General features: G+C 24.8%; 66 protein-coding genes and 12 pseudogenes. 32 read left to right on the top strand and 46 right to left on the bottom strand.

Annotated elements, in window-relative coordinates; translation table 11 throughout:
• Positions 1–200 precede the first annotated feature (200 nt).
• The 28 genes and pseudogenes from LUA84_RS04605 to LUA84_RS04980 form a co-directional block, all read right to left on the bottom strand.
• A pseudogene (locus LUA84_RS04605) lies at positions 201–371 on the bottom strand (cytochrome ubiquinol oxidase subunit I); the annotation flags it as partial.
• A 681-nt stretch (positions 372–1,052) separates the two neighbouring features.
• On the bottom strand, positions 1,053–1,553 hold the full coding sequence (locus LUA84_RS00885; RefSeq protein ID WP_231433998.1) for a cytochrome ubiquinol oxidase subunit I: 501 nt from the start codon (positions 1,551–1,553) through the stop codon (positions 1,053–1,055).
• Positions 1,554–1,589: 36 nt separating this feature from the next.
• On the bottom strand, positions 1,590–1,712 hold the full coding sequence (locus LUA84_RS04035) for a hypothetical protein (RefSeq protein ID WP_256443477.1): 123 nt from the start codon (positions 1,710–1,712) through the stop codon (positions 1,590–1,592).
• 87 nt (positions 1,713–1,799) lie between these two features.
• Positions 1,800–2,045: pseudogene (locus LUA84_RS00880) on the bottom strand (pyruvoyl-dependent arginine decarboxylase); the annotation flags it as partial.
• 64 nt (positions 2,046–2,109) lie between these two features.
• Positions 2,110–2,220: a hypothetical protein gene (locus tag LUA84_RS04030; protein ID WP_256443476.1), complete on the bottom strand. Its 111-nt coding sequence runs from the start codon at positions 2,218–2,220 to the stop codon at positions 2,110–2,112.
• Positions 2,193–2,630 carry a hypothetical protein gene (locus LUA84_RS04025; protein WP_457913318.1) on the bottom strand — a complete coding sequence of 146 codons (438 nt, stop codon included), beginning with the start codon at positions 2,628–2,630 and terminating at the stop codon, positions 2,193–2,195. Before LUA84_RS04025 ends, LUA84_RS04030 begins: the two co-directional genes overlap by 28 nt.
• 121 nt (positions 2,631–2,751) lie before the next feature.
• Positions 2,752–3,312 (bottom strand): hypothetical protein, encoded by a 561-nt coding sequence (locus LUA84_RS00870; RefSeq protein ID WP_231433997.1) that lies wholly within the window; start codon positions 3,310–3,312, stop codon positions 2,752–2,754.
• A gap of 364 nt (positions 3,313–3,676) precedes the next feature.
• Positions 3,677–4,105, bottom strand: a complete 429-nt coding sequence (locus LUA84_RS00865; protein WP_231433996.1) for a 30S ribosomal protein S12 — start codon at positions 4,103–4,105, stop codon at positions 3,677–3,679.
• A 110-nt stretch (positions 4,106–4,215) separates the two neighbouring features.
• Positions 4,216–4,371: a ribosomal L7Ae/L30e/S12e/Gadd45 family protein gene (locus LUA84_RS00860; RefSeq protein ID WP_231433995.1), complete on the bottom strand. Its 156-nt coding sequence runs from the start codon at positions 4,369–4,371 to the stop codon at positions 4,216–4,218.
• Between the two features lie 66 nt (positions 4,372–4,437).
• On the bottom strand, positions 4,438–4,815 hold the full coding sequence (locus LUA84_RS00855) for a hypothetical protein (protein WP_231433994.1): 378 nt from the start codon (positions 4,813–4,815) through the stop codon (positions 4,438–4,440).
• Positions 4,816–4,968: 153 nt separating this feature from the next.
• Positions 4,969–5,124: a hypothetical protein gene (locus tag LUA84_RS00850; RefSeq protein ID WP_231433993.1), complete on the bottom strand. Its 156-nt coding sequence runs from the start codon at positions 5,122–5,124 to the stop codon at positions 4,969–4,971.
• A 68-nt stretch (positions 5,125–5,192) separates the two neighbouring features.
• A complete protein-coding gene (locus LUA84_RS00845) occupies positions 5,193–5,516 on the bottom strand; it encodes a hypothetical protein (protein WP_231433992.1) in 324 nt (107 codons plus the stop codon).
• Positions 5,517–5,684: 168 nt separating this feature from the next.
• Positions 5,685–6,212 carry a hypothetical protein gene (locus tag LUA84_RS00840; RefSeq protein WP_231434528.1) on the bottom strand — a complete coding sequence of 176 codons (528 nt, stop codon included), beginning with the start codon at positions 6,210–6,212 and terminating at the stop codon, positions 5,685–5,687.
• A 45-nt stretch (positions 6,213–6,257) separates the two neighbouring features.
• Positions 6,258–6,604: pseudogene (locus LUA84_RS04600) on the bottom strand (hypothetical protein); the annotation flags it as partial.
• Positions 6,605–6,658: 54 nt separating this feature from the next.
• Positions 6,659–6,817: a hypothetical protein gene (locus LUA84_RS04015; RefSeq protein ID WP_256443473.1), complete on the bottom strand. Its 159-nt coding sequence runs from the start codon at positions 6,815–6,817 to the stop codon at positions 6,659–6,661.
• The gene (locus tag LUA84_RS00830) at positions 6,817–7,485 is read right to left on the bottom strand and encodes a hypothetical protein (protein WP_256443472.1); all 669 of its coding nucleotides are present in this window, start codon (positions 7,483–7,485) and stop codon (positions 6,817–6,819) included. The genes LUA84_RS04015 and LUA84_RS00830 overlap by 1 nt, the downstream gene beginning before the upstream one ends.
• 117 nt (positions 7,486–7,602) lie before the next feature.
• A complete protein-coding gene (locus tag LUA84_RS00825) occupies positions 7,603–8,031 on the bottom strand; it encodes a hypothetical protein (RefSeq protein ID WP_231433991.1) in 429 nt (142 codons plus the stop codon).
• Positions 8,032–8,179: 148 nt separating this feature from the next.
• Positions 8,180–8,386 carry a hypothetical protein gene (locus LUA84_RS00820; protein ID WP_231433990.1) on the bottom strand — a complete coding sequence of 69 codons (207 nt, stop codon included), beginning with the start codon at positions 8,384–8,386 and terminating at the stop codon, positions 8,180–8,182.
• A gap of 54 nt (positions 8,387–8,440) precedes the next feature.
• Entirely contained in the window at positions 8,441–8,653 is a 213-nt protein-coding gene (locus tag LUA84_RS04010) for a hypothetical protein (RefSeq protein WP_256443471.1), read from the bottom strand.
• Positions 8,628–9,527: pseudogene (locus tag LUA84_RS00815) on the bottom strand (hypothetical protein). Before LUA84_RS00815 ends, LUA84_RS04010 begins: the two are co-directional and overlap by 26 nt.
• A gap of 8 nt (positions 9,528–9,535) precedes the next feature.
• A complete protein-coding gene (locus LUA84_RS00810) occupies positions 9,536–9,739 on the bottom strand; it encodes a hypothetical protein (RefSeq protein ID WP_231433989.1) in 204 nt (67 codons plus the stop codon).
• A 35-nt stretch (positions 9,740–9,774) separates the two neighbouring features.
• A pseudogene (locus LUA84_RS00805) lies at positions 9,775–9,897 on the bottom strand (hypothetical protein); the annotation flags it as partial.
• A gap of 52 nt (positions 9,898–9,949) precedes the next feature.
• Positions 9,950–10,252 carry a hypothetical protein gene (locus LUA84_RS00800; protein WP_231433988.1) on the bottom strand — a complete coding sequence of 101 codons (303 nt, stop codon included), beginning with the start codon at positions 10,250–10,252 and terminating at the stop codon, positions 9,950–9,952.
• Positions 10,253–10,513: 261 nt separating this feature from the next.
• Positions 10,514–10,891 carry a hypothetical protein gene (locus tag LUA84_RS00795; protein WP_256443571.1) on the bottom strand — a complete coding sequence of 126 codons (378 nt, stop codon included), beginning with the start codon at positions 10,889–10,891 and terminating at the stop codon, positions 10,514–10,516.
• Positions 10,892–10,911: 20 nt separating this feature from the next.
• Complete coding sequence (locus LUA84_RS04005) at positions 10,912–11,067, bottom strand: hypothetical protein (protein ID WP_256443470.1); 156 nt, start codon at positions 11,065–11,067, stop codon at positions 10,912–10,914.
• Positions 11,067–11,393 carry a hypothetical protein gene (locus LUA84_RS04000; protein ID WP_256443469.1) on the bottom strand — a complete coding sequence of 109 codons (327 nt, stop codon included), beginning with the start codon at positions 11,391–11,393 and terminating at the stop codon, positions 11,067–11,069. Before LUA84_RS04000 ends, LUA84_RS04005 begins: the two co-directional genes overlap by 1 nt.
• 76 nt (positions 11,394–11,469) lie before the next feature.
• A pseudogene (locus LUA84_RS04985) lies at positions 11,470–11,616 on the bottom strand (DNA-directed RNA polymerase subunit RpoH/Rpb5 C-terminal domain-containing protein); the annotation flags it as partial.
• Between the two features lies 1 nt (position 11,617).
• Entirely contained in the window at positions 11,618–11,695 is a 78-nt protein-coding gene (locus LUA84_RS04980; RefSeq protein ID WP_457913317.1) for a DNA-directed RNA polymerase subunit RpoH/Rpb5 C-terminal domain-containing protein, read from the bottom strand.
• A gap of 139 nt (positions 11,696–11,834) precedes the next feature.
• Between LUA84_RS04980 and LUA84_RS00785 the strand changes: the two genes are divergently transcribed.
• The 18 genes and pseudogenes from LUA84_RS00785 to LUA84_RS00700 all read left to right on the top strand — a co-directional run bounded on the left by LUA84_RS00785 (position 11,835) and on the right by LUA84_RS00700 (position 25,543).
• On the top strand, positions 11,835–12,161 hold the full coding sequence (locus LUA84_RS00785) for a hypothetical protein (protein WP_231433986.1): 327 nt from the start codon (positions 11,835–11,837) through the stop codon (positions 12,159–12,161).
• A gap of 188 nt (positions 12,162–12,349) precedes the next feature.
• The gene (locus LUA84_RS00780) at positions 12,350–12,568 is read left to right on the top strand and encodes an ATP-grasp domain-containing protein (protein WP_308112647.1); all 219 of its coding nucleotides are present in this window, start codon (positions 12,350–12,352) and stop codon (positions 12,566–12,568) included.
• A gap of 196 nt (positions 12,569–12,764) precedes the next feature.
• A pseudogene (locus LUA84_RS00775) lies at positions 12,765–13,066 on the top strand (DUF371 domain-containing protein).
• A gap of 36 nt (positions 13,067–13,102) precedes the next feature.
• Positions 13,103–13,549: a hypothetical protein gene (locus LUA84_RS00770; RefSeq protein WP_231433983.1), complete on the top strand. Its 447-nt coding sequence runs from the start codon at positions 13,103–13,105 to the stop codon at positions 13,547–13,549.
• Positions 13,512–13,805 carry a hypothetical protein gene (locus LUA84_RS00765; protein ID WP_231433982.1) on the top strand — a complete coding sequence of 98 codons (294 nt, stop codon included), beginning with the start codon at positions 13,512–13,514 and terminating at the stop codon, positions 13,803–13,805. Before LUA84_RS00770 ends, LUA84_RS00765 begins: the two co-directional genes overlap by 38 nt.
• A gap of 1,871 nt (positions 13,806–15,676) precedes the next feature.
• Complete coding sequence (locus LUA84_RS00760) at positions 15,677–15,982, top strand: hypothetical protein (protein ID WP_231433981.1); 306 nt, start codon at positions 15,677–15,679, stop codon at positions 15,980–15,982.
• A 203-nt stretch (positions 15,983–16,185) separates the two neighbouring features.
• Positions 16,186–16,596, top strand: a complete 411-nt coding sequence (locus LUA84_RS00755; protein WP_231433980.1) for a hypothetical protein — start codon at positions 16,186–16,188, stop codon at positions 16,594–16,596.
• 188 nt (positions 16,597–16,784) lie between these two features.
• A complete protein-coding gene (locus LUA84_RS00750; RefSeq protein ID WP_231433979.1) occupies positions 16,785–17,000 on the top strand; it encodes a hypothetical protein in 216 nt (71 codons plus the stop codon).
• 992 nt (positions 17,001–17,992) lie between these two features.
• On the top strand, positions 17,993–18,364 hold the full coding sequence (locus tag LUA84_RS00745; RefSeq protein WP_231433978.1) for a C1 family peptidase: 372 nt from the start codon (positions 17,993–17,995) through the stop codon (positions 18,362–18,364).
• A gap of 625 nt (positions 18,365–18,989) precedes the next feature.
• Positions 18,990–19,151 (top strand): hypothetical protein, encoded by a 162-nt coding sequence (locus LUA84_RS00740; RefSeq protein WP_231433977.1) that lies wholly within the window; start codon positions 18,990–18,992, stop codon positions 19,149–19,151.
• 410 nt (positions 19,152–19,561) lie between these two features.
• Complete coding sequence (locus LUA84_RS00735) at positions 19,562–19,735, top strand: hypothetical protein (RefSeq protein ID WP_231433976.1); 174 nt, start codon at positions 19,562–19,564, stop codon at positions 19,733–19,735.
• Positions 19,736–20,019: 284 nt separating this feature from the next.
• Positions 20,020–20,556 carry a hypothetical protein gene (locus tag LUA84_RS00730; RefSeq protein WP_231433975.1) on the top strand — a complete coding sequence of 179 codons (537 nt, stop codon included), beginning with the start codon at positions 20,020–20,022 and terminating at the stop codon, positions 20,554–20,556.
• Between the two features lie 421 nt (positions 20,557–20,977).
• On the top strand, positions 20,978–21,148 hold the full coding sequence (locus LUA84_RS00725) for a hypothetical protein (RefSeq protein WP_231433974.1): 171 nt from the start codon (positions 20,978–20,980) through the stop codon (positions 21,146–21,148).
• A gap of 83 nt (positions 21,149–21,231) precedes the next feature.
• Complete coding sequence (locus LUA84_RS00720) at positions 21,232–21,381, top strand: hypothetical protein (protein ID WP_231433973.1); 150 nt, start codon at positions 21,232–21,234, stop codon at positions 21,379–21,381.
• Between the two features lie 889 nt (positions 21,382–22,270).
• A complete protein-coding gene (locus tag LUA84_RS00715) occupies positions 22,271–22,588 on the top strand; it encodes a hypothetical protein (protein ID WP_231433972.1) in 318 nt (105 codons plus the stop codon).
• Positions 22,585–22,821, top strand: a complete 237-nt coding sequence (locus tag LUA84_RS00710; RefSeq protein ID WP_231433971.1) for a hypothetical protein — start codon at positions 22,585–22,587, stop codon at positions 22,819–22,821. Before LUA84_RS00715 ends, LUA84_RS00710 begins: the two co-directional genes overlap by 4 nt.
• 1,051 nt (positions 22,822–23,872) lie before the next feature.
• Positions 23,873–24,178, top strand: coding sequence for a hypothetical protein (locus LUA84_RS00705; protein WP_231433970.1), 306 nt, complete (start codon positions 23,873–23,875; stop codon positions 24,176–24,178).
• Between the two features lie 552 nt (positions 24,179–24,730).
• Positions 24,731–25,543: a hypothetical protein gene (locus tag LUA84_RS00700; protein ID WP_231433969.1), complete on the top strand. Its 813-nt coding sequence runs from the start codon at positions 24,731–24,733 to the stop codon at positions 25,541–25,543.
• 328 nt (positions 25,544–25,871) lie between these two features.
• Here the strand turns inward: LUA84_RS00700 and LUA84_RS00695 are convergent, their stop codons facing one another.
• Positions 25,872–26,432 carry an arginase family protein gene (locus tag LUA84_RS00695; protein ID WP_231433968.1) on the bottom strand — a complete coding sequence of 187 codons (561 nt, stop codon included), beginning with the start codon at positions 26,430–26,432 and terminating at the stop codon, positions 25,872–25,874.
• A 149-nt stretch (positions 26,433–26,581) separates the two neighbouring features.
• Between LUA84_RS00695 and LUA84_RS00690 the strand changes: the two genes are divergently transcribed.
• Together LUA84_RS00690 and LUA84_RS00685 are read left to right on the top strand one after the other, a co-directional pair.
• Positions 26,582–26,950 carry a uracil-DNA glycosylase gene (locus LUA84_RS00690; protein WP_308112646.1) on the top strand — a complete coding sequence of 123 codons (369 nt, stop codon included), beginning with the start codon at positions 26,582–26,584 and terminating at the stop codon, positions 26,948–26,950.
• Positions 26,929–27,078, top strand: coding sequence for a hypothetical protein (locus tag LUA84_RS00685; protein ID WP_231433967.1), 150 nt, complete (start codon positions 26,929–26,931; stop codon positions 27,076–27,078). Before LUA84_RS00690 ends, LUA84_RS00685 begins: the two co-directional genes overlap by 22 nt.
• Before the next feature lie 454 nt (positions 27,079–27,532).
• Here LUA84_RS00685 and LUA84_RS00680 read toward each other — a convergent pair whose 3' ends face one another.
• From LUA84_RS00680 to LUA84_RS00670, 3 genes are read right to left on the bottom strand one after another with little or no spacing between them, the layout of a single operon-like run.
• Positions 27,533–27,826 (bottom strand): DUF192 domain-containing protein, encoded by a 294-nt coding sequence (locus LUA84_RS00680; protein WP_231433966.1) that lies wholly within the window; start codon positions 27,824–27,826, stop codon positions 27,533–27,535.
• An 11-nt stretch (positions 27,827–27,837) separates the two neighbouring features.
• Positions 27,838–28,041 carry a 30S ribosomal protein S27ae gene (locus tag LUA84_RS00675; protein WP_231433965.1) on the bottom strand — a complete coding sequence of 68 codons (204 nt, stop codon included), beginning with the start codon at positions 28,039–28,041 and terminating at the stop codon, positions 27,838–27,840.
• Positions 28,038–28,322 (bottom strand): 30S ribosomal protein S24e, encoded by a 285-nt coding sequence (locus LUA84_RS00670; protein WP_231433964.1) that lies wholly within the window; start codon positions 28,320–28,322, stop codon positions 28,038–28,040. Before LUA84_RS00670 ends, LUA84_RS00675 begins: the two co-directional genes overlap by 4 nt.
• A 34-nt stretch (positions 28,323–28,356) precedes the next feature.
• Between LUA84_RS00670 and LUA84_RS00665 the strand changes: the two genes are divergently transcribed.
• The gene (locus LUA84_RS00665; RefSeq protein WP_231433963.1) at positions 28,357–28,686 is read left to right on the top strand and encodes a hypothetical protein; all 330 of its coding nucleotides are present in this window, start codon (positions 28,357–28,359) and stop codon (positions 28,684–28,686) included.
• Between the two features lie 1,578 nt (positions 28,687–30,264).
• On the opposite strand, the gene LUA84_RS00660 is transcribed toward LUA84_RS00665, so the two are convergent.
• The 6 genes and pseudogenes from LUA84_RS00660 to LUA84_RS00635 all read right to left on the bottom strand — a co-directional run bounded on the left by LUA84_RS00660 (position 30,265) and on the right by LUA84_RS00635 (position 34,764).
• Complete coding sequence (locus tag LUA84_RS00660; RefSeq protein WP_231433962.1) at positions 30,265–30,720, bottom strand: hypothetical protein; 456 nt, start codon at positions 30,718–30,720, stop codon at positions 30,265–30,267.
• Between the two features lie 1,037 nt (positions 30,721–31,757).
• The gene (locus tag LUA84_RS00655; protein ID WP_231433961.1) at positions 31,758–32,012 is read right to left on the bottom strand and encodes a hypothetical protein; all 255 of its coding nucleotides are present in this window, start codon (positions 32,010–32,012) and stop codon (positions 31,758–31,760) included.
• The gene (locus LUA84_RS03995; protein WP_256443468.1) at positions 31,990–32,118 is read right to left on the bottom strand and encodes a hypothetical protein; all 129 of its coding nucleotides are present in this window, start codon (positions 32,116–32,118) and stop codon (positions 31,990–31,992) included. The genes LUA84_RS00655 and LUA84_RS03995 overlap by 23 nt, the downstream gene beginning before the upstream one ends.
• A 501-nt stretch (positions 32,119–32,619) precedes the next feature.
• Entirely contained in the window at positions 32,620–32,916 is a 297-nt protein-coding gene (locus LUA84_RS00650) for a hypothetical protein (RefSeq protein ID WP_231433960.1), read from the bottom strand.
• Positions 32,917–32,958: 42 nt separating this feature from the next.
• Positions 32,959–34,634 (bottom strand): annotated as a pseudogene (gene lonB / locus LUA84_RS00640) (ATP-dependent protease LonB); the annotation flags it as partial.
• The gene (locus LUA84_RS00635) at positions 34,609–34,764 is read right to left on the bottom strand and encodes a hypothetical protein (protein ID WP_231433957.1); all 156 of its coding nucleotides are present in this window, start codon (positions 34,762–34,764) and stop codon (positions 34,609–34,611) included. The gene LUA84_RS00635 and the pseudogene lonB, both read right to left, overlap by 26 nt.
• 585 nt (positions 34,765–35,349) lie before the next feature.
• On the opposite strand from LUA84_RS00635, the gene LUA84_RS00630 reads away from it, so the two are divergent.
• The 10 genes and pseudogenes from LUA84_RS00630 to LUA84_RS00600 all read left to right on the top strand — a co-directional run bounded on the left by LUA84_RS00630 (position 35,350) and on the right by LUA84_RS00600 (position 38,103).
• Positions 35,350–35,751, top strand: a complete 402-nt coding sequence (locus LUA84_RS00630) for a hypothetical protein (protein ID WP_231433956.1) — start codon at positions 35,350–35,352, stop codon at positions 35,749–35,751.
• Positions 35,752–35,932: 181 nt separating this feature from the next.
• Positions 35,933–36,097 carry a TFIIB-type zinc ribbon-containing protein gene (locus LUA84_RS04590; protein ID WP_342765387.1) on the top strand — a complete coding sequence of 55 codons (165 nt, stop codon included), beginning with the start codon at positions 35,933–35,935 and terminating at the stop codon, positions 36,095–36,097.
• Positions 36,072–36,287 carry a hypothetical protein gene (locus LUA84_RS00625; protein ID WP_231433955.1) on the top strand — a complete coding sequence of 72 codons (216 nt, stop codon included), beginning with the start codon at positions 36,072–36,074 and terminating at the stop codon, positions 36,285–36,287. The genes LUA84_RS04590 and LUA84_RS00625 overlap by 26 nt, the downstream gene beginning before the upstream one ends.
• 43 nt (positions 36,288–36,330) lie before the next feature.
• Positions 36,331–36,537 carry a transcription initiation factor IIB family protein gene (locus LUA84_RS00620; RefSeq protein ID WP_231433954.1) on the top strand — a complete coding sequence of 69 codons (207 nt, stop codon included), beginning with the start codon at positions 36,331–36,333 and terminating at the stop codon, positions 36,535–36,537.
• Positions 36,538–36,549: 12 nt separating this feature from the next.
• Positions 36,550–36,855 (top strand): annotated as a pseudogene (locus LUA84_RS04975) (transcription initiation factor IIB); the annotation flags it as partial.
• Entirely contained in the window at positions 36,824–36,991 is a 168-nt protein-coding gene (locus LUA84_RS00615; protein WP_231433953.1) for a hypothetical protein, read from the top strand. The pseudogene LUA84_RS04975 and the gene LUA84_RS00615, both read left to right, overlap by 32 nt.
• Before the next feature lie 134 nt (positions 36,992–37,125).
• Positions 37,126–37,386 carry an Ntn hydrolase family protein gene (locus LUA84_RS03990; protein WP_256443467.1) on the top strand — a complete coding sequence of 87 codons (261 nt, stop codon included), beginning with the start codon at positions 37,126–37,128 and terminating at the stop codon, positions 37,384–37,386.
• Positions 37,353–37,655, top strand: coding sequence for an Ntn hydrolase family protein (locus LUA84_RS03985; RefSeq protein ID WP_308112645.1), 303 nt, complete (start codon positions 37,353–37,355; stop codon positions 37,653–37,655). Before LUA84_RS03990 ends, LUA84_RS03985 begins: the two co-directional genes overlap by 34 nt.
• 15 nt (positions 37,656–37,670) lie before the next feature.
• Positions 37,671–37,829, top strand: coding sequence for a hypothetical protein (locus LUA84_RS00605; RefSeq protein WP_231433952.1), 159 nt, complete (start codon positions 37,671–37,673; stop codon positions 37,827–37,829).
• A pseudogene (locus LUA84_RS00600) lies at positions 37,819–38,103 on the top strand (hypothetical protein). The gene LUA84_RS00605 and the pseudogene LUA84_RS00600 overlap by 11 nt, the downstream one beginning before the upstream one ends.
• A gap of 437 nt (positions 38,104–38,540) precedes the next feature.
• On the opposite strand, the gene LUA84_RS00595 reads toward LUA84_RS00600, so the two are convergent.
• From LUA84_RS00595 to LUA84_RS00575, 5 genes and pseudogenes are all read right to left on the bottom strand, one after another.
• Positions 38,541–38,888, bottom strand: a complete 348-nt coding sequence (locus tag LUA84_RS00595; protein ID WP_231433951.1) for a hypothetical protein — start codon at positions 38,886–38,888, stop codon at positions 38,541–38,543.
• Between the two features lie 57 nt (positions 38,889–38,945).
• Positions 38,946–39,152: a hypothetical protein gene (locus LUA84_RS00590; RefSeq protein ID WP_231433950.1), complete on the bottom strand. Its 207-nt coding sequence runs from the start codon at positions 39,150–39,152 to the stop codon at positions 38,946–38,948.
• A 33-nt stretch (positions 39,153–39,185) separates the two neighbouring features.
• Entirely contained in the window at positions 39,186–39,449 is a 264-nt protein-coding gene (locus LUA84_RS00585; protein ID WP_231433949.1) for a hypothetical protein, read from the bottom strand.
• A gap of 36 nt (positions 39,450–39,485) precedes the next feature.
• Positions 39,486–40,796 (bottom strand): annotated as a pseudogene (locus LUA84_RS00580) (glycogen/starch synthase).
• 6 nt (positions 40,797–40,802) lie between these two features.
• Positions 40,803–41,465 (bottom strand): AAA family ATPase, encoded by a 663-nt coding sequence (locus tag LUA84_RS00575; RefSeq protein WP_231433948.1) that lies wholly within the window; start codon positions 41,463–41,465, stop codon positions 40,803–40,805.
• Between the two features lie 358 nt (positions 41,466–41,823).
• Here LUA84_RS00575 and LUA84_RS04970 point away from each other — a divergent pair.
• Positions 41,824–42,502 (top strand): annotated as a pseudogene (locus LUA84_RS04970) (polysaccharide deacetylase family protein).
• Between the two features lie 454 nt (positions 42,503–42,956).
• On the opposite strand, the gene LUA84_RS04965 reads toward LUA84_RS04970, so the two are convergent.
• From LUA84_RS04965 to LUA84_RS00560, 3 genes are all read right to left on the bottom strand, one after another.
• Complete coding sequence (locus tag LUA84_RS04965; protein WP_457913316.1) at positions 42,957–43,277, bottom strand: glycosyltransferase; 321 nt, start codon at positions 43,275–43,277, stop codon at positions 42,957–42,959.
• 125 nt (positions 43,278–43,402) lie between these two features.
• Entirely contained in the window at positions 43,403–43,594 is a 192-nt protein-coding gene (locus LUA84_RS00565; RefSeq protein ID WP_231433947.1) for a hypothetical protein, read from the bottom strand.
• A gap of 46 nt (positions 43,595–43,640) precedes the next feature.
• Complete coding sequence (locus tag LUA84_RS00560; protein ID WP_231433946.1) at positions 43,641–43,844, bottom strand: hypothetical protein; 204 nt, start codon at positions 43,842–43,844, stop codon at positions 43,641–43,643.
• Between the last annotated feature and the right edge of the window lie 833 nt (positions 43,845–44,677).

The following is a 44,677-nucleotide window of genomic DNA, read 5'->3' as shown; positions in this document are numbered from 1 at the left end:
ATATTGTACTACAAAGAAAACAATTGATGTACCTGTTTTTCCCACATTGATAAAAACAAATTTTCATATTTTTTATATACATCCTTATTTATAAGTAATGATAATGCCAAGGCTATTTCTATTCCTATAAGTAATAAGATTGTCGCTGCAATTAAAAATATATATGTATAAAAGTAAAATGAATAGTTTATCATAATTTATTAATAAATAATTTTTTTATAGCCCATATAGATATGAACAAATAATGGTATATATATTAATTCAAAAGCTATTGCAATAGGAACAACTCCCGGATTTGAATTTGCAGCATCTCTTGTTAATAGTATTCCATATATTGTCCATGGTTGCCTTCCAACTTCCGTAGCAACCCATCCAGTTTCCGAAGGAAATTAAAGATAATACAGATAATAATATTAATCCGTATAATAATAATTTATTCATATAAAATGTGTATTTTGGATTTAAACTAAATTTTTTATCTTTTTTATCTTCTTTTGAAATTATTAAAGAGATCAATCCATATAATGATATAAAGAATATTAAGAATCCAAATATTGCCAGTAATCAAAAGAATTATGTGCTATGTACTANNATTTGGTGAAGGTATATAAGACTCATTGGCATATATTCCAGGANCAATTGTATTTGGATTAAACTCNCATATAATAATAAACTTTGCAAATTTGGAATTTTTATTGAATCAATTAATGTATAATTGTTTGTAACAATTCCAAATAAATTTTCAGGTGCATTAGACAATATTTCCATTCAAATTGCCCTNTAATGCTGCATACTTANNTGGTTGATATTTTGCNAAGGTATCTCAGCTGGATTTATTCCTGATACTCCTAATAATAATATTGATAAGAATAATCTGAGAATTGCTAATTTCAAAGCTTTTCCATATATTTTTATATTTTCAATATCTTTTTCTTTCAATATTTTATAGGAAATAACTAATACAAATATTGATAAACCAAATTCTAATGATGCTAAAATTCCATGAAATACTTCAATAAATTCTATTGGAGTAAAAAATATGGAATTTGGATTTATACAATATATTGACCATTCAAATATTCAATTCCTACAGGATAATTCATAAAAGCATTAAATGTTATTATTAAAAAACCAGACATCGCTGCAAATATTCCAATTAAATACATAAATATTGGATGTAATATCGAATTATTATATTTTTTAAATGAGTAGAAATATATACCTACAAATAAAGATTCCATGAAGAATGCTAAAATTTCTATATATAATGATATAATTGCTGTATTACTCACTATTTGCATAAATTTTGGGAATAATATATACATTTCAGGAGCAACAATTGTACCAGACAATGTTCCTATTGCAAATAAAACTAATATTAATGTCGATATTCTTTGTGCTAAATTTTTTATACTTTCATCTTTCTTTAATATTCCATATAATGCTAATGTTCCAATTGCAAAGGGCATTGCAATTGTAATTGATGCTATTATAATATGTATAGCAAGAGATGATGCAAAAACAATCCTATTAATATCATAGACAGGTAACATAAAAATGTTTATGGTTTATGTATTTAAAAAATTTATTTAAAGAATAAATACAGCTGTTGATATAACAGTACTATATTTTTCTACCTTTGTTTTTCTATATATTTCAAATTCCTTATCTATTTCTATATTATACATAGACTCTAGCATATTTTTCGCCATATTTTTTGCATATCCTTCTTCTTTTCCAGTATATTATCCATGGTATTCCGTAAAAGATCCATTATATTTTTTATCCTTGGGTAAATGCTACTCCAACTCAGAGAATATTTCTTTACCCTCTTCATTTGATGTAAATCTTGCTAGAACACAAAATACAATCTGACCTGCCTTTAAATATTTTAATCCCTCATTTATGTCAATAATTTTTACATTCGGTGGTGCTATACTAGATACTGGAACTAGATTAAACTTTTCTATTTTTGCTTCTCTCAATGCATATTCAAAACTTAATAGTGGATCATCCGCTATACCTATACCAGAGGTAAAGAAAACTTTTTTCGGTACGAGACTCCGCGGGTCATAAAATAAAAATTACTTTTATAGCTTTATAAACAAATCATCTAGAAGAAGATGCCAATCTTTCTAGTTCTAATTTCTTTTGTATTGCAAATGCTTCTACAGAATTATTATACGCATTTATTATTTCTTTTGCCAATGCACTTGCCATATCTTTTTTATTTCTAGAACTATGATATGCTCCCCAAACAAATGCCTTATAGCAAAATCAATTCTTCTTGAAGGTGAAATATCTACTGCTTTTGGATATCTTGCACCAGCAATTTCTATATTTGTTATTTCTTCTCTTGGAGCAGCATTTTCTATTGCTTTTGTCAATACTTTTATTGGATTTTGTTTTGTTTCTTTTTCAATTATTTCAAATGCCTCAACTAATATTTTTAATACTTTATGATATTCTCCAGAAGCATAATATGATGTAAACTTATGCTTTCCCCCATAACAACCTGGTGTCAATAATCTACCAATTAATCTCTCTATAANTGGCATATTTTTTCTTCCAAATCTTCTATTTTGATATCTACCTTTTGTCTTTGGAACAACATATGGTTTTAAATTCATAAATGCTCTTAATGTTTCATCTTCTACATCTATTTCATATTTCCACCTTCCAATAAATTTCAAATCATCAATATTATTTACCATTAAAAATAATATTAAAAGATAAATTAAAAAATTATTCTTATTCTCTTATTGCCTTAACTAAAATTGGTTTTAGTGTTAGTACAAATAGTACTACGATGCCCCATGCAAATATGCTCTCCATACTTGTTGAAATATTTGAATATCCAACAGTTAATACTGATAGCGATGATATAACGAATATTGAATATATAAATACTTGAATGAATGGTTTTACATTCTTATAATATGAATTTTCGTTTACATTTTCTGTTATATACTTCATTACAATTAATCCAATTGATAATACAACAAATACACTTATTATATTATTAAATAATGTAGATTGGAATCCTAATAATCCTAGAGAATAGTATGTTATTATCCATACAAATCCTACAAATAGTAATAGTTTCAATAATTCTGCTACATATTCATTATATCCTTCAATTAATATATATAGATATGATGTAAAGAATATTGAGAATATTACACCAGCTGCTATTATTAATACAAATATTGACATTAACAATAATGAAGAAGAAACCATCATTGTCCATTGTAATACATTAGTTACATAAGAATACTGTGTTGCTGTTAATACATTTGGCATCAATGGCAATATATCATTAAATACTAATATTCGTAATATTATTCCAACTAAATATGATAATAGGCTTTCTAATTTATTTCTGGCATTTTGCTAAATGTTGATTTTAATTTCTCATATAAATTCCCTATTTTTATATATTTTGCAAATAGCCAGTCCAATACTTTATATACTATCCATCCAACAAAATAACCTATTAAGCACTACCTACTACTAAAAAACCAATATAATAACCTATAGCTACCAATAGGCTATATACCATTTATTTTTTATGTAATAAAATTATATAAATATTGTTTTTGTTATTAGAAAATAGCAACTATTTCTTCTTCTTTCTATAATAAAATTGCCTATATAAAATTATTAAAATAAGAAACTATCTTCTAGCTTTTTCTATCTTACCCTTTCTTAATAATTCCAAAGGTTGTCCATTTGCTAGTATTACCTTATATCTTACTCCAGGTATTGAACCTCTAGTTCTTCCCTTTGGTCCTCCTATTCCAACTATTAATACTTCATCATGTTCATCAATATATTTTATTGCCTTATCACCTGGAGCAAATGATGTAACAATTTTTCCATTTTTCTTTAATTGCACTTTTACACATTTTATCATTCCAGAATATGGCTGTCTTTTTTCAATCTGTACTTTTTCTAATACAATTCCTGATGCCATTGGACTTCCTTCCAAAGGATCATATTTTTCTTTTAATTTCAATATTCTTCTCTTCCATTCTTTCTTACTCCATCTAAATTTTTTTCTATTTTCAACTAATTTCTTAGCAGCAAATAATCCATTAGCCATTCTTTAATATAGATCTAACAGAAATTTTAAATGGCTTTTTCAATAGCAATAGCTACTTCTTCATTTGAGTAATTTAATACCTCTACTTCAAAATTTCCCAACTTCTGATATTATTCTATGTCCTTTTTTATATTTTCAGGAACATTTTTTGCTAAAAATATTTTTTCTACCTCTCCTCTTTTAATCTTTTTCAAAGTTCTATTATATCCAATAACTATCTTTTTCTCATCAACAATTTTCTTTCTTAAATCATCAAATGTTACCATAAAATTTTTCTATATAAAAAATATTTTTATTCCTTATCTTCCTTTTTATTTCCTACAAAATATATATCATATAAACCTGTACCTAAGTATATTGGTTGAATTCATTATAACATTTTCTATTCCACTTACTACCTTATCAGACTGTCCCATCATTGAAGACCTAACAAATATAGGAATTGGAGTTTCAAATGCTGCTTTTGATAATGTAAATTCTTTTTCTGCATGTAATCCATATCTATTTATACCTAAATATGTCCCATACCATGTCAACATATCTGCTACTAACATAAAGTGTCTTACATTTACACTAAGACCCTGATCTTCATATAATTTAACTAATTCCTGTAATATTGCAGCTCTATCAGGTTCTGTTCCAAAAACCTTTTCTATTTCTCTTAGATCATTTGTATATACTCTTGTATAATCTACCTCCGGTATTTTCATAATTTTAATAACTTAGATCCAACAGTATATATTTCATATTCGTTATTTTTTTCATCCTTATATAGTAATTGTACCCTTCATTCCTTTTATTCCTTTTATTAATATTTTCTTTACCATTTCTTTAAGCAAATATAATTCCCTAGCAGATAATTTTCAAGCAATTACATATATATTTTGCTTATCACTCTCAACCTTATATTTCTTTATTTTCTTTTTTAATATTCTATATACTTCATCAAATGTTAATTCTTCATTCTTCAATTTTTCTTTATCCAAACTAATAATTATTTTATTTTCAAATACATCCAATGTTATTGATGATAAGAGATCTTCCTATAATAATTCCTTTATCTTTTTTGCAACATTTTGGACTACATTTAAATCATTTTTATATTCATCAATAACCTTATTATCATATATCTCTGTTTCATTTTCTTTTTTGCATCAGTAATTTCTGTGATTCTAGGTAAACCCAAAGAAACCTGCTGAACAAATATACCTACAAAGTGGAATGATCTTAATATCATCTGTGTAGTTGGTTCCCCTATTGATTGAGCAGCAACTACTCCAACAGCTTCCCCTGGATCTATTATAAATTTATATGAAAAATCTTCTACAATTTTTCTTAATTTTTCATCTTCTATTTTTTCTAGATCCTTTTTTATTTTTTCTGGTAGTTCCATCTTTATTTTTTCCGTCATTAAGGTTTTAAAATTTGCCCCAGTAAATTTACATCTAATTTTACATTTATTGATTTATGTACTGCAACACCATCACCTCCATAAACAAATTGTACAATCCTATTATAGGCATTATAGGCATCTAAATCATCATTTACATGTAGATCATATAAACTTAATACTAATCTTCTATAGAAATATCCAGATTGTAGCAGTTCTTATTGCTGTATCCATTAAAGAATCCCTACCAGGTAATGCATGGAAGAACATTTCCCATGGTTTTAATCCATCTCTATAAGAACTTATTACCCAACCATGATATTTTGGNNNATATACATTTCTTTCATATATTGATAAATTCCTTCTTCTATAACCAAAATCTATAAATCTTCCTCTAAATGCTTGAAATCCTAAAGATCCAACCATCCTAACAGCATTCTGCCAATCACCTCTTGCACCAGTTACAGACATAATATATGTACCAGTATCTTTTTTCATATATTTCCTAAGAACATCTTGTATTTTTGTAACACTTTCAGATATTGTCTGCATAGATTTTAATTCATATGTTTGCTGTAAACTTCTATCAGCAATCCTTTCAAGAGTTCCTTCAGTATATTGCTTATATAGATCATTGAATGTTTTTTGTGTATCATCTACTATCTTTTTTATTTCTTCTTTTGCTTCTTTTGGTAAATCAAAATCTGAAATTGACATTGTAATTCCTAAATTATATTGATAATATATTCCTAATAAGCTATATTTTTGTAATAAATCTGTTAAATATTCTTTTCCATATAATTTATATAATACAAGAAATAATCTACGTTTTTCTGCCTTTATTAAACTTGAATCAAGATATCCTCTGACTATCATTCCATTTTCTATCTTTATTTTATCATTTTCAAAATAAAGTCATCTGGCAAAAATATTGAAGCAACTTCCTTTCCAGTTAAATAATCTCTACCTTCTTCTTTAGCTTTTTTTATAATATTAGATAATTTATCTAAATCTTTATCATTAGCATTAGACATATATACTAACTGTGCAGCTTGATTAATTGGTATTTTTACATCATCCTGCGTTATTAAATATAATCCTGTTATCATTTCTTGAATCATACCAACAATAAAGTCCCCATACCTTGGAGTAATATAATTATTTTATATTTCTGCTAAAAATTCTGCTTCTGCTCTTGCTTCCTCACTTCTTGGTAAGAATACATTCATCTCATCTCCATCAACATCTGCATTATAAGGTCTACATTTTATTGGATTTATTCTAAAAGTATTTCCTGGAAGTATTTTAGCATTATGACCCATCATTGATAACTACGTAAACAAGGATATCTTAATAGTAATACAATATCTCCATCCATTAAATGTCTTTCAACAATCCATCCTGGTGCAATCATTGAGGCAATTGTTTCTTTATTTTCTTCAGTAATTACTCTTTTTCTTCCATCCGGAGATATTACATAATTTGCACCTGGATATTTTTCAGGTCCATTCAATATATATTCCCTCATTTTTTCAATATTCCATTCAGTAAACCTTTCAGGAACTGTTAATGTTTTTGCAACATATAATGGTATTCCAACCTCATTTGGTTTTATTTTCGTATCTGGACTAATAACTGCCCTTGAACTATAATTTATTCTTTTTCCAAGCAAATATCTTCTAATTATTCCTTCCTTTCCAGAGAATCTTTCAACTAATGATTTTAATGGTTTTCCAGATCTATGTTGAGCCTTCGGGACATTTGGTAAGGTATTATTGAAATATGTAAATACATGATATTGTAATAAATTATATATATCATCTACAATAACTTGAGGGGCTCCTGTTGTTATATCTTCTTTTAATCTTTGATTTGTTCTTACAATATCAACCAATTTATGAGTTAAATCATCTTCTGCTCTCTCTCCAGTTTCCAAAACTATCGAAGGTCTCATTGTTACTGGAGGTACAGGTAAAACTGTCATTATCATCCATTCTGGTCAGAAGATGATGGATCAAATCCAATTAATGGTAAATCTTCATTTGGTATTTTTTCAAATATTGATCTTATTTCAACAGGATACATTCTTCTTTCATTTTCCTTATCCTTAACTGCTAAAAGTGAAATGGTTTTCTAAATTCAACTTTTGGATTTTCATATCCACATACAGGACATTTTGGATGCTTTTTTTAGCTCTAGAATATACAAACTTAACTATAAATTTATATAATTTATTCCTTCTTTTTGCATTTTTATACTTTTCTATTTTATTTAATGCAAATTCTCTTTCTTCTTTCCTTAATTTTACATGACCACAATTATGACAAACAGCATTTACTAATTCTTTAACAATTGGCAAAAATTCTGGATGCAATACTGGTCTTGCTGATTCAATATGACCAAAATGACCAAGGCACTTTCCTGCAGTTTTTCCACATGTTTCACATACATAACTTGGATCTACTACTCCCAATCTTAAATCCATTAATCCACCCCTTATTGGGGTTCCATCTTCATCATCATAACTCTGATACAATTATTTTTGCTGCAGACATTTTTCTTATTGTATCTGGAATTAATAGGGAATATTGAATTTCAGAAATTCTTTTGAAAAATATATCGTCCATCATTAAAACTTATAATTTAACTTAAGCTTAGGCCAAATCCAAGAGAAATTAATTCATTTAATAATAAGTAGAATGCATAAGAAACCTTAACTTTTGATATTTTTTCAGTTTCACCACAAACAGGACAATAAACCCTATTTTTATATTATCTTCAACAGCAAGAGAACCACATTTTTCACAAACATAAATTGTTGTATTATCAGAAGAATACATTTCCCTTGTTAATATAGAAGCACCATGAGCAGCAAGAACTTCATGTTCCATTTCACTGTATTTCAAACCACCTTTCTTTGATTTACCTTCTGTTGGTTGTCTTGTCTATAAAGTAAGAGAACCTGTTGCTCTTGCTTGTAATTTGTTCTTTGCCATATATTTTAATCTTAAATAATAAATACTTCCAATAAATATTTTGACTTTAAATTCATCTCCAGTTAAAGGATTATATAATGTTTCTGTTCCATCTTCTCTAAATCCTAAAGATAAGAGTTCTTTCCTTAATTCTTCTTCACTTTCTCCAACCTTGTAGTTCATCAACATACCTTCCATTTAAACTACCAATCTTTCCAGCAAGCAATTCTAATAATAATCCAACTGAATCTCTTGAAGGAATTCCAGCAGGAGAAAATATTATATCTGGAACAAGACCTGGAGATGACCAAGGCATATCTGATGGGTCAACAATCATTCCCAAAACACCTTTCTGTCCATGTCTTACAGAAAATTTATCTCCAAGTTCTGGAATTCTTAAGTCCCTTAATTTTATCCTAACTAATAAATTTCCATCATCAGATTCTGTTATTACAACCTTATCTACCCACCCTTCTTCCCCACTACCAGTAGTTAATGAAGAATCCTTCTTTCTTAAACCTGTTGCAATAGATTCAGAAGTTAAACCAATAAATCTTGGGGGTGATAGGCCGCCAACAAGAACTTCTTCGGCTTTACAAATATTTCGACAAGAAACAATTCCATCTTCTTCTAAATTTTTATATTTATCTTTTCCTCTATATAATTCTACAAAAGGATCTGGAATTGTAATTTCATCTTGTAATCATCCAGAATATCTTAATCTTTCTATTTCATAAGATCTAAAATACACAGATCTAAATAAACCCCTATCTATTGAACCTTTATACATGATAATTGCATCTTCAATATTATATCCTTCCTGTGTCATTACAGCAACAATTACATTTTGTCCTATTGCATAATCATCCTTAAATATATTAAAAGAAAATGTTCTAGTAATCGGATATTGAGGATAATATAAAAGTGATATATCAGTATCGAATCTATTATGGAAATTCAATGAATATATAGCATGAGCCTGTCTCTGTGGTCTAACACCTCCATTTAATCTTGCAGATTGATTTCTATTTGAAAATGGAACTAAAGAGTAGACTATACCAAATATTATAGTGAAGATAACTCTAAATGAGTTGTATTTTCCTTTATATCTTCAGGATATAATGCAACATATAAATTTTCTTCTTCAGCAGGATCAACCCATTCAATTATACCTTCCTTTTCTAAATCAGACCATTTTATTTCTCCTTTCTTTAATTTTTCAATATGCTCCTTTGTTAATAATAGCTTTCCATCTTTTACAACAATCAAAGGTCTTAAAATCCTTACTTTTCTTGCTAATATCTCTATAACATTCTTGTTTCATCAAAATGTATATTTACAAAATATGGAATAATACCTTTTCTTCTCTTCTCCTTAAATTCTTCAATAAATTTATTAACATCATCAACATATCCAACAAAAATACTATCTACATAAACCTAATATGCCATTTTTATTTTTTATCTGAAACATTTTTAACTATTGCCTTAATCGTATATCCTCCAATTTTCTAATTAATTGATTTTTATCAATCTCTTCAAAACTTATTTTTGCTAATATTGTTTTATTTTTTCTTAATCCAGTTTCATGACCTTCAGGTGTTTCTATTAAATCTAATCTACCCCAATGAGTACCATGAGCCATTCTTGCTTCTAATAATTCAGCTTCACTAGATATTGAAGAAACAACCCTTGTTAGATGAGATAAAACAGAAATTTTATTTGTTCTATCAGAAGCTTGCGCAATTCCAGTTCTATTCCTTGTCCATTTTCCAATACCCATTACATTTTCAAATCTCTCACTAAATATTTTCTGATCTAAATATAGATGTATATGAAGGTATCTTCCCTCTTTTCACCAACCTTTCATATTGATACATTGCATCTGTCATCAATGTTCTTAAAGTAACTAAGAAATATTCTCTTATTAGTTCTCCAGGTGTTCTAACTATTTTATTTGCAAAGTGATCTTTTACATCTTCATCAATTTTTTCATGAGCTAATTATAATAACTTTCTTGCCATCTTCAATAAATTGTATGCCTTTAATAATCTATCATTAGGGATGTTCCAATATTCGGTAATAATAAATTATCTAGTATTGATAATAATTTTTCTTTTTTAACTTCTGGAGATCCTGTTAATTTTAATTTATCAGCCAAATATCTTATTGCATCCTCAGAAGTTTTTATATCTTGGAATTCCAATAAATTAATATATACTTCTTCAAAATCATCCCCTTCAGAAATTAGTTGCTTTATTTCAACATCCTTTTCTAAACCCAGAGCCCTTACTAAAGGTATTAAAGGAATCCTTTTATATTTCTCAAATGATAAATATAATAAACCATCTTTTGTGATTTCCATTCTATGAGCCTTTAATTGAGTTAAAGATTCTGATAATAAATATCCACTATATTTTATAGAACCAGATTCTTTTTNAACTAAAATTTGTTTGTCGCAAGTTCTTCAGACAATATAATTAATTTTTCATTTCCATTAATAATAAAATATCCAACCTTATCTGTCGGATCTTCTCCAATTCTTATTAATTGCTCTTCAGATAATCCATAAGTATTACAATATTTTGATCTAACCATTATTGGCAATCTACCAATTCTACTTGATATTCACTCTTAAATGTTTCGTTTTCATATACAGAAAATTCCATATATACTGTTCCAGCATATGTAAGTCCTCTAATTCTAGCTTCTATTGGATATATTAATCTGGAAACCCCTTCTTTCTCCATAAAATCTGCCTTCCCCAACCACCATCTTTCTATTTTAAATTGTAAATCTCTTAATCCTGGAGCCAATAATCTTGGAGAAAATGTTCCCAATTCCCTTCCAATCTTTGTCATTTCTACATCAACGATGTATTCAAAGGACCTTAGTTGTACTCCTAAGAGATCATTTTCCTCCAAGTATTTATAGAATAAGATATAGTTATCNATATTATTTTAGCCACTTTTTATTTATATATATGATATCCTTATAAGCTTAATCCTCAACAACAACTCTATAATATACTTCTTCCCCAGTCCATGGATTATTCCTTATAATCTTAACAACATCCCCTGGCTTAGCATTTAGATTCTTTAATGCAGGATCCGAGATTTTGATCTTTGGTAAATCTAATAAAGATACCTTATACTTTTCTCAATAATTCCTTCTTTTCTTCTTCAGGTGATATTATATGTTTTGGTACTAAATAATGTTTTGTTATATCGATTTCAGATAATTCCCTTAAATCTTTTTTAGGTTTATTAACTTTAGAAGTTTTTTTAGATTTAGAATTTTTAGTAGATTTACACTTTATTTAATTTTTCATAAAAACTTATAACTTTACCTCCTAGATATTAAAAATGGGTAGAGTAGCCATATTCGTAAAAACTGATTTAGAAGATTATAGAATGATAAGATTGAAAGAGGAAATAAAAAATTATAATGAAATCAGAATTATTGATATAGAAAAGGACAATATATTTCCATATAATGAAAAAATATTAAACTATGATGTATATTACTTTTTCATTGGATCAACTTTTTTATCAGATATACACTTTCTAGCAAAATATCTTGAAAAAAATGGAAAAAAAGTAATAAATAGAATACATACTAAAGAATCTATAATATCAAAAACTTTATTTTATAGCATTCTTAATAAATATGTAAAGATGCCGAATTTGTGAAAATATTCTCAATCCATAACATAGAATATGTAATAAATAAAATAGGATTTCCAATGCAATAAACATCAGTTTGCTCATAGAGGAGAATTTGTAACAAAATAGATAATGAAAAAGAATTATATAATTTTTTGGAAAAATATTTATTAGAAAAGAAAATAAATTTAAAACATCTAATATTTCAAAAATAAATTCCTTATGAGAGAGATATAAGGGTAATTTTTGTAGGAAAAACAATTGGTGCAATGCAGAGAATTAATAAAAATAGTTTTAAGGCAAATATTAGTCAGGGAGGATATGGAAGACTATATGAATTGGATGAAGAAATAATAGATATTGGATATAAAATTATCGAAAAATGCGACTTANAAATATTTGGATTTGATCTATTATTAAAAGACAATCAATAGTATTTAATAGATTTACATCATATATTTCAATATGAAGAATCTGACAAATATTTAAATAGAAATGTTTCAAGAGAAATATTAAATTACTTAAATGAAATTAGTAATAAAAGCTAGGGGAAATAAATTAATAAAAGCAACACATTAAAGTACTCTAGAAAATACAGAGGATAATTTTTTAACTGAAAGAGGAGATTGCATAATTGGGATAAATGCAAATTATTCTGTAAAAGATCCACAGAAGATTTTAAATATCATTTATTAAATGAAGGAAAAATAAAGATTGTAATTAAAGTTGATGATTTGATAGATGATATAATTGCATATGGTTCAAAAAATTTATTATTAACAAATTATAGAAGTATTGTTATAAGAAAGAGTAATTATATTGACGATAGAACTTTGGCAATAAATTCAAATAAGAGTGCTATTGATATTGATAGAAAATTAATAGAAGAATTGAGGAAAGAAAAGGATATGGAATTTGTAATATATTATTAAAAATATTTATAAAGAATAAAATATTTATCCTTAATTATGAAAAAGGGAGGTATAGATATGGCTGTAGAAACAATATTTGTAATAATAATAATGTTATTTGTGGCAGTGATTGTAATTAAATTATTCCAGCAACAATCTTCAAAGATTAGCCAAATATCAAACACTCAAATACAACAGGCAGTTTCAGATTTTTCAAGCTATTGTTCAAGCCCATATACATTTTGTACAAAGTATGAAGATATAGGAAATGGACTTGTACAAACAAGTCCTGGATATTATGTTTGTTCAAATGCTGTTCTATGTAGTGCAGTATTACAATTATATGGAGGTTCTTCTAGTCAATGTCAATATGAAGGATATTCTATATCACCTCTTGATTGCATGTATTTAGAATGCCAGATTTATATTGATAATTTATATTATAATCCAGAACAAGCAACAAGTTATGTATTTGGAAATTACTTCTTCTGCTACATATTTTAATGTAACAAATGGACAAGAAAATATTTATATTTCTTCTCCATCACAAATATTAAATCCAGGTCCAGTACAATGTTCTTCACAATTACCAACATGGATTACAAATCAGGTATTTGGTGCATTATTGGATATTGCTAACTATTATAATACTGCAGATGGATGTAATTTGAATTTAACAGTTAGTAGTGGAATATTAACAGTAACTGGAAATTGCACAGCATTGGGTATAAATAATAATGTTAATGGAATGCCATTGTAGTCAATTCTTCATTGCAGGTACCATATTCTCAGTTAAATAATATACCAAGTGAAACAAGCTAAATGTAATGAGTTTTTTTGAATATTTTTTTTAATAATTTTAATTTAATAATATTAAAAGCCCCTGATTGTATATATAAAAAATATGCATTTCATTTATGGTTAAATAGACTAAATACAAATCCAGATAATATATTTTCTTCTGTAATAAGCCTAACATTATTTTCTATAATTTTATATTTATTTTAAGTTTTGTTAGCTTTCATTTAGCTTTTTCTTTATTAATTTCTTTATTGATATTATCTTTTTATTTTGCATATTATCCAATATTCTATACACAAATTGTTAGAATACAAGTAACATCAGAAGTTATATGGATAATATTATATTTATCATTATATCTAAAAAGAAATCCTNATTTGGAAAATGGAATAAAATATGTAGCATATTATATGAAGGGTTTTATTGNAACAGACTTTAAATCATTATTAGATTATTTAGAAACAAATAAATTTAATGATATTGAATCTGCATTAGAATATTATCAAAGAAGATGGTTTTATCGTAAGCCAGTATTTTGTATATGCAATGACACATATTGTAAATATTAAATATAAGAATTCTATTGATGATATAAACAAATTATTAGATAGAATATTAGGATGGGTATTGAAGAAATCATTAGAAAAATCTCAATTATATGTAGATGCTTTAAAAGAACCAGCAACAGTTATTGTATCTTTCTTATTGATGCTTCCAATAGTTAGCTTGATTATGTTACCAATAATATCTGTATTTTTATTAAATACTGTAAGTTTCTATTTCATAGCATTTTCATATATATTGATTTTACCAGTTATTACATTTTTAATAATCCCGAACTTTTTATCAAAGAACCCATTTGCATTTTCTGTTCCAGATTTATCTTTAGCAAGAGATCTACCAAAACCTGGAAGATTTAAAATTGGAGATAATGAAATTCCAGCAATCATAATTTCAATAATATTGGGATCAATTGCAATTTTAGGAATATATCATTTTATTTCTTTAGCTATAAAAATTACATCTATTCCACAAGGATTCTTAAGTGATTATTTAAATATAGTTTATCAAGATAGAGCATTAATATATTCTGTTTTAACTTTAGCATTACCTTTAGGATTGGGTTTGGGTATAGGATCCTATTATTATTTAACATCTTTCCAAAGAGTTAAGAAAANATATGAAATTGAAGAAATAGAAAATGAATTCCCAATTGTTGTAAATGAGTTTGCATCATTTTAGATGATGTTTTCCATTTGAAATGGTAGTTGAAAAAACTACTAAACAAATAGAATAATAAAATCCTCTGGAGTTATGGAAAATTTCCTAAAAACAACATTATATAATTTAAGAAGAGGCTATGATTTAAATACTTCTATATTTGATCCAAAAATTGGTTCATTAAATCTATATCCATCAAGATTAGTAAGGGAATCCATGCAACTTTTAGTTACTTCTTCATCAAAAGGTCCTGAAGTTTTATCAAAGATTGCATATAATATATCAACAAATTTAGAAAATGTAGATANCATAAGATATAATGTAAGAAAGATATTAAATGAAGTAATTGGATTGATAGATATTACATCAAAAAATCTAGTACCATTAATTTCTGCAATGGTTACAGTTTTTAATAACGGAATAGTTTCAATGCTTTTTGCACTTGCATATTTCTTTCAATTAAAGACCAATCCTTTGGTTTAGGTAGTGGAGCTAATCTATATAATTTCGTTGCAAATACCTTTAATCTATATAATTTAATACCACCAACATTCTTTGGAGCAATAAATTGGTATATTTTTTATAGAATATGTAATGATTACTTCATATATGAGCGCAGGAATAAAATATGGATTTGATAAAACAATGCGATCATATTATATAGGTAAAAACTTATTGTTTGGAACAATATTTTATGTAATATTTTCAATAATAGGAATATTAATAGTATATACAGTATTTGGCCCATATTTACCAATAAATATAACAATTATGAGATTACAGCAATCAATATATTGGATTATAATAACCTTTATATTAATTATAATTGCCGGTTTATTTTCTTTTTATTATATTTATAATGTAAAAAATATTTGGGAGGAAATAGTATACAAATTATTAATTGTCAACAACTAGAAGACCTATATAATAAAAGTTTTCAGGAAATAATAAATATTAAAGTATTTCTTAGTGAAAATTGTACAATAAATGGAATAACAATTCCCTCTGGCTATAGAATTATATATATTTATAAGGAGGTATTAATTATNTATGAAGAACGATATAACAATAGATACCATATTTATAATAATAATAGCGATAATATCTGTTGTAGTTATATGAATCTTATTTATACAAAATTTTTTAGTAATTCTCAAGCATATTATTGTCAAACATTAATATCACAAGGTGGTTTTTCCCCATCATGTGAAAAATATTATCCTTCTTCAATAAATATTATTTATACAAATGAAAGCAATGATACAATTTATTCAGATATAATAGGATTAATATTAAATTGCTATAATAATAATGTAAATACAGATAAATTATTTAATGTATGTTATGATGTTTATATAGATGAAAATATTACTTTGAATTCATCAATATTAATTCAATATGTGCAAAATTATACTGTATTTAATCCAAATAATTTTATATTTGATTTAAATAATAATAATGGAAATATTTATCCATATAATAGCATATTTATAATATACAATAAAAGTTATATTGTAATATGGCAATAAAGTCACAAGAACTTCCAATAAATTATACATTTTTAATTATAATGGGAATAATTTTTACATTGGTAATTTTAGGAATAATATTTTTATTAAAAGGAAATATAACTTCTTACATTAGTAGTATAATGCCAAAATATAATATTACATAAACTGTAGTAGAAACAAATGTAACTTCAATACAAGATGTTGCAATGGATGTAGTATCATGTTATTATAAAAAAGCCCGGGGTCTTTGCTATTTAATTAACTATCAGGGAAACCCATTTACATGTAAGGATTTAATAAATAATGTAAGTAGTATAGATCCAAATGTAGTAATGCAAAATTGTAGCTATTATATAAAGACTGGAGAATATATATTAGTATATTCGGCAGGAAATTATGTCTATATTGATGTCCAGGGATAAAAATGGAAAATTGGTTTTGGATAGTTGTAAGGATCATTGCTTTTGGTTTATCTGTATATTTATATTTTAAATTTGCTAATATAAATAATCAGACCCAATTATTATATCAAGATATATATTCATGCCAAAATCTATATTCTACAGTTGAAGAAGTATGTTATTCTAACAATGGAACAGGAGTATATATTTAAATTGAAATAAACAAATATTTAAATTATATTTACAGTAATAACAACTTATTAAGTTGTATATATATGATAAATATGTATATTTAAACAATACCATGCAATGTAATAATAAATACAACAAATAATATGATTCAATATTATACTTCAGGATTATTTTATGAATTATCATATGGAAATCCAATTCGAAAAAATTCCATTACTTGTCGAAAAAACATCTCCAACACACGTAACAATTTATATAGAAAATCCAAGTTAAAATTTTTTAAAATTTTTAAATATTTTTAGATCATAATGAAAAAGAATCAATTAAATTTACTTTCAATAGCAATAATATTGGTAATTATATCATTATCTTTCCTAATATGCATTATCAATATTCTTTAAATATTAAAAAAGAACAGGAAGAATATATATTTGAAAATTTTATTAACAGTTTACAGAATTTACAAAATACAATAAATAGATTAAGGGTCATATTATATAAAAGTTAATATACCAAATGGAGTTTTATTATATACAAATGGTACAGAATTGATAATACAATATGATAACAATAATTATACAATTAATTTTTACAATGAATATAACATTATATAATAATCAAAATGTGAGTTTTCTATATCCAAATAATTAAATATACCTTGTTAGTACAAATAATACTGTTTTTATTACAACAAATCTTCAAAATTCAATTAATATATTTAATCAATATTTACCAAGTGGAACTCTTGTATATATAACCATCAGAAAATAATCAAAACTCTCCAAATAATAATCAAAATTCACAATGTTTATTTACATATAATGGACAAACAAGCTTTTTCTGGGGTGAGTGTAAATGGAAATGACTATTTACCTCCAATAGGAGATCAGGGAGAATGCGGAGATTGTTGGGCATTTGCATCTTCAAATGGAATTGTTTCAATATATATGATAAGAAATAATGAACCTAATGAAGAACTAACATTATCTCCAGCATATTTAGCAATAGAATGTAATAATGGTTATCCAAATACTCCAGGATATTGTAGTATAAACGAAGGTTGTAATGAAGGTGATCCATACTCTGCTATATTTTTTGCATCTCAATATGGAATTCCACCTGATGGAGAATGGAACTATATGTATTCTACTTTATATATTGTTCACAGATCTTTATCAAAGCTATCCAGGTGATGTATGTAATCACAATTATAATGGACCTACTTTTCCACTATATTACCCAGAAGGCGTTATTTACTTATCTGAAAATGGACCCTTATCAGATCAACAGATAATCCAGGACTTATTATGCTATGGACCATTAGCAGCTGCTGGATTTCTCCAGGAAGCGGTGGGCAATATCCAAGTCAAATAGCATCCAATNNTGAACATGCCATGTTATTAGTTGGCTATACTACTGGCGATACTGCATATTCTCAACTATGCGGAGAAGTATATGGAACACAGGATTTTTGGATATTTGAGAATCAATGGGGAAATATCACGGGCTGTATAGTTTTTATTTCAAACGGAGTACCAGCGCTTGGACCAGACAATCTTAGTCTATGCGGTGAACTATATCAAAATTATCAGGATTGTAATAATTATTGCAATCGGTTTTTAACACAACAGAAGTAGAATGTGGAGGTGTTTATTGGTATATAAGCTGGATATATGTATGTACCATTTGATCAATCTCCTTATGGCCTAACATTTCCCTACTATATAATCGCAATCCAAAATGTCACTCTTTCACAATAAATATTTAGTAATATTATCTATAATCTCTTTCTTAATTTTATCTTATAATTTATATTCTATGAGAAATCCACTTGCAGTTTATTGTGAATACGGAGGAGGAACATATTATACAAATAGTACAGGTTCTTATTGTATTATAAATGGTACATACTTTAATGCTTTACAATATTATGAAAATAATGTATCTCCCCAATATTCTTTTTGCGCCCATTATGATTAGTATTTTAAATAGTAGTTATTGCGAATATCCAAATGGAACATTAGTTAGTCCNTATTCATTAATTCCTCCATCAGCATATCAANACATAATTATACCTGTACCAACATTATGTAATAGTTTACTAAATTGTTCAAATACACCATGGTATTATCAACCATGTTCAAATCAGATTTATCCATGTTTTAATCCTCCATATTTACCTCAATCTTATTTAACAAATAATGAATCATATCAATCAGTATTGAATGTATATAAAATAGAATATCAATGCGGATATTGCACAGTAACCTTATCTTTTGAAGGAGATTGGTTTAGATTCTCATATAATTATTCATTAAATCAGTTATTTCAAGAATTTTTACAGCAATGTCCACCACCAAATATTGTATATATATCATGTACAGGAGTATTTGACATGCATAAATCAAAGTGAAGTAAATTTAACAAATAGTACCCAACAATTAATTTATCCACAACCAAATGTAAGTAATAAAATAAATAACATCAATTTGATTTTGCCAGCAGCAATAGTAATAGTAATTATAATAATAGGCCTAATTATACTTTTATATTATCTAAAATGATAAATCAGATAAATACATTAACATTTGTTATTATTATTTGAATAATAATTTTATCAATTCTTTTAGTTTATCTTTTAACTACTAGCTCTAACTCTAAAATAACACAATACATATAATGTAGAAAATCAATATACATTAACAATCAAAATAGCCTTGATTTATTACCATATATTTATGAGAATAATGTTAATTTATCCTATGCATTTTTATTATCATATTTTTCATCTTCTGGAAATGATACATCTTGTATAAATCAAAATACATGTACAAACATATCAGAAGATTTGATAAATTACTTTGATAATATATATGGAAATAGATGGAACCTTACAATATATTTTATCCCACCAGTAACAGGATGGATTGTTCAAATGTTTACAGTAGCTGGTAATATTGGAAATTGGGATCCTTGTTCAATGAATCCTCCACCGGATCCTGACGGTACACAATGGTATGAATGGAATTATACATATTTCTTTTTAAATAATTATACAGAAAATATTAATATACCGGTAAGTCAAACTTTATATGGAGCAGGATGGGTATATGCAACAGCGCCGATTTCGTCAATCTGCGTCAGTAAGTTTATGGGGTTTACCAGCATTTATAATGATCTATCTCAATCTCAAGCCGTACAAAATGGATACTGTACGCCATTAACGGAAATATTTCCAAATTATAATTTTACAAACGCTTCTGTATATTGTCCACAGGATGAATGGAATTTATTTCCAAATTATATAGGCGGAGATAGTACGCAGCACAACCTAACTCTAGTTTGCCTAATTTCTTTTCCGGATATTTATGTATTTATAATATAGAACAATGCCCTGAAACTTATAATCAATATCAGCATCTATACCTTATTATTATCAAGGTCCTCCTATTTATGGAACTGCTACTGATATAAATAGATTAGCAGAATTTATAATCCCACAACAATATTTAAATGAAGCATGCCAAGAAGAATTTGGTACATATTATATAGGCAATTCTCTTTGCGAAGGTAATCAGGCCATCCGGGTAATCAGGAATTAATTGTTGTTGCATTTTATAGAGGTGTAGTAGATATACCACCAAATTGTCAGCAAGTATTCATTGATTATCCATGGCATGAGGTAATAAGATTATATATTTCATTTTTAAATACAAGCGGAGAACCAGATTATGTATTCTTAGCAGCAGATCCTTTCTGTGAATATAATTTAAACGGAGATACAATAAATTGCCCAACTGGTGTATATGTATAATATACAAAATGTAAATGGAATTATTGTTGGAAAAGAATGTCCTTTAGTTTACTTAGGAGATATTAATAAAAATACTGAAGGATTTTATAGATTTAATATTACTAAATGGGTAATAGATGATAGAGATTCATATACAAATCAATTTATAATTTCTGCAGTATAATTATGATCCGCATCCCGGAGGAAATGGCGTTGCAATGGCAAGAGTATANTGTATTACAAACACTGGAAATAAAGAAGAATTAAATGCATACATTTATGCAGGGTAGTGGAGAATTCATAAGTCTAGGATATCCAAGACGACCAAATACAAATACATATGTTTATTATATATATTTACCAGTAGATGTACCATTCTTAGGCGGATATTTGGTTGCTAAATTAACAGTATGGTAAAAAAGAAGATAAAATTTTATTTCTTTTATATTTAATATTATTTTTAATTTTTATTTACATTAGCAACTTTAATATTAATATATTTATTTTTGGTACAATATATTTGTTCTTATTATCTTTTATATTAAAAAATTCAAAGAATACATCTTTAATGTATAAATTAATATTTCCATTATATGATCACCAATTGGAATTTTTGGTATTTATACTAATTTACCTTTACCTTTTCCATTTCCATCAATATTTACTTATATGGTAAATTAATGGGTATTTTCTTTTATAGCATTTTCTATGGGATATTATTTATTTGAAAACAATTTATATATTTCAAGAAAATCATTAATATTTTATATAATCTCAATAATATTATTTATAATATTATTTTTCCTTGAATTAATATATAATTCTGCAACTACAGATCTAGACGTATTTATGGGATATATATCGGGTTTATTCCTTACCTTTGCATATTTTCATCTTTATACTTTTGAGATACTCTATTCATCCCTATTTATTATTTTTGCCATATTTCTATTTCTAGTTATGTATTTTAATAGCAATGAAATACTAATAGTAATAACAAATATATTCAAGAAGATATTATAAATCTATAAATACAAAAAGTATGTATTTCTATTAATATTCCTTATTATAATATTACAAATTATTATTGCCATATATAAATTATCATTTTATAATAATTTAATTATAGAAAGCTCAGTTGGAAAATATTATATATATGCATATGTATGATTAGTTTTTTTATCAATATATGAATTTATTATTTACTTTTTAGTTTATAGAAATTTAAGATATAATGTTCCAACAAATTATTTCTTACTTTTTACTATGGTTTTAATAATATTTTTCGGAGAACTATATTTATCAAATGTGGATATTATTTCTGCAGCTCTTACATACTAGATATTTAATTGCTTTATTATTTTTCTTTATGGTAATCTATTATGAAATATATAGAAATAGTAAAAGAATAATAACAAAAGCATTGGGTATTACAATCGCAATATTAGTTCTAATACAAAATATAACTGGAGAATTCCTTGAACCTGTATTATTTGGAGGGCCAAGTAGTATTCATTTAATATCTATACCAAATATATTAAGTGCACTTGGAATTATACATGGATTTGTAACGCCAATTCTTATCTTAACATTTATATATTTACATATTAAATTAAAAATATGAGAAATCAATTAGAAACTGTTTATGTAGTTTTATTTTTAACAATTGCAAGATTAATAATTCTTTTATCTTTTTATGCATTAACATATAATTACAATCAAAATATTGTTTTTAATAGATTTACTTCTTTATCTACATTATCAAATTATTTTTTAGGATATTTACAAACAGCATTAACACAAGAAGGTTATGTAGAGTCATATATACGCAGAACTAATGGATGGGGAGAAGAATAAAGGGCTTCCTATCCTTATGGATGTATATTACCACAATCGTGTCAAAATGCAATTCAATATTATAACAATTTGCTAACTTCAGGATTTGAAACTTTATTAAGTTTTGGAGAACAATATTTGTCTGCATATCAATATTATTATCCTTATAACTTCTCCTCGAATTTTTCAAATAACTTTCAAGCAGGAATTCTTGGAGATTGTAGCGTATAGCTTCCGGAGAATATAATTATAGTTTTCCCGTTTATGTTCAAGGATTATATATAAATATTACAGGTCCTTCTTCAGGTTCAATAATTCCATATTCAGTTACATCAAATATAACAAATAATCCAGCATTCTATTTATATAACTTAGCATATCAATTTTCCCAAAATGGGGAATTTTCAGAATGTTCATATCAAGATTGCTCAAATACATTTAATAATAATCCAACCTATACATGTGCGCAGGAGTTTGAACAATTTTCAAATAATCCATATATTCCATATTATGAAACAATAATTCCATATCAATGTATAAATATTCCATTATGTCAAATATGTTCAAATCCAGAGGGTATTGCATGTAAAGTAATATTAAAATGCTCTGATAATCAATACAATGTATATTATAATGGTAATACTTATCCTCAAACTATAACAATTACTTCTATAGTTTTTTATGAAAATATAACAAATCAATATTATTTAAATTGTACATATAATTGTATTGAAACATATAATTTAACAAGTAATCAAATAATATCTCAAAGTTGTACATTAGAAAATCAACAATATTCTTGTTCTCGCCTTCAGAATGAGTGCGGCAGTGTAAGTACAACTCAACAAAATTCAGAAGAAATATTTGCATTTCAATTCCTATTATTCAATTCAAGTTAATTGCTATACTTGCATAATTGGTGGACACCAATGTCCTGCTTGTTTACCTGGAGAATGTCCTTATCAATGCCCAGCAACAATATCATTTCCATCTGAATGTATAACAACAGAATGCTCAACAACAATGAAAAAGAAAAACAAAAAATCTATTTATTGTATAAAATTACTATAAAATGAAAGAACAACTATCTATCATATTTATAACAATATTAACAGTCTTATTTTTAGTTGGAATGATAATTTTATTAGCTATATTTTCCAATATAAATTTAACAAATTATACAGAACAAACTTCTTTTTCATATGAACAAGAAATAATATATAATCTATTTTCCCCAAATTGTTTAGGATATCCAAATAAACCAATATATTTTACAACTCTAGATAAAATAGAACAATTTAATCAAACATATTATAATGAACTTCCTAATTGTACAATATTTCCTTATACATTTAGAGCAGAAATAGATGATATATAGTTTTGGAATAATAAACTTTAATGGAAATTGTAATACATATATATATCCGATTTCCATATATTATTCTTTAGATTAACTAAATTAACAATATGCAAAAATTATTATTCAGATTTCTATTATTTTTTATATAGTTTCTGTTTAAGTAATGAAAATACATTAAATCAAACATTTGTATTTTTATTCCACACAAACTTATCTGGAAATATAACATGTACAGAAAATACAAATGGAAATATCATATGTAATTATATACAATGTTATTCAATAAATAATATTACTTTTTATCAATTTGCAACAGTATATTTGGAAAGAATTAATCAAACATATTTTAGAATTGCATAAAAGTTTTAATGACATTTCTATATATAATGGGCGAAACTATCATAGATAGATTAATTGACGAAATCAAAAATATCAATAAACATATACTTATATTATATTTAATAATATTCCCAATATTCTATATTATTTTTTACAAATTTATATTATATCTTATTTGGAATATTTTACTTATTTGTTTTATATTATTTCTTGAAAAACACAAAATTCAATATGATAAAAATTTTATTTTTATTAATTTTTTTATTACCTATATTAAATATTTTTAATAATATTTTACTTAAATATTTTGTTTATGTATTTTTTTCATTTATTTTATTTTATTTCTTTGGAAATTTTGTCGCAGAGAATATATTATCTATAAATAGAAAACAAATAATAATATTAATAGTTTCTCCAATATATGTTTTATATATAACATTATATAATATTATAAATATTTATTCTCTATTTTTTATATCCCTTCTAGGATTTTTATTCAATTTAGATGATAAAAAAATATATCATTTATTTTCATTAAATTTTTTAAACAATTATAAACAATCTATCTTCTCCATAATTTCTCTTTTTTTATCTATACAGTTAATACTTTCTTTAGTTTTTGAAAATATTTTAATATTATTTATTATATCCTTATTCTCAATATTGGAATTTATTTTAATGATTATGATTAAAAGAATATTTGATAATAAGCCAGAAGGGTTCACAATGTATATTTTAATATTAATAATATTTCTATTTATCTTCTTTACAATTCTATTTTTCTTAACAAAAATCAATATAATTTATATTATTCAAAATATTATAATCATGTTTTTATTTTTCTTTACCGCAATTCACGCATATTTATATCATAGGTTTCCAGACAGTAAAAAAATAATTTTGGGAATTGTTTCAGGAATACCATTTATATTAATGAATTTCGTAAGTTTTTTTTACTATATTTATCAAGGAATTTTAATTAATTTTCCTTTATTCATAATTTTATTTTCAATAAACTTACTAATATTAGCAATTTTGGATTAGTAATAATTTATATACATTCCATATATAAAAATCATATTTAAGTTTTTCAAAGATTAATTATACTTTATTATTGTAATATTGCAATAGTTTCTACTGCTATTTTTGATGCTAAATTATCACATACTTCATTTGAAAATAATTCTCTAAATAAAACCAATTAAATTAATTTCCTTAATTCTTTTCATAATCTTAAAATGATGATATGGTCTAATTCCAATACCTTCCAGCCAATGCCCACACCCAGTAATCAAATACATCTTTATCAATTGAAATATATACATTTTTATTCTCCAATATATTTGATATTTCCTTTGAAATTTCTTTTATATTATGCCCAAATATCTAAAGGATTATAATATTTCATTCCCCATTCTTTTATTATATTCTTTTCTTCAAATGATAAATTCGATATACCTACATAGATAATTTTTTCAGGTACAATGTAATTTTCTTTTATTAAATGATAAATAAAACTTTGATAATTTGGATATGGATCTGGATGAATATCTGGATGAGCATCAAAATATAATAAATAAAAATCTTCCCAATTTTCTTTAACAATTTTTAATATTGGATATGTTATTGAATGATCTCCTCCTAAAAATATATATTTTTTATCCTTTCTATATATTTTTTTAATTTCATTATATATTTTCTCATATAATTTATTCAGATCTTTTTTATCTTCTAAATCTATATCTCCATAATCATATATTTCTTCCATATTTATTTCTCCAAATATTGGAGAAAATATTCTATAAGATGCATCCCTAATAGATTCAGGTCCTTCCATATAATTTTTGATATGAGATAAACTACCAATTTCAGATGGAATTCCTACTATTATCCATTTAGATTTATCATATTCACCCTGAGCATGTGCGAACATTAAACTAAAATAATTATCATATTTATATTTTTAATGGATAAAGAAAAAATGATTGAAGAATTAAATAATCAAATATTCAAGTATGACAGATGTCCTTTATATAAATTTAAAACAAATTATGTCCAGGAGATGGAAATTCAAATTCAAAGATATTATTTATAGATGAAGCACCAGGTGGAGAAGAGGACAAACAAGGAAAACCTTTTGTTGGAAAAGCTGGACAAGTATTAACTGAAAATATAAAAAATATATTAAACATGGATAGAAAGGATGTATATATAACTAATGTTGTTAAATACAGACCTCCAGAAAATAGGGAATCTGAAGAAGAAGAAATAAAGGCATGTTCTATTTGGCTAGAAAAACAATTAGAAATAATTCAACCAGATATAATTGTAACTTTAGGTCATTGCTCAACAAAATGGGTTTTTGATTATTTTAAATTAAAATTTTCTTCAATAACAAAATTAAGGGGAAAAATATTTAGGGTATATAAATGGGGAAAAATTTTACAATAATTCCAACATTACATCCAGCATCTACATTATATCATAAAGAATGGAGAGAATATCTTGATCAAGATTTTAAAACAATAAAAGAAATATTAAATAAGGATAAAAAGGAAGTAATACTAAAATTTATATGATGATGTTGCGCGCGACTGAATAAATGATGAATACACCTCCTCCCTGAAAAAATATAAAATAGTTAAAATATTAATTAATTATGGATGATATTCAGGATTTAGAAAATCAGTTATTAGCTCAAATCAGGAATTTATTGTCACAAATAAATAACGAATATTTTACAATTAGAAAAATTAAATGAATATGAAAAAAATATTAGTGGAAAACAATATTATTTATATAATTATCAAATGCAAGAAATTATCAAGTTTGATAAATTCAATGAAATTATTAGTAGGCATTTTAGAGAATATAAAAGATTATATAACACTATATTATAAAGAAATAAGTGGAAATCCATATATAACACCAAATATAAAAATATAAATCCTTGGACAAACAAATTATGGAATAAAAGAAATAAAAAGTATGATTGATAAATTATTTGTAGAAATAGAAATATTAACTAATAATTTACAAAGATTTTAAATCTTCTATTGAATATTTTAACATATCATCATTTATATCCAAACCTTCAATTATATATGTAAATTTTTTCTTGGGAATCAAAATCTTAAATGGTTTTAATTTTTTATAATATTGAATCAATTCAAAATTTGAATTATATAAATAAATATCTAATGGTTTTAAACAAAAAAATGTATGAACAAAACCATCTTCAACATCTTTTTTTAGATCTAAAATATATATTGTATCCTTTTTTGGTAATTGAAACATTAAACCAATAAAAGATCTAAATAGGACCAAAATATTTTATTTTATATTTGTATTCCAATTTCTTTTATACATCTTCTTTCTATATTTTGCTTAAATTCTCTATATCCACAATATCCACAATGATATCTATCCTCATGTTCTGCCATAAATCTTCCACATCTTGGGCATATTTTTTTCAATCTCCTCACTTTATTATCCTCAACCTTGTATAATTTTAATATTCTCAAATCTTTCTTTTCAATCATTGTATAATTTTATTCCTTTTTAATATATGTTTTGGCTCTAATTTTTTCATATCTTCCTCATTCTGATATACATTTATAAATGCTTTTGATCTTTGTTTCCAAATTCTTGTGAATATTTTTTCTACTACAATTAAATTTTTGTCTTTTCCGATCATTGCAGAAACTTTTTCCCTTATATCATCTCTCTTTGGTGTTGGTTCATTTTTATGATCTATCAAAACAATAATTTCTTCTCTATTTAATAATTGATTATTTTCCCTACTTATTATTTTTAGATCCATGTAAATAATTTATATGATATAATTTTTTAAAATGATGAACAGACATTATTATAAAATTAATGATATCATAATAATGACTTATAGCTTGTCATTCTTAGTAGGATATCTCTCAGCAGATTATATAATTAAGAAATTTTCACCAGAATTCTTTATTGAAATTAAAACAAGAACAAAAGAATATAGAGCAAAAATACATCATATATATTTATCAGCATTTGGAATAATACCTGCAATGATTGGAACGATTACATATTTATATGAATTATATATATTAACAACATTATTTTTGGGTGCTACAATTCATGATGCAATATTGGAAATAAGAAAAAGATTGAAAAAATTAGATTATATTAAACAAAGCTAATAAACCTATTATTAAAGCTCCAATTCCAATTAAACCTGTTGGAGATATTTTCTCAGAAATCTATTTTTTGAGATTGAGTATAGTTTGGTATTAAATTATTTGGCCCAAATACATATATCGGAACTTGAGTACTAAATGAAGAGGAACATATGTAGAATTACATACTACACCATATAATAAACTACTTATACCACTAGAAGTTCCTAAAATATTTATATCTAATTCTGAAGATCCATGAGGACCTATAACAAAATTATTACTGCTTATTCCATTTATACTATAATTATTAACAATTGCTTTATTATTTGTAGTTGATGGAACTGGTACTAAAGAACATTGAATATTTGTTGGTACTAAATTCTTTATTAAGACAGGATATATATACTCTTGTCCAACACATAAACTTATTATATTTGCATCAATTGCTATTCCTATTATTGATGATTGATTAGTTAAANAATTATAGTATACATTATTTTCATAGAATTTTGCATAATTATTTATTGATTGAATTTGAGTATTACATAATGATCCTGCACACATGGATTTCTGATATGTGAAATCTGAATTACAATTTCTAGAGAATTGTGCTCCATTATATATTATATAACATGTTTGTGCATTCTCATCTACTATATTAAATGTTGTTATTGATTGCAATTGTGCTCCATTTGGTGGAGAAATTATATAACTTATTGGTAATATTATTGAATAATTATATACGTATGTATTCCATCCATAAACTGTAAATGTTATATTATAATCCTGTGGAGAACAATATGGATTTGTTATATTAATTTCTACATTTAAGTANNNTACTTGATTTGTATTTAATGAATTTATTTGACCTCCAGTATTTGATACTTGTATACAATTTGAATTATAATATCCATTTTGTACAGATATATTTTCAGCAGGTNCTGGTCCTGTATTTTGTACTGCTAATGTTATATATGAAGGTTGTCCATATGTTACTTGTGTTAATGATGGATTAGTATATATATTTAATGTATCCCAGTTAATATTTACATATCCAGACTATGTTACAGGACTATATACTGTTAATCCATATGAATTCTGATATGTTACACTATAATTTACTGTACAATCTTGATGTAGACATAGATTTGTTGGGAAATAAACATATAATGGAGAAATTTGTTGTTCCTGTATAAGAAACTACTATTTGGATCATTTGGAAGGGACCAATTTATATTTATTGTAAGATTTCCAATTCCAACATTTGTTATATTACCAATATAAATTGCATCACCAGGATTTATATTATAAATATATGGATAATATGTTAAATTTTGCAAATATACGATAGCATTTGGATTTATTACAAATAAATAATATCCTGGTCTTTGGAGATATTGGTAACCATCCTTCTGCCTGTGCTACTATATGACCAATATTACACAAAGTTCCATTTGCATCACATATATAATTTGATGGATTATTACATATTGTTTTTAAATAATCTTGATATATTACATAATAACCTGCATTATCACTAAAATTATATAAAGTAAAGTAAGAATTACCAAAAGGACCATGAGGAAAACTTTCTGGAATTTATAATGCCTCATTTGAATATATATTATAAACAGCATTTCTATCTATAATATATTGTGTGAAGTTGAATGGTAAATTTGATATACCTTGTACATACGCAAATGAATCTGGGTTATAATATTGATTCGAACTATATAACCAAGCAGCAACAGGAGGTATACTAGTATTTGTATTACCATCACTACACAACCAGTTATATTCACCATTTACATTAAATCCTACAGAAGTATTTTGCGCTAAAACATATATTCCATTATAATATGTATAATATGTTCCTGAATATGGTCCATAATATGAGAAACTGATAGATAGAGGATTTGAACAAGTACTTGTTAGTGTCCATGCATGGGAACATGATTGATTAGTAAATTCTCCAGAACTTGCAACTAATATTTGTAATGGAATTATTAATAAATGATTGATTAAATGAAACATTATTGTAATAATATTCTCCATAATATGTATAATTTCCAGTATTAGTATCATAATTACTTACATATAAATCACATAAATTCTGACCCCAATCTGGAATCCCAGATCCAGGACAGTTTGTTTCAGTAATAATACTTGTTCCCTTTGGTGAAACTAATGTAAAGTTAAAATATGTATTATTTAATAAGTTTTTTGAAGAAGGACAACCTGGGATTATTTGTGCTGCATCATCAGATCCTTGATATATTGGATTTGTATAATATTCAAAATAATATGGATAATTTAGATATTTGAACCATTATAATTATATTGATCACAAGAAATTAATGTACAATTTTAAACAGTTATATTATAATCCATTATTGTAAATTTTATGTTATTTGATAAATTTAATGTAAATTATTGAAATATACAGTATATTATAAATGGATATATTGTCACCTAAATAACTATAATTACAATTGTCAAAAATTTGTGAAAGATTTGATGAATTATAAAATATATAAGAAACATTTACTAATCCACTAAATCCTTGTGTTGTTATATTTAACGAATCTGAAGGCGTACATATCTGATTTTAACTTAGATATAGTTCCTGAGAATGTATATTAAATAATAGTGGTAATAAAACTAATGAAAGGATAAATAATTTTTTCTTTCTCAATATCATCGATGATATTGTTGCAATTAAAATTATTAATATTATTAAATAATAATAGTTTGTATAATTATAATAAATTTTTATACAACTTATTGGCTGAGTTTTAGTTATACTTATATTATTTTGTATTATTGTGTTGTTTATTATCCATAGATTTGAATATTGAGATGAATAGAAAGAAATATAATAAACTCCATTCCCTATTGTATAATTTAAACAATTATTATTTATATTTCCAGTATTTTTTACATTTGATTCAGAATTATATCCTATATTTAATATTCCAGAAATATTTGAACATATATAGAAGTAATTATTTGTATAATTTACATAAATTAAATTATTTAATGGAATTCCATAAGTTTTTGATTGATTTATAATATCAATATGTAGAATAATCCTAATCTAAATTATTATTAGAATATAGATTTATACATAAATCAAAGCTAGTAGAATTCAATGGTAATTGTAAATTCACATAAGTAAATTGCGTACTATTCCAGCTTATATTTCCTAAATATATAATTTCATTAAATCCCAATGTATTTGAATAAACTTCTTCTTCTACATTCGGAGTAACTGGATGTCTATAATGATCAGGAGATGGAGCTACTATAAATGTTAAATTTCCATTACCCCTGTAAATAAACACCATCCAACCTTGTTGTTGGACCTAAAACAATAAATCTTAACCTATATATTGATTCTGTTTGATTATTATATAATAAAGTTATTTTTAATGAATAAGCATTTGGATTCAATGTTGCAACATTTATATATGGAATATTTATTATATTATATCCCTCATTTAATTGTATATCTTCAGTATAATTGTATACTGGATTATGTAAAATATCATCCTATGGAGATATTAGAAATATTCAATGTAGGATTTGTATTTATACTTGCAATATATCCTACTGTAAATTAATATAATTTGAAACACCAATACCAGAAGGTCCACTTTATGAAGAATAATAATATGCTGATGAAGATAATAAACTACACTCCATGTATATAAAGCAGGAGCATTTGAATATGTATCATTTTTTACAATATAAATTTCTGGAACATTATTTGGATTATATATATAAAATTCTTGATATACTCCTGGATAATATATAAATGGTAAACCATCTATTTCACTAATGGTGTATATAAATAAACAACAATATAATAATATCCAGAAGGTAAATTATCTGGAATTGTATAATTTAATGGCATATTTAATGATTCTCCCGGTTGTAAATATATATTTTTTATTACATATTATATACCTCATTATCTGAGGTAAATTGAAATGGATAAATATTATTATTATCATTTTTTTGTATTATTTGTATTGCTAATGATGCATTTGGTATATAATAAATATCTCTATAATTTATATAAACGTTATAATATAATGTTTGACCTACAGATAAATTATTGCTTGATAAATTTATACTTAAAAATGTTACTGGTTTATATAAAGATTCTGGATGCCATATATTATATCCTTTAGAAAAAATTGAATATAAGAAAAATAAAAGAAATGATAATAAATATATCTTTTTCATAAAAATTCATTCATAAAAAATTTTTTAAATCTTCTTACCAGTAGCAGTTTCTATAACTTCATCTATTGTTTTTACAGGTGTTATTTTTATCTTATCAAATAAGTCTTCGGGTATATCATTATACTTACCTTCTGGCACTATAACTTCTTTTAATTTAGATTCAATTGCAGCTTCTACTTTTGCTATTATACCANNNNCAGGTAATACTTCTCCTCTTATTGATAAAGAACCTGTCATTGCTAGATCTTGTCTCACTGGCCAATTCTTTAATGCAGATATTATTGCAGTTGTAACAGTTATTGAAGCAGAATCCCCTTCTACACCTTCATATGTTTGTAAAAATTGGACATGAACTATATATTTCTTCAAATCTTCTCCGAACTTCTTTTTTATTACTGCAGATACATTTATTGCTTCTCTTGCAATTTTTCCCTAATTTCCTGTAGCAATAATTTCTCTACCACCTTTTCCAGGCACAACTTCTGCCTCAACTGTAATACCAATCCTGAATAATATAATCTTGATCCAATTACTGCCAATCCATTTACTCTTCCAACTTCATATCCTTCAGTTTTTCTTGTTTGATATTCTTTCCTTCTTTCAATATAATATTTTGATAATTGTTCTTCAATTGTTAATGCCTTTTCCTTTGCCTCTATAACATCTTCAGGTTCAACATATTCTTTTCCTTTTGATTTTGCAATATCTCCTGCTAATCTTACTAATCCTCCCAAATCTCTTAATCTTAATGTTAAATAACTTTTTCTTCCAGATCTTCTTTGAGCTTCCTTAATAATTTCTATTACAGCCTCTTTTGTAAAATGAGGTTTATTGCCTGTCTTTTTTATTTCCTGTGCAACAAATTGAGCAAATTTTTTTGCAGTTTCCTCAGTAAATAATATTTCAGAATTCATAAATACTTCATATCCATATCCTCTTATTCTTGATCTAAATGCTGGATGCAATTTTTGTAATGTTTCTAAATTTCCAGCTGCAACTAGTACAAAATCAGCAGGAGCTGGAGTAGTTCTTACCATTGCACCAGCAGATCTTTCAGATCTTCCAAATATTGGATTTTTCTTTTCTTGTAAAACAGATAATAATTCTATTTGAACTTCTGCTCTTAATGTACCAATTTCATCTATAAATAGNACACCTCTGTGTGCCTTATGTATTGCACCAGGAATAACCCTTTGATGGGCTGGAGTTTCAAGACCTCCAGGTTGAAATGGGTCATGCAATACATCTCCAAATAACATACCTTCAAATGCACCTGTAGCATCTACAAATGGTACAGATGTCCTATTTGAGTTATCTTCCAATAATTTTGGTACATTTTTCATTATTTGCTTTTGCATTGCTTGGAAAGAAAAAGATAATCCAGCCATTAAAATCATAAATCCAATAAATGTTGCACCAGCCATTATATAATTTCCTGCATAATATAAGTACATTGGAGTAAATGCAGATATAAATAAGAATAGAATATAAAAATATTGAAACATCTTTGCTTGTTCTAAAACCCTTTTTCTAATTTCTTCTACAATTTTTTTACCAGCTCCCATTGGTACTGTCTTTATTATTGGCTGATATTCATCATTTGGATTTGGAAATACTAATATATCTTCTAAATTTTTAACTTGTTTCTTTTTTTCTAGCAATATTGCTGCCAATGCCTGTGCTATCATAGATTTACCAGTACCAGGATCTCCTATCAATAAAACATGTCTTCCTTTGTTTAGCAGCTTTTTTAATTATATCCAATGCCTTATCTTGTCCAATACTTTGTTCTGATATTTTCTCAGGTACATTTATTTCTTCTGTAGTATTAAATGTAAATTTGTTCATATAAGTCCTTTATTGATATTACATTGTTTTCAGACTATAATATATTTTATAAAGTTAAAAAATAAAAAGATGAAATATGTTTGAATATATAAAAATAGATAGAAGAATAGTATATAATTTAATAATTATAGGTTTTTTCCTATCTTTTAATCATTGGGATAATTTATTTTTTGGATTAGCTAATCTATTTTTCTCAATAATTTATACAGTAATTTCATACTTTATACTTTTATTTATATTTAATTTAGTTTGATTCGTTTTATGGTTTATATATTTATTTAGATAATGTTATTGCAGAATTGAAAATATTATTTTATAAAAGATGATCATATGCATTTTTTTATTATTTATTCATTATTTTAGAAATAATATTATTCTTTATATTTAGATATAACTTGATGTATATGTTATGATTTCTATTTTTGTAATATTATTCTTTTATAATTATATAAAACAAATGAAAATAAAAAGTCAAAGCAAGATCAAAAAATTTTACATATATAAGGAGACACAATCTGAGTTATATAATTACAATTATAATATCAATAATTATTCTTGAGATTATATATTCCAATAGTATTTTCCATGAAACCAATAGTAGTAGAATATAAAAGAATTGGAAGAAGTAAAAATATAGAAGTAAGAAATGATGAAATTATTATGGATATTTTTGATTTCTACAATAATATTATGGATAATATATTCATCAATAAAATATATATCAAACTTTTCAGCATTATTAAATGGTTTTGTTTATTATTTCTTTTATTTCTTATTTTTCTTTACATATACATCAATAATACCAATAGGGATATTATTATCTCCACTTTACAGATGAGAAAAGGATATACATATCCAAATAAATTTATTGGAGATATATTAATATTATCAACTACACCATTTTATATTGCATCTGTTTTAACTATTGCTCTATTACCAATATTTTCTATAATATTTAATCCAATAGAAGTAATAATATTTTCTTAGCAATATTTTCTATAATATGGATAAGGAAACAATTTGTATGTTCTAACAAAATGATATAAAAAATATCTAAAGGTTATATTCATTGATTAATAGTAAAAAATTGGTTATGCTTAAAAGGTTAACTTTATAAACATAATATTTAAAAATTTATTGTTGTCCAAAAGCTTATAAAAAATCCTGAATTAAATGTCCAATATGTGGAAGTACAGAATTTATATACAATGAGAAAACAGCAGAATTAGTATGTGCAAAATGTGGATATGTAATTGAAGAAGTTCCATATTTGGGAAAGGAATATAGAACAATAAATTCAGAAGATGTTGATAAAATTATCAAGAAAAGGTAGTGCAATGAGATATACAAATATACCAAGTATGATATCGACAGAAATTGGAAAAGCAGAATCAAAAGATGAGGATATTGCGTTATCTAGAAAACTTAAAAAATGGCAGCACAGATCTACAAGTTCATATGAAAGAAATCTAAAATTAGCACAACAGGAATTAAAGAGGATTTCTTCATTCCTGCAATTATGAAAACAGGTAGAAGAAACAGCATTAAAATTATATATAGCTGCTGTTGAAAAGGGATGTAATTAGAGGAAGATCTGTAGAAACTGTTATTGCTGCATGCACATATATAGCATGTAGAATACATGATGTTGCAAGAACAATAGATGAAATAGTTAAAGCATCAAATATACATAAAAAAGAATTGGGAAGAACATATAAGCACTTATTACAAGCATTAAAGATAAAAATAAAACCAATAGATGTTACAGAATAAGTACATAGATTTTCATCATTATTAAACCTACCACCAGAAGTAGTATCTACTGCAATAGAAATAGTTAATAAAGCAAAAGAATCCNATATAACTGCAGGTAGAGGTCCAGCAGGAGTTGCAGCAGCTGCAATATATTTAGCATGCGTAAAACATGGAATACAGAAGACACAAAAAGATATAGCAGAAGTTGCTGGAATAACTGAAGTTACAATAAGAAATAGATATAAGGAAATGTTAGAAAAATTAAATCTTAAAGATATTGAAGCAAAAATGAAGCTGGTGAGGAATGGTAATATTACCAAAGGCATTAAAAATTAAAAATAGATATATCTTATTAGATTTTTTTGATGAAGAAAAATTAAAAAATGATTTTATTAAATATTTTGGATATATAAATTATTATGATTTACATTTGAATAAAATAGAAATAAATAAAAGAATAATTTTGTCTTAGATAAAAAACATTTGTATAAAATAATCTTTTTATTATATTTACAAAATATAAAAAATTTTAAAATATTTAAAACATTAAAAAGTGCAAAATCTTTTTTAAATATATCTTAAACTTTATCTTTATGGAAACTGATCTTGGACAATTCGGACCAAGGGATAGAGGATGGGCAATATTTTCACCGGACAGGAAAATTAATATTAGTAGAATATGCAAAACAGGCTGCTAAAGCTGGATCAACAGCAATTGGAATATCTACAACAGACGGTATATTAATAATTGCAGATAAAAAGATTCCAAGTAAATTAATTATAACAGATTCTATTGAAAAAATTATGGAAATTGATGATAATATAATTGGAACATTCTCTGTTTTATACCAGATGGAAGAGTACTAATAGATTATGCAAGTGGAATTACTCAACATCATAAATTACAATATGGAAAACAAGTAGATATAGAACTATTAGTAAGGGAAATAAGTGATGTAATGCAATTTTATACAAGATTTGGTGGTGTAAGACCTTTTGCTGTATCATTAATAATTGGAGGAATAGATAAAGATGGCGAACCAAAGTTATTTTCATTAGATCCCTCTGGAATATTCTATAGATATAAAGCTGTTGTAATGGGAGAAGGAGAAGATAAAATTACACCAATATTCTAAGAAAGATATAAAGAAATGGAATTAAATGAGGCAATTAAATTTGGAATACATATATTAAAAGAATATTTAGGAGATAATTTTGCATATGAGAGATTAATATTATCTTATGTAAAGAAAGGTGATAAAGTTAAAACAGTTGAAAATCATGAAATAAAAGAGTTATATGAAGGATAAAGATACAGAAATAAGTATAAAATATAAAAAAGGAGGCTATAATTTTGAGATAATGGTATATTTAAGAAAAGCTCTTGAATATAAGGAAGGGAAAATAAAAGATATAAGAGAAGTATTAACTATATAAGAAATTTTTAAAGATTCTAAAAAGGGAGAAAGAGCATCAGCTGAATCTCTAAAGAAAGCTTTTGGAACAACAGATATTCTTGAAATTGCAAAAGAAATATTAACAAATTCTGAAATTCCATTACCAACAGAAATAAGAAAGAATTAATTGAAGAAAAGAAAAAACAAATTATTGAATATATAAGAAGAATAGCATATGATAGCAAAAATAATATGCCATTAACATATGAAAGAGCAAAAGAATTATTCGATATGGTAAAATATAAGTAGATATAAATAAACCTGTAGAAAAACAAGCTGAAGAGGTTTTAAAGGAAATAAGAAAAAAATATCCATTAGAGCTAGAATATAAAAATATAAGATTTACAGTATACCCAAATTCATTCAAAATAATTGGAATAATAAAAAATAAATATAAAATTATAAAAGAAAATTGGGGTGAAAATTATGAAGCAATCTTAGAAATCCCAATTGGTTCATTATCAGAATTTTATTCAGATGTAGGAAAGTTATGTGGAGAAGATTGTATAGTTGAAGAAATAAAAAAATAATTATCCAGATTTTCCCTTATCTCCACCTTGTTTTTCAGATCCCTTTCCCACTTTCAGAACTAGGACCAGTGCCAGATAATATCAAAAATACTCCTATTAAAACAAAAAATATGGCTGCCAAAAATATATAAGGATTAAAAGTTATTATATAATTCAGTGCTCCTGGAGATGTACCAAAAGTTATCGATAAAAAATAACCTTGATATGCATAATACATAGCTAATAAAGCAAATAAAATAATAAATATTACCATTATCAATGGTATATATCTAGCGCTACTTTGTCTTTCACCCGAAAACATTCTTTTTTCTATTAATTCAAATATTTTTCCATTTGTTAAGAAAGCTCCCAAAAGTATAAAGAAAAAGAACACTAAAATCATTGAATCTATAAAAGCTACAAAATATTGAGTATATAATACAAAACCAGGAAATGTTGTTTATAATAATGATGCAGAAACAGATATAATAAATGCTAGTACACTATTTATATCTTTTTTTCCTTCTTTTTCATCCTTTTTTCCAATAGCATCTAATAAGAATTTTATTAGAAAATATAATATTCCAAAATAAAATAGAAAAGTAAATATTAGATTTATTCCCAATATATTTAGGAGGTTTATTATGAAACTTGCAAACGATACCATATATCAAAATTAATTTTTGTTACTTTTAAATTATTACATAGATTCATAAATATTTATATCTTCATTTATATTATTTTTCCAATCAAATTCCTTAGTTATTTCATACATTTGCTTTTTTATTTCCATTTTATCATATAATTCCAAATTATAATATTGCAAAAATTTATTATATATAAGTTCTTTATCCAAATTGCTTTTATCTACACTGATTATAAATTCATGACTTATATTTTTATTTATTAGATTTCTATAAAATCCAGTTTTTTTAGATAAAACAATTGGAACAAAATTATTCATTGCTTCTAATGGTGTATATCCATAAGGTTCATAGCTTTATAAAAATATACCAAAATCAAATGCTGGTAATATATATTCTGTATCTAAACTAAATAATACATCATTTCCAAGATAAACGGGAACATATATAACTTTTACATAATTATTTTTATCATTATTTAAATTATTTTCTCTCAATTTTTCAATTATAATATTATTTTCTACATCATGGGTACATATTGGTGGATTTTTATTCTTTATTCTATCTAACTTATCCAATATATTTTTTCCATTATATAAAGATCTAATAATTAAATTAATATTTTCTTCTATATTTTCCTTCAATTTAATATATTCTTTATAAGATCTAATTATATTATCATTTTGTCCTTTAATACTATAAGGAACAAAAATAAACGCAATAATATTTAATTTATTTTCATCTAAATATTTCAATAAATCAATAAATAAATTCAAACCTTTATTATATGGTTCAAATCTACCAATAGTATATATTAGTAAGTATTTTTCTGGTAAATCATAATATGGATAAAAATACCAAGTTAAAAATTCATCTATCCATTTTTTTGAAATTTTATAATAATTAAATAATTCTTTTTCTTTTACATTTATATAATTATATGTTATATAATCTGGTTTTCTCTTATATATTTTATATGCTTCTTCTCCCAAATTATCAGATACAACTGTAAATATATCTGTATTCACTTCGCCTGTTTTTCCAATTGATATTTTGAATTTATTCCTAATCTATATGAATCTTTATCATGGATCTATTATATTCAATGCATTTTCTACATTTACATTTTTTTCAGATAATTCTCCTGCAATAACTGTTCCATGAATTTTTAATATTGTTTTATAATTTAGATTGTTCTTCTTTATATATAATATTGTACCTCCAGATAACCATTCATGTGTATGTAATATTTTTTTCTCATTAAAATATTTATCTAATTTTTCTAAAAATATACCGACAGCAACCGACCATAATAATGGCTCATCAAACGTAAAATCTGAATTTAAAGAATCTATTTTATACCATAGCCTATATTTATATTTCCATAAATTTCTTTCTTTATTAAAAAATTCATCAAATTCTATTAGAAATACATTTGGGGTTGATTCAATATTCCAATATCCATAATGTACCTTAATTCCATCTAATTGATAATTTATTTCTTTTATATATTTTGAAGTATCTAATTCAATAAATTCTGAATTATTTTTATGTGGACCAATCAAAAAATATTTATCCTTATATTTTTCTTTTATATATTTTGCTTTAGTAGATATTACTGTGTAGATACCTCCTACTTTATTACATACTTCCCAAGATGGTCTCAAAAATTATCATCTAAATATAATATCTAATATACTTCTTTTCTTTTTATTTCCAGTTAAACAATATGCTAATTCATCTATATATTTCAATGCTATTGACTTTTCGTTATAAAATGCTATTGGTTGATATTGGAGTTGATAATTAATAAAATCTTTAACTATTGGAATAACTGTATATACTTCTTTATTAAATACATCTTCTATAAAATCTATTTCAATACTTTTATCATATTTATTTTCTACTATTTTTACTTTGTTTTTATCTAAAAGATCATATAATTTTTTATTTACATATAAAGGATAGAAATCTGGATTTATTACTAAAAAATTTATGTCCGATATTTTCTCAATATTTAATATATAATTTATATTTGGAAGTACATCAAAAATAATTACATCATAATACCTTTTCAAATAATTTAGATCATTAATACTAAAATCTAAATTATCTATAATTTTTAAATGAAAGTATGGTAATATCTTTATTCCTTCATATATTTTATTTCCAAAGAATTTTTCATTATTTAGAAATATTAAATTCGAAGAATAAATCCCATTTGTGTTTATTATCAATACTTTATAATTATATTCCTTTTTTAAATATGCTGCGAGATTATTCGCCAATGTAGTTTTTCCAACTCCACCTTTTAATGATATAAAAGATACTATCATAATCCTAATAGTTTTGAAAATTTTACTTCAGCTTCTTCTTTTGAAATTTTTTTCTTTACATATATTTCATGAGCTTTTAAGAAATTTCCTATTATTTTTATATATTCGTCCTTATCTTTTGCTTCCTTTACCTTTTCATACAATCCCTCCAACTTTAATGAATTTTTTATCCATTCTGGAAAATGATTTTTATGATAATTAAATTTATCTTGATCTGCATTGTATAGCCAAATTNNNAAATCTTGAAGACCATATAATTTTTGTCCATCAATAGTGATAAATGCTTGTTTTTCATCATCAACTTCAATCATATTAAATTTTATATTGTTATATCTTTAAAAAATATTTATGACAGAGCATGTATTTTATTTCCTTGCACATCAACCAAGAAGTCATAAGATATTATTCTTTTTTTGATTTTGCGATCAAAAATTATTTTCAAGATGATCTAAATAAAAGAATATTAGATAGGGTTGTATATAAATGCTATAAACCAGCATTAGAAATGATATATGATAATATTACAAAATATGATATAAAAGTATCATTTTCAATTTCTGGAACATTAATTGAGCAATTAGAATTGATCAATCCTGAAATTTTGGAATTATGGAAAAAATTGGTAGATACTGGAAATGTAGAAATTGTTTCAGAATTACTATCATTCATTGGCATATTTAATTGATAAAGATGAATTTATTAACCAAATAAAATTGCATAGAAAGAAAATAAAAGAAATATTTAATTATAAATCTAGAAGCTTCAGAAACTTTGAACTTGTATTTAACAATGAAATCGGAGAAATTATATATTCTTTAGGATATAAAGTTGCATTAACTGAAGGAACTGAAAAAATTTTCGGAAATAGAANNCCAAATTATGTATATAAATTAAAAATAAACAATTTAAGATTATTATTAAGAAATTATAGATTATCTGGTGATATAGGATTTAGATTTACAAATAAGAATTGGTCAGAATATCCATTANCTGCAGATAAGTATTATTTATGGCTAAAGAATACTCCAGGGGATTAATAAATATATTTATGGACTTTGAAACAGTTGGAGAACATATATGGAAATAATCTGGAATATTTGAATTTTGGAATAAGTTATTTGAATATATTGGAAAAGAAAAATATTTTGAAACATATAATAAACTGAAGCTACAGAAGAATTTAATTATATAGATGAATTAAATATTCCTGAATTAATATCATGGGCTGATATTGAGAGAGATTTGTCTGCATGGATTGGGGATAGTATACAAAGAGAAGCTTTAGATTATTTGAGAGTATTATTAAAGAATATAAGAATGATGAAAGACCAGTTAAATATATTGAGATATNTATCAACTTCAGATAACTTCTATTATATGAGTTTGAAATATAATAGTGATGGGGATGTACATAAATATTTTAGAGAAGATGCTTTTGCAACCCCATATGATTCTTTTATATCATATATGAATATTCTAAAAGATATAGAATTAAACCAGGCTATTGAAAATAGAAATTAATTTTTCTACAGAATTTTTCCAAGATAAATTTTTTATATCATCCAAACATAATTTTATCTCAAATTCTCCTAATTCTTGGTTAAATAATAATGCTAATATATAATCTGCCATTTTATTTACATCCCAAAAATCAACTGCNAAAGCATTCTTTAATACTTCATATACTCCTGTTTGTTTTGATATTATAATAAAGTCCTTATATTTTAAAGCTTCAAATGGTGTTAAACCAATTGGTTTTGATATAGATGGTAAAACAAATATATCTGCTATTGAATATAAATATTCTGCCAGATCATCATCAACCTATCCTTTAAATATTACATTTTTTGATATATTTAAATCTGCAGCCATTTTTATCAATTGTTCCCACATTTCTCCAGTTCCTGCAAATATAAATAATATATCCTTCCTTTTTTCTAAAACCTTTTTAGCTTGCTCATTAATACATAATCTGGACCCTTATGCATTGTCATTCTCCCAAGATATAATACTATTTTATATTTCTCTTTTATTTTACTATTTATTTTTTCTCTTATATTAAAATCATCATCTGGAGCATTNTATATTACCTCAATCTTCTTTTCATCACAATTATAATATTTTACCAATATATCCTTTTCCCTTTTACTTACTACTACAATTTTATCTGCATATTTAGACAGCTTCCAACTCTATTTCATAATTATAATCATATAAATATTTTAATACATCAGGATTCCCTCCAACTCTATCATACACTAAAGAATGAAAATGAACTACCAGTGGTTTTTTGTATATTTTCTTTATTTCTATACCTGCTAAATCAGTTAACCAAGCATATGCATATATAATATCGAAATCTAATTTCATTTTCTTCAATATATCTAATATTCTATCTTTATATTCAATTACTGCTCTTTTATAGTTATAATTTTTCTTTTGTATAATGTAAAAGATTCATATTTAAAATAATCTATATATGTTTGATATAATTTCATATTTAATCCAAAGATTTTTGAATTCTTTCACTTATTATCCCAAAAAGATTTTACATCATCAGTCAAGTTTAAAATAAATAAATAAACATTATTATTAAAATAATCAAGATATTTTAAATAATAATAGGTTACTTTTTCTAATCCACCACCTTTTTGAGGAAACANNCCCCATGATAAAAACAGTATTTTCATAATTAAAAAATGAAAAAAAATAATTATAAATCTTTTAACAAAAATATTTGTATGGAAAAGGAAATTGAATTGGAAAATTTTAATTATGCTGTTATAAATAATAACGGTTGATTTTTGTTTTTACCTTTACTATATAACAGTAGATATTTCGGTTTATTACAATATTATAACAACAATTTTATCAAAATAATAGAAAAAATAGAAAATAGGGATATGAATTATAATGAAATTGAAAAAGTAATATTGNNGGATTATAATGTATAAAAATAATGTATAAAAATGNNNGGGAGGAATATAAATTAATAGATAATAAATTAATGTATAAAACAAATAAATACTCTACATTAAATGTTTATTTCGATATAAGATATTTATACGATATAAATGAATGGGGAAGGATATATAATAATGAAAAAAATAAGGATTATGTAAAAATAAAATTTAATAAAGGTGATTTAATCTATGAAGTAATAATAAAGGGATTTGAAGTTTATCAAGAATTAAATGAATGGGTAAAAGTAA

Source organism: Candidatus Nanopusillus massiliensis (assembly GCF_920984865.1).
The sequence above is the reverse complement of the archived record's forward strand: the minus strand, read 5'-3'. Positions and strand labels throughout refer to the sequence as shown.

What these genes read in the sequence shown, in the direction of transcription:
- LUA84_RS00885 (WP_231433998.1), bottom strand. Translation starts at nt 1,553, where the DNA reads ATGTTACCTGTCTATGATATTAATAGGATTGTTTTTGCATCATCTCTT.
- LUA84_RS04035 (WP_256443477.1), bottom strand. Translation starts at nt 1,712, where the DNA reads ATGGCGAAAAATATGCTAGAGTCTATGTATAATATAGAAATAGATAAG.
- LUA84_RS04030 (WP_256443476.1), bottom strand. Translation starts at nt 2,220, where the DNA reads ATGGCAAGTGCATTGGCAAAAGAAATAATAAATGCGTATAATAATTCT.
- LUA84_RS00865 (WP_231433996.1), bottom strand. Translation starts at nt 4,105, where the DNA reads ATGGCTAATGGATTATTTGCTGCTAAGAAATTAGTTGAAAATAGAAAA.
- LUA84_RS00860 (WP_231433995.1), bottom strand. Translation starts at nt 4,371, where the DNA reads ATGGTAACATTTGATGATTTAAGAAAGAAAATTGTTGATGAGAAAAAG.
- LUA84_RS00855 (WP_231433994.1), bottom strand. Translation starts at nt 4,815, where the DNA reads ATGAAAATACCGGAGGTAGATTATACAAGAGTATATACAAATGATCTA.
- LUA84_RS00845 (WP_231433992.1), bottom strand. Translation starts at nt 5,516, where the DNA reads ATGACGGAAAAAATAAAGATGGAACTACCAGAAAAAATAAAAAAGGAT.
- LUA84_RS04015 (WP_256443473.1), bottom strand. Translation starts at nt 6,817, where the DNA reads ATGGGTCATAATGCTAAAATACTTCCAGGAAATACTTTTAGAATAAAT.
- LUA84_RS00830 (WP_256443472.1), bottom strand. Translation starts at nt 7,485, where the DNA reads ATGATAATGACAGTTTTACCTGTACCTCCAGTAACAATGAGACCTTCG.
- LUA84_RS00820 (WP_231433990.1), bottom strand. Translation starts at nt 8,386, where the DNA reads ATGGAACATGAAGTTCTTGCTGCTCATGGTGCTTCTATATTAACAAGG.
- LUA84_RS04010 (WP_256443471.1), bottom strand. Translation starts at nt 8,653, where the DNA reads ATGAACTACAAGGTTGGAGAAAGTGAAGAAGAATTAAGGAAAGAACTC.
- LUA84_RS00800 (WP_231433988.1), bottom strand. Translation starts at nt 10,252, where the DNA reads ATGGGTATTGGAAAATGGACAAGGAATAGAACTGGAATTGCGCAAGCT.
- LUA84_RS04005 (WP_256443470.1), bottom strand. Translation starts at nt 11,067, where the DNA reads ATGGTTAGATCAAAATATTGTAATACTTATGGATTATCTGAAGAGCAA.
- LUA84_RS00785 (WP_231433986.1), top strand. Translation starts at nt 11,835, where the DNA reads ATGGGTAGAGTAGCCATATTCGTAAAAACTGATTTAGAAGATTATAGA.
- LUA84_RS00770 (WP_231433983.1), top strand. Translation starts at nt 13,103, where the DNA reads ATGAAAAAGGGAGGTATAGATATGGCTGTAGAAACAATATTTGTAATA.
- LUA84_RS00765 (WP_231433982.1), top strand. Translation starts at nt 13,512, where the DNA reads ATGTATTTGGAAATTACTTCTTCTGCTACATATTTTAATGTAACAAAT.
- LUA84_RS00760 (WP_231433981.1), top strand. Translation starts at nt 15,677, where the DNA reads ATGAGCGCAGGAATAAAATATGGATTTGATAAAACAATGCGATCATAT.
- LUA84_RS00755 (WP_231433980.1), top strand. Translation starts at nt 16,186, where the DNA reads ATGAATCTTATTTATACAAAATTTTTTAGTAATTCTCAAGCATATTAT.
- LUA84_RS00750 (WP_231433979.1), top strand. Translation starts at nt 16,785, where the DNA reads ATGGATGTAGTATCATGTTATTATAAAAAAGCCCGGGGTCTTTGCTAT.
- LUA84_RS00745 (WP_231433978.1), top strand. Translation starts at nt 17,993, where the DNA reads ATGGACAAACAAGCTTTTTCTGGGGTGAGTGTAAATGGAAATGACTAT.
- LUA84_RS00740 (WP_231433977.1), top strand. Translation starts at nt 18,990, where the DNA reads ATGAGAAATCCACTTGCAGTTTATTGTGAATACGGAGGAGGAACATAT.
- LUA84_RS00725 (WP_231433974.1), top strand. Translation starts at nt 20,978, where the DNA reads ATGTATAATATACAAAATGTAAATGGAATTATTGTTGGAAAAGAATGT.
- LUA84_RS00720 (WP_231433973.1), top strand. Translation starts at nt 21,232, where the DNA reads ATGCATACATTTATGCAGGGTAGTGGAGAATTCATAAGTCTAGGATAT.
- LUA84_RS00715 (WP_231433972.1), top strand. Translation starts at nt 22,271, where the DNA reads ATGTGGATATTATTTCTGCAGCTCTTACATACTAGATATTTAATTGCT.
- LUA84_RS00710 (WP_231433971.1), top strand. Translation starts at nt 22,585, where the DNA reads ATGAGAAATCAATTAGAAACTGTTTATGTAGTTTTATTTTTAACAATT.
- LUA84_RS00705 (WP_231433970.1), top strand. Translation starts at nt 23,873, where the DNA reads ATGAAAGAACAACTATCTATCATATTTATAACAATATTAACAGTCTTA.
- LUA84_RS00700 (WP_231433969.1), top strand. Translation starts at nt 24,731, where the DNA reads ATGATAAAAATTTTATTTTTATTAATTTTTTTATTACCTATATTAAAT.
- LUA84_RS00695 (WP_231433968.1), bottom strand. Translation starts at nt 26,432, where the DNA reads ATGTTCGCACATGCTCAGGGTGAATATGATAAATCTAAATGGATAATA.
- LUA84_RS00685 (WP_231433967.1), top strand. Translation starts at nt 26,929, where the DNA reads ATGGGGAAAAATTTTACAATAATTCCAACATTACATCCAGCATCTACA.
- LUA84_RS00675 (WP_231433965.1), bottom strand. Translation starts at nt 28,041, where the DNA reads ATGATTGAAAAGAAAGATTTGAGAATATTAAAATTATACAAGGTTGAG.
- LUA84_RS00670 (WP_231433964.1), bottom strand. Translation starts at nt 28,322, where the DNA reads ATGGATCTAAAAATAATAAGTAGGGAAAATAATCAATTATTAAATAGA.
- LUA84_RS00665 (WP_231433963.1), top strand. Translation starts at nt 28,357, where the DNA reads ATGAACAGACATTATTATAAAATTAATGATATCATAATAATGACTTAT.
- LUA84_RS00660 (WP_231433962.1), bottom strand. Translation starts at nt 30,720, where the DNA reads ATGGAGAATATTATTACAATAATGTTTCATTTAATCAATCATTTATTA.
- LUA84_RS00655 (WP_231433961.1), bottom strand. Translation starts at nt 32,012, where the DNA reads ATGGTGTTTATTTACAGGGGTAATGGAAATTTAACATTTATAGTAGCT.
- LUA84_RS00650 (WP_231433960.1), bottom strand. Translation starts at nt 32,916, where the DNA reads ATGAAAAAGATATATTTATTATCATTTCTTTTATTTTTCTTATATTCA.
- LUA84_RS00635 (WP_231433957.1), bottom strand. Translation starts at nt 34,764, where the DNA reads ATGAACAAATTTACATTTAATACTACAGAAGAAATAAATGTACCTGAG.
- LUA84_RS00630 (WP_231433956.1), top strand. Translation starts at nt 35,350, where the DNA reads ATGAAACCAATAGTAGTAGAATATAAAAGAATTGGAAGAAGTAAAAAT.
- LUA84_RS00615 (WP_231433953.1), top strand. Translation starts at nt 36,824, where the DNA reads ATGGTAATATTACCAAAGGCATTAAAAATTAAAAATAGATATATCTTA.
- LUA84_RS00605 (WP_231433952.1), top strand. Translation starts at nt 37,671, where the DNA reads ATGGAATTAAATGAGGCAATTAAATTTGGAATACATATATTAAAAGAA.
- LUA84_RS00595 (WP_231433951.1), bottom strand. Translation starts at nt 38,888, where the DNA reads ATGATTTTAGTGTTCTTTTTCTTTATACTTTTGGGAGCTTTCTTAACA.
- LUA84_RS00590 (WP_231433950.1), bottom strand. Translation starts at nt 39,152, where the DNA reads ATGGTATCGTTTGCAAGTTTCATAATAAACCTCCTAAATATATTGGGA.
- LUA84_RS00585 (WP_231433949.1), bottom strand. Translation starts at nt 39,449, where the DNA reads ATGAATAATTTTGTTCCAATTGTTTTATCTAAAAAAACTGGATTTTAT.
- LUA84_RS00575 (WP_231433948.1), bottom strand. Translation starts at nt 41,465, where the DNA reads ATGATAGTATCTTTTATATCATTAAAAGGTGGAGTTGGAAAAACTACA.